We start from the raw sequence: 57,671 nt of genomic DNA, 5'->3' as shown, positions 1-57,671 counted from the left end.
TAACAAATTAAAAAACCTGTCTACAAAGTAAACAGGCTGTAAAGTACAACTTTATTCATTCCTATCGTCATGCGTACGTATTATCTTGGCTCCACAATAAGCTTGATGGCCGTCCGATCTTCTCCGTCAATCACAATATCTGTAAAGGCTGGTATGCAAATCAAATCAACCCCGCTGGGAGCCACGAATCCACGTGCAATCGCTACAGCTTTAATAGCTTGGTTTAGTGCACCGGCACCGATCGCTTGCAGCTCAGCTGCACCGCGTTCGCGTAATACCCCTGCCAGCGCTCCAGCTACGGAGTTAGGATTGGACTTTGCTGAAACTTTTAATACTTCCATGAAAAGTACCTCCTCGGGAATGATGGATTGCTTCCAGTACTAATCATATTCTAGGAAATTGCGGTTAATTCCTTCTTCCCGAAGATCATATTTTCTAACAATTCAGAATCATTCGAAAATAATCTGGTCTTCATCCTTCCGGATGAGTTGGATTTTTTGAGCCAGCCCTGTATTGGGATCTAAATCGATACATACTGCATGGAAGTGCCATTTCCCCTCATCTACCACAAAACGAACCGGGAGCTGGGTTTTAAATTTCTGCATGACAGCCACCCTCTCCATGCCGAGTATTCCATCCCGGGGGCCAACCATTCCTACATCGGTTACATAAGCTGTTCCTTGCGGCAAAACCCTCTCGTCATGGGTTTGTACATGTGTATGTGTTCCAACCACCACAGACACCTTTCCGTCCAAATGCCAGCCCATGGCAAGCTTCTCTGAGGTCGCTTCCGCATGGAAGTCAAACAAAACGAACTTCGTCCGTTTTTTGACTACATCCACAATTTCATCCGCCTTTTCAAAAGGACAATCTAATGGTGGCAAAAAGGTTCGGCCCTGCATATTAATGATAGCCAGTTCATGTCCTTTGACTTTAATGAAGGTATAACCGCGACCTGGCGTCCCTTTTGGAAAATTAGCCGGCCGGACCATTCGCTCCTCATTATCTATAAAATCAAATATTTCTTTTTGGTCCCATGTATGGTTCCCCATCGTAATGCCATGGATCCCCATTTCAAAGAGTTCCTTTGTAAGCGCCGCAGTAATCCCTCTTCCTGCCGCAGCATTTTCTCCATTTGCTATAATAAATGTCGGATTCAGCTTCTGTTTCAGCCCAGGCAGGCAAGCCTTGACCGCCTTGCGACCGACGGAACCGACAATATCTCCGATAAATAAAATTCTCATTTGGTGCTCCCTTCTATGTGCATAAACCTTTGCTTGCTATAGCGAGAATGGATGAAATGCTAAAAGAAAAGTGGCTTATTCAGCCACTTTTCGTTGTAGTGTATGCAATTGGTTACTTAGCGTATTCAACCGCACGCGTCTCGCGAATTACGGTTACTTTGATATGACCCGGATAGTCCAGTTCACTTTCAATTTTCTTCGTAATATCACGAGCCAAGCGGAATGCTTCCGTATCGTCGACCTTTTCCGGCTGTACCATGACACGAACCTCACGTCCAGCCTGGATTGCATAGGACTTCTCAACGCCGTCGAACGACTCTGAGATCTCCTCAAGCTTCTCTAGACGTTTAATGTACGTTTCGAGTGTCTCACGGCGAGCTCCTGGTCTTGCTGCCGACAATGCGTCTGCTGCACCAACCAGCATGGCGATTACCGATGTAGCTTCACAGTCACCATGGTGAGATGCGATACTATTAATAACTACAGGGTGCTCTTTGTACTTTTTGGCAATCTCGACGCCAATTTCAACATGTGAGCCCTCTACTTCATGATCCAATGCCTTACCGATGTCATGCAGGAGACCGGCACGTTTCGCCAATGTCACGTCTTCCCCAAGTTCTCCAGCCATCAATCCGGTCAGGTAGGCCACTTCCATGGAGTGCTTAAGCACATTTTGTCCATAGCTCGTTCTGAATTTAAGACGACCCAAGATTTTGATCAAATCCGGATGCAACCCGTGAACGCCTGTCTCAAATGTCGCTTGCTCCCCATATTCGCGGATACGTTCATCCACTTCTTTACGGGATTTTTCAACCATCTCTTCAATACGTGCAGGATGGATACGTCCATCTGCCACCAGTTTTTCAAGAGAAGTACGGGCAATTTCCCTACGGATCGGGTCAAAGCCGGAAAGAATGACCGCCTCAGGCGTATCGTCAATAATAAGGTCGATACCCGTCAGTGTTTCCAGTGCACGGATGTTTCTGCCTTCACGCCCGATAATACGTCCTTTCATTTCCTCATTCGGCAAGGAAACGACAGAAACGGTTGTTTCAGCCACATGATCGGCAGCACATCTTTGAATGGCCAGCGTAATAATCTCACGCGCTTTCTTGTCGCCTTCTTCTTTAGCTTGTTGTTCGATTTCTTTAATTAATTGAGCTGTTTCATGTCTTACTTCCTGCTCTACATTGGTCAAGATAATTTGCTTGGCATCTTCCATAGAAAGAGCGGAAATTCGTTCCAGCTCCGCAACTTGATTTTTATAAATCTGATCAATTTGCGATTGGGTTTCTTCGATTCTTTTCTCTTTGTTGGCGACCTGCTCTTCTTTTTTCTCCAGAGATTCTAATTTTTTATCCAGCGATTCCTCTTTTTGCAACAAACGTCTCTCTTGTCGTTGTGTTTCATTCCGACGATCACGAATGTCTTTTTCAGCTTCGGACCTAAGCTTGTGAATCTCGTCCTTAGCCTCCAGAACCGCTTCCTTCTTTAGTGCTTCCGCCTCTTTCCTAGCATTTTCCTTAATTTGCTCGGCGGCTTGCTCAGCACTTGAAATCTTCGCTTCTGCAAGATTCTTGCGGATAAAATAACCAATCCCTAAGCAAAGTAAACCAACAACGAGAATAATTAAGATCCAGATGGCCGGATTGTTCATCCAGTTCACCTCCTCGTTGTTTCTCCAAGGGGTAGCTTGGGACAGTATGGTTTTGGTTTTTAATCCGTTTGACAAGCATAAGAAAAAGTAAAAATTGGCGATTTTACTTTACGAACCCTCCTTACATGAAGAAAGGAAGATTCTGTGTATAAAATTATACATGATTATTTTATCTTTTGTCGAAGAAGCTTGTCAAGGTGTCATGCCCAGAAATGATTCCCTTATGCTAATTAGCCAGGGATAAATGCTCCCATTTACTTAACTTCATTAATATTATATGATATGAATGAAATGATCACTCGAACCCAAATTCGTTCATCTCATCCTCCAGCTCTTCCCCGAAAGCTTTCAATACCTCACGAACCACTTTCGATACAAGACTTGAGCTATAGCCTCTTCGCAATAGAAAACCCATTGCTTTTCTTTGTGCTTGTTTAGCATCGATAATAAATTCTTTACGATATTTCTTGTATACCAATTCATAGGCACTTCTATACTCTGTTTCCTCGTCAATTTGTTGAATGGCCTTTGAGATTTGTATCGGATCAATTCCTTTGAATTGAAGCTCTTGCTTGACCCAGTTCCGTCCTTTTTTCTGTGAGCGCACACGCTGCTTCGTTAGCTGCTCCGCAAATACGGCGTCATTTACATACTGTTCTTGCTTTAAACGTTCAACCGTAGTCGTTGCGAGTACAGGATCATATCCTTTTTGCTTCAGACGATTCCACAGTTCGTGCTCTGACCGCAAACGGGACCCCAACAGCCTGACTGCATATAAGTAAGCCCGTTGTTTCTCCTGAGCATGAACAATCGCTCTCAAGCCTTCCTCTTCAACCTCAGAGCCCTTTACCAGCTTATATCTAATTAATATATCTTCGTGAACGGAAAAGGCAAATTCATCATCAATATAGAGGTTATAACGGTCCTTTACTCTCTTTTGTCGTTCTACCTTAGTTATCGTACCGCTGCGTAACTTATCTTCCTCATCATGATTCATATGTGACTCCTCAGGCTAGGATAACAAAGGCACCATATACATAATGTACAGGTGCCTTTGCCGTATATTATATTATTCGAAGGCCAGCAGGTCTGCTTCGTCCTCATCTTCATCATCGTGCAATTCGGAAGCGGTAGCCGTTAAATTGCTGTTCTCGCGAATTTTTCTCTCGATCAAATCGGCGATTTGCGGATTTTCTTTTAGGAACTGCTTCGCATTCTCGCGACCTTGACCTAGGCGATCATTATTGAAAGAGTACCATGCACCGCTCTTTTGGACAATATCCATCTCGGACCCGATGTCAATAATACTGCCTTCCTTGGAAATTCCCTCACCATACATAATGTCAATGTCCGCTTGCTTAAACGGAGGCGCGACCTTGTTCTTCACGACTTTGATACGTGTACGGTTCCCGACCATGTCGTTGCCTTGTTTGATGGTTTCCACACGACGAACATCCAAACGAACGGAGGAATAAAACTTCAGTGCACGTCCCCCTGGCGTTGTCTCTGGGTTACCGAACATGACGCCAACCTTTTCACGCAATTGGTTAATGAATATCGCAATCGTCTTCGATTTATTAATAGCACCGGATAGCTTACGAAGAGCCTGAGACATCAAACGGGCCTGCAAACCAACGTGAGAGTCGCCCATTTCACCTTCGATCTCAGCCTTCGGAACTAATGCCGCAACAGAGTCAATAACGATAATATCCACTGCACCACTGCGAACCAAAGCTTCCGCAATCTCTAGAGCTTGTTCTCCCGTATCCGGTTGGGATAGCAGTAGATCATCAATATTAATGCCCAGCTTACTAGCATACAAAGGATCCAAGGCATGCTCAGCGTCGATAAAAGCAGCTTGTCCCCCTGCTCTTTGCACTTCTGCGATCGCATGCAATGCTACTGTTGTTTTACCGGATGATTCCGGGCCGTATACCTCTATAATTCTACCACGCGGAAAGCCGCCGATACCAAGAGCGATATCCAGTGCTAAAGAACCGCTGGGAATAGTTTCAACCTGCATATGGGTGGATTCACCCAACTTCATAATGGAGCCTTTGCCAAATTGTTTCTCAATTTGACGAAGAGCATTCTCCAATGCTGCGCGCCGATCTGTCAAAACACTCACTTCCTTCTTCATATTGGATAATTACATGATAACTTGTTTTGTTTACGTTGCCAAGCACTTTTTTGCGAACATACATTCGATCATTAGTCAAAAGAAAAACCGCAACAAAGAGTTTGGCTTTGCTACGGTGCTTCCGATAAATATATTATATAACAATCTATGGATGTATGACAAGCGTTAATTTCTAAGCAGCTGCCATAGTTGATATAAAGCACTTTTGGCGGCTCTAAGCTTAATAGATTCCCGATTCCCGGCAAGTTGCAGCTTTTTGGAAACCGTTGTACCGTTTTTGGTGGCAACCGCTACATAAACAAGGCCAACAGGTTTTCCCTCAGACTCGTCGGGACCCGCCACTCCCGTAATCGACAACGCGAAGTCCGCCGTTGATTGCTTCAATAGATTCTCGGCCAGTAGCCGAGCCGTTTCATCACTTACCGCGCCAGGAGCTTCAGGCCCTTCCAGCACCGACATCGGAACTCCGAGCAGCTTATGCTTCCACGCATTCGTGTAGCATACGATACTGCCTTCGAAAACAGCCGAACTACCTGGAATGGCCGTTAACATATCGCTAAGCCTTCCGCCGGTACAGCTTTCCGCTGCAGCAAGAGTCAGCCCTCTCCCCCTCATGCTGCGTACAATCTCATATTCCAATGTCACATCATCGGAAGCGTAAATATGCTGGCTGAGTCTCCGGCGAATTTCTTGCTCCATCGGCTCCAGCTTCCGATCGGCCTCCGCTTGACTGGCAGCGCGGGTCGTAATGCGAATAGCGACCTCCCCTTCTTTGGCATAAGGAGCGATTGTAGGATCCGTCTGCGCTTTGATTAAATCAAGCAGCTCATGCTCTAAAGCCGACTCTCCAATTCCCGCGAACTTCAACATTCTAGAAAAGAGAGGGGCAACGCCTTCAAGCTTGGAAGCAATCCATGGAGCCGCATAATGTTCAAACATCGGTTTCATTTCTTTAGGCGGACCTGGAAGCAGTATGTAATGGGTCTTCTCTTGGGTTAGGGCAACGCCTACAGCCATACCGTTATCGTTCTTTAAAGGATCGCTGTGCTCAAGCATTAGCGCTTGCCTCACATTGCTTTCGACCATCGGCACCCCGCGGCTGCGGAAAAACGTTTCTATGTAATCCAGTGAAGGCTGATGCACAATCAATTGTTGCCCTAACAATTCGCTTAAAGCGTCTTTCGTCAGATCATCTTGTGTCGGTCCCAGCCCCCCGGTACAGATGATTAAATCTGCACGGCTCTTAGCCAAAGTCAATGCTTCCTTCAATCGGGCCGTGTTATCTCCTACAACGGTCTGGAAATAGACGCTGACACCTAAATCAGCACAAGCTCGGGCTATAAACTGAGCATTCGTATTCACGATTTGCCCCAGAAGCAATTCGGTTCCCACCGCAATAATTTCCGCTTTCATCTTCAGTCACTCCTCCAGTTAACATAAACAATTAAGAACAAAAAACAATAGGAAAAATCCCTACTGTTTTATTCATTGAAGGTAACGATATGTTTATTTTTCACAAAATAATCTATGCCTGAGTACAAGGTAATGATTGCTGCTGCCCAGCTTGCATACAGATCAAACCGGAAATTTAAGAAGGCAAACGGGAAATTATTGATAAGCAGCGCAATAATCGCGATAATTTGGGTCGCCGTTTTCCATTTCCCCCATTTGCTCGCTGCTACGACATGTCCCTCCAGTAAAGCGATCTGCCGTAGACCGGTAATGGCAAACTCACGGCTAATAATGACAATAACAATCCAAGCATCCACCTTGCCCATTTCCACAAGGGAAACGAGCACAGCGGACACCAGTAATTTATCAGCCAACGGATCCAGCAGCTTGCCTAAATTGGTTACGAGTTTATGCTTGCGGGCAATGTAACCGTCAAGACTATCCGTGCTGGCAGCCACAATAAAGATAAGCGCAGCTACAATTTGGTTGTACGTAATTGTAAATTGTTCAATACGAATATGCGGTGTCTTCAGGTTCACCAGCAGGAAAAACATAATAATCGGCACTAAGAAAATCCTCGCCAAGGTGATTTTGTTGGCCAGGTTCATGCCACAACCTCCCCTGACAGGTCGAATTCAAAGGAATGGGTAATCCGTACTTTGGTCACCTCGCCAATCTTGAGCTCAGTTCCCTTCACAAACACTTCCCCGTCAATTTCGGGAGCGTCATATTGCGAGCGTCCAACATACACATCATTTCTACCGTCATATTTCTCAATCAGTACATCTACGGTTTCCCCTACACGATGACCGTTGCGAAGATTGGAAATTTCACGCTGAATTTCCATTAAGGTGTTTGCCCGGTATTCTTTCACATCATCCGGCACTTGATCCGGCAGGCGGGCTGCAGGGGTATCCTGCTCCTGAGAATAAGCAAACACGCCCAAGCGGTCAAATTCAACCTCACGAATAAACTGCTTGAGATTTTCGAAATCTTGCTCGGTTTCGCCAGGAAAACCTACAATTAAAGAGGTTCTCAAGGAAACGTTAGGTATTCTGGCGCGAATTTTTTCAATTAAGGCTCTGGCATCCTGCTGTCTTCCAGGTCTTCTCATTCTCTTCAGAATGCTGTCTTCACTATGCTGCAGAGGCATGTCGACATATTTGCACACTTTAGGGTTGCTAGCAATCGTATCGATCAATTCATCCGTGAAAAATCCAGGGTAGGCATAGTGCAGGCGAACCCACTCAATCCCTTCTACTTCACTCACCTTATTCAAAAGAGCCGGCAGCTTAAACCCATCATACAAATCGGTGCCGTAATTCGTAGAATCTTGAGCGATCAGACTGATTTCTCGTACACCTTGAGCCGCCAACTGCTCCACTTCAGCAATAATCGATTCCATACTTCTGCTGCGGAACTTCCCTCGCATGATCGGGATACTGCAGAACGTACAGGCATTATCGCAGCCTTCTGCAATTTTTACGTAGGCCGTATATCTTGGTGTCGTTACGCGGCGCGGCAAAGCCTGATCATAATTGAAAATCGGATTGCCTACAAGAATCGGCTTTTTACCCGCCAACGCCTCATCAACAATTTCATTAATTTTGTGAAAATCACCGGTGCCGACAATTCCGTCAATCTCAGGCATTTCTTTCATCAATTCTTCTTTATAGCGCTGTGTTAAGCATCCGGAAACAATCAAAGCTTTTAAATTAGCCGTTTGTTTTAATTCAGCCATATCTAAAATCGTATTGACCGACTCTTCTTTCGCTGCGTCGATAAATCCGCAAGTATTGACTATAATAACCGTAGCATCTTCCTTATCGCTTACCAATTCGTAGCCGCGCCCATGAATTAAACCTGACATAATCTCAGAGTCAACCAGGTTCTTCTCGCAGCCGAGCGTAACTACCTTCACTTTCTCCGTCATGTAATATCCTCCAATATTCGAGCCTGTCTACATTCAGTTACAAGTATAAACCATGCAAAGGAAACGTGTCAAAAATGAACCCTTAAGCAAGCATATCTCTGCCGCCCAAGAGTTCATCTCATAAATGCTGCTATTTAAGGTTTTGGAACTGCAGCTCAAGCGGAAGATCCGCCTTGCGAAGCAGTTGAATGATTTGTTGGAGATCATCCTTGCTTTTCCCGGTCACCCGGATTTGATCTCCTTGAATCTGACTCTTCACCTTCAATTTAGAATCCCGAATCAATATATTGATTTTTTTCGCTTGATCTTGATCGATGCCCTGCTTGAGCTTAATTTTCTGTCTAACGGTCTGGGAGGATGCCGGCTCCACTTTGCCGTGATCAAGGTTTTTTACAGAGATGCCTCGTTTCGTCATTTTGGAATATAAAATATCGAGTACGTTTTGCAGCTTGAACTCATCATCGGAAATAATAACGAGTTCATCCTTTTCGAGTGTAATTTTACTTTTGCTGTTTTTAAAATCAAAACGGGTAGCAATTTCTTTCTCCGCTTGATTCATCGCATTATTTAATTCTTGCATGTCCATTTTAGATACAATGTCAAACGAACTTTCTGAACTCATCCTTCCATTTCCCCTATCATCATTCAAATTTAACTAATTCCAATACCATTATACTAAAAAGACACCTGCCAGCCAAAGCCGATCGAGGTGCCTATTTCATAGTGCTATTCACTCTGCGGCTCCTCATCGGAAGCAAACCGGAACATATCCATCATCCCAAGAACGATATGAGCAAGTCCAAATCCGAATAGACCGTAACCCCAAGCATGAGGGGATAAATACCATCCCAAACAGCTGACTGCAGCACCGATAATTACAACTATCCAACTGGCTGTCATGGAAAGAACCCGCCTTCTAATAGATCATGAACTCGTGTTGGTGCCAGAAGTGTGACCGATCGTCACCCCTGGTTTTTTTGCAGATCGAATTGAATTCGCTTCGCATTCGGTGTATCCCCAACGGTAACAGAGGTCCCGTTAACCATCAATTCGACAGCATTGGAGCGTCCAAAAATCATGAATGCCGAGTTGTCCAGCTCCCATTTCTGAGACTTGCCGTTAGTGTAAGTTCCTTGCTCGAGCGTATCTCTGCTCTGTCCTAATGAATCGATCTGAAACCAGCAAGCATCCCCTGTTACTTTCATTTCTATTGTAAGCTTGCTTGCGTTCGAGACAGAGTAAAAATCAGTTCCCCCTTGACTCTTCACGAGCTTTACTTCTGCTTTAGGTGCCGGCGGAGGCGTAGGAACGGCAGCCGTTTGGTTATTTTCAGCTACAGGAACAGTATTGTTATACGTATTCGTGCTTGGGGTTGTGGGCTCTACTTTATCCGTAACCCGCTTGGGCTCGTCATTCGCTGTTACATCACGCTGTGCGCCGCTGTAATTCATGTTGAGGTAATAGTAGATGATTCCCAGGATGAGAACTACAAAGGAAATCATCATGATATTCGAAGCCCACTTGCCGATTTTTTCGTTATTGCGCGATGTCCTCTTGGTTCGAATAGGCTCTGTCTGCTCCTGTTCAGGGGCGGGGATGACATTCTGATACATATGCAGCACTTCATTCGGATCCAATCCGACAGCTTCCGCATAGCTTTTAATAAACGCTCTTACATAGAAGTTTCCGGGCAGCACCTTAAAGTTGCCGTCTTCAATCGCTTCCAAATAGCGTTTTCTAATTTTGGTCATTTCCTGCAAATCGTCTAAAGAAATTTTACTTTCCAAACGTGCTTTTCGAAGCATTTGGCCAAGTTCGGACATGTTCTCACCCCTTTCTTCCGTTTATTAAAATGAATATGGATTAATATTCATCGAATCCCCCGATAAAGGAATCATACGAAATTTCTTCATCCGGTGAATTCCGAAGCTCCACAATGCAGCTAAAATCATCATAAGTATACTCCGATTCGCGAATAAAAATATCCGGATGCTCGATGACTTTAGTAGATGGCATGCTCATAATTTCCTGCAGCAGCACATGATGCTTCTCATTGGAGCGAATCGTGGACACAATCCCGTCGATAATGAACACATTGTTTGGATTCATTTCATCATCTGATAACTGGCTGCGGACTGTTTGGCGCAACAATGTGGATGATACGAAAGTCCAACGCTTGTTCGAGCAAACGCTACCGGCGATGATGGATTCTGTCTTACCAACCCTTGGCATCCCGCGCAGTCCTATGACTTGATTGCCCTCCTGCTTGAAAATCTCTCCAAGGAAATCAACCAGCAGCCCGAGCTCATCACGTGTGAAACGGAACGTTTTCCGATCATCCGAATCTCTTTCAATATATCGTCCATGGCGAACTGCCAATATATCGACAAGCTTAGGCTCCCGAAGAGCCGTAATAGTTATATTATCCACTTTTCTTAACATTTTACCCATTAAATCAATTTTTTCATCATCATTGGTTTGTAAAAGCATCCCGCGAGTACGGTCATCCACCCCGTTAATGGTGACAATATTAATGTCCAGCATCCCCATAAGAGACGCTACATCCCCCAACAAACCGGGTCTGTTTTTATGAATTCTATATTCCATATACCATTGCTTTGTTTCCATTTCCGCACCTCATATCGATGTCAATAGCCCATCTCATTCATATTTTTGTAAGTTGTTACGAAAATATTCTACAAAATTCGCTAAATTCCTCCTGAAACGATTGAAAAAGTTGCTATGGCTTTTTTACCTGGATCTCCTGCGTCGTGTAATTTTGCAGTCCCGGTGTCCATTGCTGCTTTTTCATCTGATCCAGCAGTCCGGCGAAGACAACATCCCAATTCAAAGCAATGGCAGTTGTTGACATATTCATGATCGGAACCTGTAGATTCTTCATTCGCTGCAGCAAGGTAGCATCGACAGGACTATAGATTGCTATCCAATTCGGACCATGCTGTCTGACCAGTGTCTGGAAGGGCGCATACCATCCGTCCGCATCCGAATACGATATATATTCCGCTTCTTCAGAAGGTGCCCATGTCGAAGGGATCGCCCGGTTATTGGTAGTAACCCACTCGATTATTTTGCCCTGGTTTTGTTCCTGTCTTACCCAGTCATCCCACTGCTGCTGCATGAAGTTTGCTCCCGTTTGCTTCCATAACGTCTGTTTGTCCTGCAGCACCGGTGTGTTAGTGCCAGATATCGAATCATCAAGTAAAACCCATTTTTTATCGGGAATTTGTGCTGCATAAGGTTGTGCCTGCACAGTAAGCTCACTGCCCACCACGATTATGTAATCATAAGCCGTCGATTTGATTTTATTGATATGCTGCTCCTGCAGTGTTGATACATCGGGTATCCACTCATATGAAATTTTCTCATTGTCTCTCCAGGACAACAATGTTTTAGCGAAAGTAGTGCGAGTATTCTCCGGTAAATTAGGTTTGGAAATGAGAAGTACGGATAATTTACTTTGTAAAAGTGCCGGATCCATTGCGGGGATATTTTTACCGCAGCCGCTTAATAGCAGCATCAAACTAATTGTCAGCATCAGCCATCTTGTCCATCTTAATGTACTCAATCCAATACGAGCCGCCTTTCTTAACCATTAAATAGTTCTAGGTGAAAACATACTTTTTTCAGTATACCATGAAAAGCAAGGAAAAGCCTCCTAATGAAGGAGGCTAATAAGGAATTGTTCGTTATTTTCCTGGGGTTACCAGTTTGACCATGAGACCTGCAATGGTTTTACGTTCGGTTTCGTCTGCGACGTCCCATAAGCTTTTGAGAATGCGCTCTTCGCTGTTTTCCGGGTCTACCTTGTTAGCCAGAAAATCACCGATTTGCACTGCCAGATTCTTGATAGTGTCGTCATTCATTCCAGCCTTGTGAGCTTGCTCAACACGGTCGTTCAAAAACTCTTTCCATTTGTCAAACGCCTTTAATACGGTTGCCATGCTGTCATCCTCCTTAGATGAAGTATCACTACAAATACTAATGTTCGCAATATGGAGGAGGAATATACGGTTCATCAGGTAAGCCAACCGCCGTTTGGACTTATAATTTGGCCGGTAATGTAGCCGGATTCTGGAAGCGCTAAAAAATAAACTAATGAGGCAATTTCATTGGGGTGCCCAAACCGGCCGATAGGGATTTCATTCGCAATGGCCGCCTTCTCTTCCGCGTCAAAATTGGATAGCATCAAGGTTTCCACAGCTCCGGGGGCAACGGCATTCACCGTCACACCCGAAGGCGCCAGCTCTTTAGCCAGCGCCTTGGTAAAGGCGTTCATCCCGCCTTTTGCCGTAGAATAAACCACTTCACAAGAGGCACCGGAGATGCCCCAAATGGACGAAACATTGATGATTCTCCCATATTTCTGGGATATCATAGGAAGCATAAACTGTTGAGTCGTCAAAAAAGTACCCTTGAGATTGACATTCATAACATCGTCCCACAATTGCTCGGACACATCGGTCAAAAGGCCGTAATGGGCGATTCCCGCATTGTTGACGAGAATATCCGGTACCATATTATGATGCTCCAGCTTCTCCTGAAGCCGTAAAATCTGCTCTTTGCTTCGCAAGTCAGCGGTCGCTGTCAACACGTTGGCACCGTGCCTCATGCAGCTTCTGGCCACCTCATTAGCCGCTTCATGGGATTGCAAGTAATGAATGACAACATTCATACCTACAGAGGAGAAACGTTCAGCGATCGCTGCACCAATGCCGCGGCTTGCTCCGGTAATTAATACCGTTTGTTCGGTGAAAGGCTTATGTGACGGAGAAACACTCATTTTCGCTCACTTCTTACAATGGAAACCGCCAATTGATTCCAGTCAAAATGCTGACGCAGCCGCTCATTCACGTCTTCCAGCGTCATTTGCTCATATACCGGTAAAATATCGAACAAGTCGATATTTTTGAAACGATATTTGGTAAATTCGTTTGCAATCGATTCAGGTGAGTTTAATTGCCGCATGAAACCGCCGATTTTCTTTTTACGGCTCCGTTCAAAATCAGCAGCATGAACTCCCTGCGCCTTCACCTTGTCAATTTCCTCTTGCACGCGGGCGATAAGCTTCTCGGGATCCTTCGTATCTCCGCCAATAACGGAGAAAGCATAGTTTTCCGCAATATTGTACTCACTGCCGAAATTATCCGAAATAAGCTCCTCATCGTACAGCTTCTGGTAAATCGCGGAACTTGGGCTGACCAAAATATCCAACAGAACTCTCATGGTGAGCTCCCGCTTCAGCATATCTTTACCTACGTCCTTTTGCTCGGGCTCCTTGCAGCCGAACAAGCATTTAGGCAAGGAAACAGGCAGCACCGTTACCTTTTCTTTTTGCTTCACCTGCGATGGCTCCTGATCAAAATACCGAAGAATCTTGCCTTGAGACTTATAATCCTTCGATGCTTGATTGGCTCGAACCAGCTCGATAATTTCTTCGGGATTTACACCGCCAACGACAAAAAGACTCATATTGCTCGGATGGTAAAAGGTGTGATAACAATCATACAGCAATTCTTTCGTAATATGGGAGATGGACTCGACCGTACCGGCGATATCGATATGAACCGGATGAGTGTGGTACATCGTTTCAATTAGCCCGAAGTAAGACCGCCAATCCGGGTTATCCTGGTACATCTTTATTTCCTGGCCGATAATCCCTTTTTCCTTTTCTACATTTTCATCCGTAAAGTAAGGATTTTGAACAAAGTTAAGCAGCGTCGTTAAATTATCATGAATATGCTCCGTAGCGGAGAACAAATAAGCCGTGCGGTCAAAGCTTGTAAATGCATTAGCCGAAGCGCCTTGGGAAGCAAAAACGGCAAATATGTCTCCAGTAGGCTCTTCAAACATTTTATGCTCCAAAAAGTGAGCGATCCCATCCGGGACTTTTGATTTGGAGCCGCCTTCCACTTGAAAGTGGTTATCGATGGAGCCGTATTTGGTGGAAAATGTAGCGTACGTTTTTTGGAACCCTTCCTTGGGCAGCACAAACACAGATAATCCGTTCGGCAGCTGCTCCACATACAATGTTTCTTTAACGTGAGGATACGGAATTGCTTGCATCGATTACTCTCCTCCCTTCCGGTCGCGCAAAAAGTAAATCGTGTCCAACTGTACTTGTTTAGCGATGTTTTGAATATGCTCTTTATCCACGGCCAATACCGCTTCAACCAATGAAGGTACTGTTCGTTCCACACCCGATAAAATATTGTTGAAATCAAAGGAAATAAGCTCAAATGCTGAATCCTGAAGCTCACGCAAATGGCCGGAAATCATCGCCTGCGTTTGTTGAAGCTCTACATCACTGATCTCACCTTTCGCCATCGCCTCCAATTGCTCACGGATGATGGTGACGGCTTTCTCATAATTTTGGATTTCAATACCGGATTGAATCGTCAAGATCCCTTTGTGACCGTCAAGGCGTGAGGAAGCGTAATAAGCCAAGCTGGCTTTTTCCCTTACATTGATAAACAGCTTCGAGTGGGGATACCCTCCCAATATGCCATTGTACATCAGCATAGTCGGATATGCAGGATCTGCATAGGTCAGATTAGCCCTTAAGCCCAAATTCAGCTTGCCTTGATTTACATCCAATTGCTCGATCACTTCACGCACTTCACTCACTTGACGATGTTCCGTTTTACCTGAATATGCCGTCAGGCTCGCTGATGTCCGATCGATGTCGAAGCTTTTCTCAATGATGGGCAGTACTTCTTCCAAAGAGGTTTGACCGACAATATAAATATCAATCGGTGACGTTTGAATCCAATGTTGATAGTAAGTATAGAGACTCTCCGGCGTTAGCTTTTGGAGTGCCTCGATATTCCCAAGCGGATGAAGCCGGTAAGGCTCATTTTTACACATTTCTTCTACGCAGCGTTCTGCCGCATATTTGATCTTGTCATTTACGATCGACTCAATACGCTTTTGCAGCGATATCTTCTCGGATTCAATATACTTGCTGACAAAATGTCCGTCTTCCAAAGCCGGCTTCGTAATCGCTTCTCCAACAAACTGGATCCCCTTCTGAAGCAGCGACTCCGGACTATTCACATAATGGTCTTGGATTAAGTCCATACGGAACTGCACCATTTGGTAGTCACCACGCTTGTAAATGTCAAAACCGAAGCCAGCCCCGTACAAATCATCAAGGCGTTCTCTAAACTGCTTCGTCTCCGGGTAGGTTTCTGTTCCGCGGCGAAGAACAAAAGGAATAAATGCCGTCGGGGTCACCGTATCCTCCTCTAAGGGAGTACCGATGTAAACCGAGATGGCGTAAGTTTTAAACTGTTCGGTAGGCAGCACGTGCACCCTGATATTGCGGGTCGAGCCTCGCTCAAATTGGATATGTTTCAAAGGGACATTGCTCCTTTCGTATTACATTCGTTTCGTTATACCATTATATTCCTTCAGAAACAGAAGAAGCAACCTCGAGGGTTACTTCTTTCGGGTCTATTTACAAAAGATGTGCTTGCCGATTTGCTTGACCTGCGGTCGTGACCAAATCCACTTGGACGTTGCTGTTTCAGGATTAAAATAGTAGGTGCACCCTCCTGTCGGGTCCATGCCATTCAACGCATCTCTTACGGCATTGCTGGCATTTTCGTTCGGTGTAAGCCAAATCTGTCCATCGGCAACCGCTGTGAAAGCCCCGGGCTGGAAGATGACGCCGGATACCGTATTAGGGAAGCTCGCCGACTGTACGCGGTTTAAAATGACCGCTGCGACCGCTACTTGTCCTATGTAAGGTTCTCCACGGGATTCTCCATAAACCGCATTGGCCATCAGCTTCAGATCCTGCGCAGATAAGCCCAGTTGGTTGGAAGGTGCCAAATTCGGAGGTGTTGTTGTCCCTCCACCGCTGCTTGCCGTTCCACCCGCAGTACCGCTCGTTCCCTGGCTGGAAGGCGGGAGTTCATTTGCGGTAGGCTTGTAATTTTTGGTGGCCTCCCAAAGCTTCAGCTTCGTTTTATCTCCACCAATCCCATCGACATTCAGACCGAATTCCGATTGAAACCACTTTAGAGACCGGAGCGTGTTGTAACCAAAATCTCCGTCCACATTTCCATTGTAAAAACCGAGAAACTTCAGCCTGCCTTGAAGCTCATAAACATCCTTACCGGTTGCACCGTATTTGATATCATTTTTACTGAACGTTTGCTCCACTGTGTACTGATGCTTAAGCTGATAGCCCGCAAATAGAACGATAATCAAGCAAAATGTAATAACAACCAGACGTTTGTTCATCTACTTGTACTCACCTTTCCCACATTCATATTGGCAACCTTTTTAAGGTTATTATGAGAAAGCATGAGAGCTTCTATTCAGACAAAATTGGTAAGTGAAGGGAATGGTACTCTTCATATCTATGCACAAAAAAAAGCACACCTGGCATAAATATGCCAAATGTGCCTTGGTGGGCAGCCTCAGGAAGACATTCTCCCCTGGTACTGCTCCAAAGAAACTAATACTTCGCGTGGTTTACTTCCTTCATAAGGGCCTACGATGCCTTTGGCTTCCATGGAGTCAATTAACCTTGCCGCTCGGGTATAACCTACACGCATGCGGCGCTGCAGCAAAGAGACGGAAGCCTGCTTGGCCTCCAAAATAATCTGTACTGCTTGATCGTACAATTCATCCTCCACCTGATCCATTGCATCGCTTTGCTCCTCAACTTCAGGTACCATATCCTCCACATAATTAGCCTGGCCTTGCGTCCGAACATAATTAACGACGGTCTCTACCTCGTTATCCGACAAGAAAGCACCCTGAACACGAACCGGCTTGGAAGCTCCCATCGGTAAATAGAGCATGTCTCCACGACCCAGCAGCTTTTCGGCCCCGACCATATCCAGGATTGTTCTGGAATCGACCTGTGAGGACACGCCAAATGCAATCCTGGAAGGAATGTTGGCTTTGATAACCCCGGTAATGACATCAACAGATGGCCTTTGGGTTGCAATAATTAAATGGATTCCCGCTGCCCTTGCCATTTGTGCAAGTCGGCAAATGGAATCTTCTACATCATTCGCAGCAACCATCATCAAGTCGGCAAGCTCATCCACGATAACGACAATATAAGGCAATGGTGCGCCGGATTGAGTTTCCAGCAGCATGGCATTGTAGCCTTCCATATTCCGTGTGCCGCTCTTGGAAAAGAGCTCATACCGCTTCTCCATCTCTACAACGACTTTCTTCAGGGCAAGCGAAGCGCGACGCGGGTCAGTTACAACCGGAGCCAGCAGATGCGGTATACCATTGTATACATTCAATTCAACCATTTTGGGGTCAATCATAAGAAACTTCACTTCATCCGGCTTTGCCTTGTACAAAATGCTCGTTATAATCCCGTTAATGCATACCGATTTACCGGAGCCTGTTGCTCCAGCCACCAGCATGTGAGGCATTCTGGCCAAATTGCCGACAATCGGCTGACCTGCGATATCGCGGCCGAAGGTAATAGACAATTTCGCGCTCGACTCTTGAAATGCAGGACTCTCCATCACTTCACGCATGGTAACAATGGAAACCTCAGAATTAGGAACCTCGATACCGATTGCTGATTTACCTGGTATCGGCGCTTCCATCCTTATGTCTTTGGCTGCGAGAGCCAGGGCAATATCGTCCGTCAAGCTAACGATTCGGCTTACCTTCACTCCAACGTCCGGTTGAATCTCATACCGTGTTACAGATGGGCCTCTGACTACCTCCAGCACCTTGGCCCTAACCCCGAAGCTTTCCAGAGTGGCTTCCAATTTACGTGCTACGGCCTTGTAGTCCAAGGAATCAGAGCCTTTTCCCGCATTGGGCTTGGCCAATAGAGAAAACGGAGGAAGCTCATATGGAATGGCGAGCGGTTTATTTTTAATATCAAAATCGTCCGCAGCGGCACCATCTTCTCCTCCTTCTGAATCATTTGATGTACTACCTGCGGTTCCAGACACCCGAGCTGCAGCTGTAGCTACAGGTGCACTTGAAGGCTCCGACATGACCGATTGGGATGCCTCTTGTAATACTTGCTCCTGGAAGTCACGTATCACCGGTATAAGCGGATTTGGCTCCGGCCCAACATCTTCAACAGGCTGTTTCGTTGGTTTCACTTGATTCCGGGGATTCGGTTCCTCTGTTTCAGCAGAGTACACCGTTATTTCTTCATCCAATTCTTGTCCTGCTGCGGTAGAACTGGCTTCAGTAGAAGCTTGTGCCTGAGGCTTCGGCTGAATTAAATCAAAGAACAAATTGCGCTTTTTCCCCGGCTTCTTCTCTTTGCGCTCTGGACGCAGCGTTTCTTCATCGAATTCATTCTCTTCAGGGATAAAAGCCACCGCTGCTGCAGGCTTCTTCTTTACGATTGTTGCTTTATTGCGACTGCGTTCCATTATTTTTCGTTTTATGTATTGGCCCAGCAGCGTATCAGCGAAGGAATGCTTTCCTTTTAATTTGGTCATCAAATCCCCTATCGAGATACCTGTGAGCAAAATGAACCCGATGATAAACACAGTATATTGGATCAGCTTGGCTCCAATATTAGCAAACAAAAAATAGAGAAGGCTGTACATGGCTGCCCCCAGCATGCCTCCCCCGACTTCGAGCTTGAGAATGTCCTTGCCCTTATCGGTAGCCTGAAGCCCATCCACCATACTGCTCCAGGATTGAGTCAGAATCATACCTGCGGTGAACTTTCCATTCGGATAAAGCCTGTCAAACAGACTCACGTGACTCATGATAAGAATGGCTAATACCATAAGCAGTATGCCTGTCTTCCTTGATGTCTTCCATATAGGCCACTTACGTTTGACCATCACGTACAAACCGATGTAAATAAATACAAGCGGTATGATAAAATCAAAGCTTCCAATGACGAACCGGAATAAATACGTCAACGCTCGGGCTACCGGACCTCCTTGAGAGAGGGCAATAACGGACAAGGTCAAAATAATAATTCCATATAGCTCGTATTTTAAATTGGTTTTGATCGTTTTACTTTTCCTTTTTGGCCTTGCCAATGCGACTCACCCCCAAGTACAAATTATACCATACTTTGGAGTGATGCTTCATATTACTGTAAAAATCAGACCTTAGCCCTACCTCCCTTTTTCACTGAAGGACAAGCTGAAATTGGATCACCCGGCCAGGGGAGTACAGTGGATTAAGATAATCCTGAGGATTCGGGCTTAGGATTCGAACGATAGAAGCTTGCGTTGCATTCATAGGCTGTACCTGCATCGTAATGCCATTCATAGTCACCTCGATTGTTGAAGCTTCCATCGTTTCAATTCCGTCCATTACTGCATCCAATGGCAAAACAGTGTAGTGAATCATTGGACCATTCCTCCTGGTGAGGCTTGCCGCTTATCCTCAATACGTCGATTCAGTTCCTTAATGGCTTCCCCAATTCCGCCTATCGCATTGATTAGTCCATATTTCACTGCATCAGCGCCAATCACTGTTGTGCCGATATCGCGGGTTAATTCTCCGGTCTTGAACATCAATTCCTTGATCTTCTCTTCAGTAACCCGCGAATGGCTTATAATAAATCGAATGACACGCTCCTGCATTTTGTCCAAATACTCAAACGTTTGGGGAACTCCAATCACAAGTCCATTCAAACGGATCGGGTGAATCGTCATCGTTGCAGTCTCTGCAATAATGGAATAATCGGATGAAACGGCTATCGGTACACCGATAGAATGGCCTCCGCCCAGTACCAAGGTTACTGTCGGCTTGGATAATGTTGCGATCATCTCCGCAATGGCTAAACCGGCTTCAACATCACCGCCAACCGTATTAAGAATGATCAAAACTCCTTCAATTTTCGGGTTTTGTTCAGCTGCGACCAATTGAGGAATGAGATGTTCATATTTGGTCGTCTTGTTTTGCGGAGGCAAGACCAAGTGTCCCTCCACTTGTCCGATGATGGTCATACAAAAAATATTCGATTCACCTGCAGGCGTTGTCGTTTGACCCAGCTGCTGAATTGTATCCACGGTTGTGTTTCGCTTCACTTCTTCCGGATTCGGCTGCTGCTGTGGCTGCTCCTGATTATAAAAACTAGTCATCATTCATCCCCCTAATTTTCCAAATCATCATCCTTCCTAGTATGGTTAGAACGGTAAAAACTATACAAAAAAGCTTACCCGGTCTGAACCGAATAAGCTTCTTTGGTGCGTATATTCTAAGGGATCAAGTGACTAATGCTTCGAACTATACTTCCATAATAATTGGAAGAATCATAGGTCTTCTTCTGGTTTGTTCATATAAAAATCGTCCTAATGCGTCTTTCACATGGGTTTTCAACGATGCCCATTCATTTACATTCTCACTCATCAAGCGATTTAGCGTATTGGTAACAATCCGGTTTGCCTCATCCAGCAATCCTTCGGATTCACGGACATAAACAAAGCCTCTTGATATAATATCAGGTCCGGATAATATGGTTCCATCCTGCTTGCTTAATGTGACTACGACAACCAGTATCCCGTCCTGAGACAGCAACTTCCGGTCACGCAACACGATGTTACCTACATCGCCTACACCTAAACCGTCAATCAGAATGTTGCCTGCCGTAACTTTGGAGCCTTTACGAGCAACACCATCTTGAATATCTACTGTATCGCCGTTGTCTATAATGAAAATATCTTCTTTGGCAATACCAACCGACTCTGCCAGCAAACCATGCTGACGCTGCATACGATATTCACCGTGAATCGGAATGAAATATTTCGGTTTCATGATATTCAACATCAGTTTCAGCTCTTCTTGGCTGGCGTGCCCTGATACATGGACTCCGGTGATGGAGCCAGGACCGTAAATGACATGGGCCCCTATTCTCATCAATTCGTCAACGGTACGACCAACATAGCGCTCGTTACCCGGAATTGGGGTTGCCGCGATAATAACCGTATCCCCTGGTAAAATATCCACCTTGCGGTGCGTCGATCTAGCCATCCGTGTCAACGCAGACATCGGCTCGCCTTGACTGCCTGTGGACAAAATAACTACGCGATCCGCAGCCAGTTTGTTTACTTCCTCAGGCTCAATCAACATACCGTCCGGGATACGAAGGTAGCCCAACTCATGTGCAATACCAACAACATTAACCATGCTGCGTCCAATTACCGTGAGCTTCCTGCGAGTCACCTCTGCAGCATCAATGACCTGTTGGATCCGGTGAATATTCGATGCAAATGTCGCAATGATGACACGTTGCTTCGCTCTGCGGAAAATTTCTTCAATCTGTACACCGACGCTTTTCTCCGAACCTGTGTACCCTGGACGCTCCGCATTCGTACTATCAGATAGCAACGCGAGAACTCCCTTGCTTCCGATTTCAGCCATCCGGTGCAAATCAGCATACTGATCGTTCACGGGCGTTTGATCGAACTTAAAGTCTCCTGTATGAACAACGTTACCTTCGGGTGTCTGTAAGCATACGCCTACAGAGTCAGGTATACTGTGGTTCGTCTTGAAAAAAGTTGCTGTAATTACCCCGAGATTCAGTTCCGAATCGGCGTTAATTACAATCCGTTTGGTTTCTCCAAGCAGATTAGCTTCTTTCAATTTGGTTTCGATAAGTCCAAGTGTAAGCTTGGTACCGTATACAGGAACATTCAGATGCTTAAGCACATATGGCAGTCCACCAATGTGATCTTCATGTCCGTGTGTAATAATGATACCTCTTACCTTATCCCGATTTTCCGATAAATACGTGATATCTGGAATGACAATATCGATTCCAAGCATGTCCTCCTCTGGAAACTTCAACCCGCAATCGATCACAACGATATCATTAGCATACTGAACAACGTACATATTTTTACCGATTTCGCCCGCGCCGCCCAGAGCGAAAATCGAAAGTTTATCTATATTTTTTTTAGACAAGAAAAATACCTCCTATTTAAAATTGACGACGAATTTTTGTATGAGCTTCAAACCAAAATACCGCACCAGTCACTTGCCACCATTATACATGATGAAAAACTACAATTACAAGTTGCCTTAATTTAGAACGTATTGTGCCCTAAAAAAATAAAACCGATGCTGAAAAACACACCGATTTTTTAAGAGACATCTCATTCAAAAAGGGAAGCAATGAATCGTCCTTCTTCTTCGGTTGCATCTATTAACGGGAGTCGTACGCCGCCTACCTGCACTCCAAGATGGTTCAGTGCAAACTTAACCGGGGCAGGGCTTGGAACACGATGCGGGCACTCGAACAATCCCTTAAACACAGGGTGAAGCTTCGCATGCAGTTGAACTGCTTCACGAACCTGTCCCTGTAAATAATAGTTTATCATAGATTTCATATCTTTTCCAATGACATGACTCGCCACACTTACAATCCCGTATGCGCCAATGGACAAAGCCGGTAAAGTCATGCTGTCTTCACCGCTGTATACAAGAAAACCCGGAGCAGCACCTGCTGCAATCTGAGTCAATTGATCCAGGTCAGCGCAATCTTTGGTGGCTACAACATTGGAAAGCTGAGATAACCTTATTGTGGTCTCGACACTTATGTTAACGCCTGTTCTTCCAGGTACGTTGTACAAGATACACGGAGTGTTAACCGATTCCGCAACTGCTTTAAAATGCTGGTACAGCCCTTCCTGTGACGGGCGGTTGTAGTAAGGTGCAACAAGCAGCAATCCATCAACACCAAGCTTCTCCGCTTCCTTCGAAAGATGAATGGTGTGAGCCGTATCGTTACTGCCGGTACCTGCAATAATTTTGGCACGGCCTTTGGCGTACTTGACAGAGAAATCAAATAGCTGCAGCTTCTCTTCTTCCGTCAGTGTCGGGGACTCCCCTGTGGTTCCGCAGATGACCAAGCTGTCGCTTGCCTGCTCCTCAATCAAATAATCAATTAGCTTGCCTACGCGATCCCAATCAATTTTGAGTTGGTCATCAAAAGGTGTAACCATTGCTGTAATTAATCTTCCGAAATCCACGACAAACTCCTCCTACTCTCATTATCGATGCAATTGAAATCTTTTGTGTAAAGCGCGAACCGCATTGGCCATATCAGTGCCCCTAACGAGAACCCAAATGGTTGTATTGGAGTCCGCAGACTGCAAAATATTTATATCTTCTTCCGTCAATGCTTCGACAATATGTGCCATAATGCCGGGAACGCCGTTCATACCGCCTCCGATAATAGACACTTTTGCACAGTGTGAAACATACGCCGGTTTATAGCCCAATTCCGTTAAAATAGATAAGGCTCGTTCCGCTTCGTGATCGAATACCGTATACACGACACCTGACGGATTCACATTAATGAAATCAACACTGATGTGATGCTGAGCCATTGATTTAAATACTTTTAGCTGCAAATCGTACACGCCATCCCCTGCAGCCACATGAATCTGGGTAATATCAGAAAAGTTCGCTATACCTGTAACAAACCTGTCTTGAATAACATCCTCACTATGCGATATAGCGCTGGGATGAGTCACTAAAGTTCCCGGGTCCTTACTAAAGGTGGAACGTACCCGTATCGGAATGTTTGCATGCATTGCCACTTCTACAGCACGTGGGTGAATGACTTTGGCTCCATGGTGGGCCATGTTACATATTTCCATATAAGAAACGACAGGAAGCCTTCTTGCATCTTTTACAATTCGCGGGTCAGCCGTTAAAATCCCTTCGACATCTGTAAAAATATCGACCATTTCAGCCTTTAACGCCGCACCAAGGGCAGTCGCCGTCGTATCGCTGCCGCCTCTGCCTAATGTGGTCCAATCATGACGCTTGGTTTCACCTTGGAAGCCCGTTACGATGACAACGTTCTCTTGTTCCAATAGCTCAAAAATACGTTCCGGTGATATCGAAACAATCTGCGCATTTCCAAAATCCTCATTCGTGACAATTCCTGCTTGCGCTCCCGTAAGAACCGCAGCTGGGATATCGCTGGCATGAAGCAGGCTGCATAAAGTCGCTGCCGAGATCAGCTCACCGCAGCATAACAGCATGTCTTTCTCTCTGGCCGGCAGCTGATTGCCGTTACTACGTATCCAGTCAAGCAACGTGTCTGTTGCGTAGGGCTCGCCTTTCCTCCCCATTGCCGATACGACGATGACTAGCTTATAGTTTAGTGCTAAAGCATCTTGAATGTGTTCTATGACTTGTGCTCTGGCTTCGACAGTAGAAAGGGACGTGCCTCCGAATTTCTGAACGAGAATATTCATGAGGAATCCCCCTAAAAGCTTTGCTGTAACGCAAACCTACTTATAAATTCTATTGTGGTGAAACAAAAAGCTAGGCTTCCAAGCGGAAGCCTGCCTTCTTATTTCTGCTCGATGGCGATATATTCGGCGATTTGAACCGCGTTCCAAGCTGCGCCTTTAAGCAGATTGTCGGAAACGATCCACATGTTCAGTCCGCGAGGATTGCTCAAGTCACGACGAACGCGGCCAACGAACGTTTCCAGCTTGCCGGCCGCATCCGCTGCCAATGGATATTGCTGTTCAGCAGGATTATCCTGCAGTACAATCCCAGGAGCATCTGCAAGAAGCTGCTTCACTTCTTCCAGATCAAAATCTTGTTTCATCTCAACATAAACCGATTCAGAGTGTCCGTACACAACTGGAATACGAACGCAAGTCGCCGTAACCTCCAATGAGTCGTCACCCAAAATCTTTTTGGTTTCGTTAATCATTTTCATTTCTTCATAGGTGAATCCATTTTCCGTGAATTTGTCAATTTGAGGGATCGCATTAAATGCAATCTGGTGCTTTACAGGAAGCGCCCCAACCGGCAAAATTTGTGGTTCTACTGTATTGCCAGCCAAAATTTCTTTGGATTGACGCAGCATCTCATCAATAGCCCGTGATCCTGCGCCGGATACGGCTTGATAAGTAGAAACAATGATACGGGAGATGCCGTAACGATCATACAAAGGCTTTAATGCAGCAACCATCTGAATTGTAGAACAATTTGGGTTAGCAATAACACCTTTATGCTCATTGATTCTATCAATGTTTACTTCAGGAACGACAAGCGGAGTGTCAGGGTCCATACGGTAAGCACTTGTGTTGTCGATACACACCGCGCCATGACTGATTGCGTGAGGAATCAACTCCAAGCTGACTCCGCCCCCTGCACTGAAAAGAGCAATATCAACACCTTTGAAGCTGTCTGGGGTTGCTGCTTTTACCGTTATGTCGTTACCTTTAAATGTAAGCTTTGTTCCGGCGGAACGCTCGGAAGAAAGTAACGTAAGCTTCTCAATGGGGAAATCGCGTGTCTCAAGCAAACGGATAATTTGCTCACCCACGGCACCTGTTGCTCCAACTACTGCCACGTGAAATAACTTTTGGTTCGACATCTGTTGTTTCTCCCCTATGCAAATAGATATTAATAATTGAACCGTTCTATTACCATAGGCTGTAATTGCTTACCTTCCAGAGCGGATTCGCAAGTCTCCATAATTAAATCCATACGGGCCACTAAAGAATTTGGTTTCGCAGTTGGTGCATCCTGGCCGAACGGTACAAAATATATGTTTTTTGTAATAAGGAGTTTACTAATATTCATAGCATTCAAACCAAGACCATCGTTGGTCGAAATAGCTAAAACAAGCGGACGATGATTTCGCATTTGGGCTTTGGCAGCCATCAAAACAGGGCTTTCCGTCATCGCATTAGCCAGCTTGCTCGTTGTATTGCCGGTACAAGGGGCAATCACAAGCACATCCAGCAATTTGGACGGACCTAGCGGCTCCGCATCAACAATTGAAGCAATAATATCATTCCCTGTGATCTCTTTCAACTGTTTTTGCCAATTCTCCGATGTTCCAAACCGCGTATCGGTTGTTAGTATCGTATACGAAACAATAGGAACCACCCGGGCCCCTGCATCCACAAACCGTTGAATCTGTGGCATAACCTCTTCAAACGTACAATGTGATCCTGTCAGCGCAAATCCTACGGTTTTCCCCTGCCAATTCATTCCACATTCCTCCTCTGACTTGCATCCTCAAGAATAATTCGGCTTAAGGTGTCGGCAATGATGCGGCCCGCTGTTTTCGGTGCAACAATACCTGGAAGACCGGGAGCGAGCATAGCTTTAATCCCCCGCTTCTCAGCAAAACGAAAATCCGTTCCGCCCGGCTTGGAGGCCAAGTCAATGATCACTGCACGATGTGGAATATTGGCAATAATTTGCGCTGTGACTATCATAGACGGAATTGTGTTAAAAAGCAAGTCAATATTCGCCACCTCAGCATACAGATCCTTTGTATAGAAAGGAGTAAATCCCATCTCCCATGCCCTGGCAAAATACTCCGGTTTATTCACGCCCACCTTCACTTTAGCACCTAAGCCTTGAAGCGATCTCGCAACTGTAATTCCCGTTCTTCCGAAGCCAAGCACCATCGACTGGGATCCGTGAATGGTAAAATCAGTATTCTGTATGGCCATCATCAGAGCACCTTCAGCTGTCGGGATGGAGTTATAAATGGCTACATCATCCCTGTCGAATAATTCAACCAATGCTATAGACGCTTGGGCGCACAGCTTCCTTAAGTATGGTTTAGCCATTCCTGTAAATACTTTGGCATGTTTAGGCAGAGCTTTAATATGTTCTTCTTTGAGTACCAGCTCCGCTGAAGAGAAGATACTTTCCACATGACCATGATCATCCGTACCTACAGCAGGTAAAATGATTGCATCCGTCGCCTCAAGGGTTTCAGGGCTAAGTTCCGCTTTCGTGATGCCGGAATATTGATTTTGCAGATTATCAAATCCGATCAACACGATTGTAGCATCCAATTCAGAGCATTTATGAATGACTTCAAGTTGGCGAGCGTCACCACCGATCAGAGCCACTTGAATTCCTGTAAGCATTCATTCTCACCTCTTTCTAAATCGCTATTGATAAATCATCTTATGCCGCCGCCCATTAATGGGTTACTTGACTATAAAAGAAAGGCGCAGCCTTTCATGTGCATACAAAAAAACACCTTCGATCACGAAGGTGTTTCCATACTGCAATTATTTGGTTCCTGTATGCCCAAAGCCGCCAGCGCCGCGCTCTGTATCACTCAGTTGTTCGACATGCAGCAATTCAACCTGAGGTACGATTTGAAATACCATCTGAGCAATACGCTCATTACGCTCAATGGTAAACGGTTCGGTACCATGATTAATTAAAAGCACCTTCACCTCTCCCCGGTAATCGGCGTCGATCGTTCCGGGTGAATTTAGGGCAGTAATCCCATGCTTCAATGCCAACCCGCTTCGAGGACGAATCTGTGCCTCAAGCTCCGGCGGCATAGCTAACGAAAAACCGGTTGGAATCAGCGCTCTTTCTCCGGGCTGTAAAGTAACTGGTTCTTGGACGGCTGCATAAAGATCGTAGCCACTCGCCCAAGCGGACATTTTTTGCGGAAGCTGCACGTCATCGTGTCCAGCCAACCGCTTGATTTGTACGTTATACAAGCTGATCCCTCCTGAAGCCATCAATCACATTTTGCTTTTGCCCTACCATCGAGAGAGCAAACGGCGTCGAGAGCATTTGCTGAGCAAGCTTTTGAACATGCTCCATCTCCACGCTCTCTATCCGTTGAATAATTTCGTCCATACTGTAATGCTTCCCAAGCATCAGTTCATTTTTACCTAGACGGTTCATCCGGCTGCTTGTGCTTTCCAGACTGAGGATTAAGCTCCCCTTCATCTGCTCCTTGCCTTTTTTCAGCTCGGATGGGGTCAATCCTTTATCTTTTACTTCACTAAGCAGCTCCATCGTCACCTTCAACACATCCGCAGTTTGCTTCGGTGCCGTTCCGGTATAAATGGTAAACATGCCCCCATCCTGGTAGGAAGTATGATAAGAATAGACCGAATAGGCCATGCCGCGTTTTTCCCGGATTTCTTGGAATAGACGGGAACTCATTCCCCCACCGACCGCATTATTCAGCAGCACCATTGCATAAAGTTGATCATCCTTGGCCGATAGTCCGGGAAGGGAAATACAGATATGATTTTGTTCCGTTTTCTTCTCATGGAAAATTAAATTCCCTGCGAATCCCGGCGGGTTGATTTGCTGCTCGGCACCTTCATTTTGAAACTCACCGAAATGCTGCTCAATCAGACTGATTACACTATCATCCACATTTCCCGCAATGGCAATGACCGTACGATCAATAGAATATTGCTCTTTCATATACTGGCGTAAAGTATCGGAGTTCATCGCTGTCAGGTTTTGTTCAGTTCCGATAATGGTATATCCTAAAGAATGCTCCTCAAATGCGGCTTTGGCTATGAGATCGTGAACCATATCGTCAGGAGTATCTTCATACATCGAAATTTCTTCGAAAATGACATTTTTCTCCTTCTCCAGCTCCGTAGGATCAAATGCCGAGCGGAAAAACATATCTGACAGAACTTCCACCGCTATCGGCAGATGCTCATCCAACACCTTCGCATAGTAACATGTATACTCTTTGGAAGTAAATGCGTTCACATTCCCTCCAATGCCGTCGAATTGTTCAGCAATATCTTTGGCCGTATATTTCTCCGTTCCTTTAAAGAGCATGTGTTCGATAAAATGAGAAATCCCGTTATTATGTATTGTTTCGTTACGTGAGCCTGTTTTGACCCAAATCCCGAATGACACGGATCTGCACGTTGGAATAGGTTCCACAATTACCCGCAGCCCATTGCTCAATGTGTATTTATTCAATGAATGGAGCCTCCTTGTAAATCTCGGTATGTACGTCTCTGATCTTACCATTATTGAACGGTAGACTCAACTTCGGGGATCCGTTTGGTTGAAATTAGCTCACTTACTGTGCCTAATTGAAGACCCTTCCTCTTAATGACCTGAATCATCTGTTCTAATGCTATGCTCGAAGAAGATGTCGGATGCATTAGAATTAAGGAGCCCGGCTCAACCCTGGCCGAAATTTTCCGGACAATGGATGAAGGCTCCGGTTTGGTCCAATCTACCGTATCCAAAGTCCAAAGCACCGTTCGAAGCTTCAGCTCGTGGGCAATATCTACAGTGGATTGATTAAAATCACCGGACGGAGGAGCAAACAACGTATTCTGGACACCTAATTCCTTCTCCAGCAGCTGCTGCGTTTTGCTAATTTCTGCTGTTGCCTGAGACCGGGAAAGCTCACTCATATTTTTATGGGAATATGCATGGTTTGAGAGCTCGTGCCCTTTTTCTTTGATCAACTGTGCCGTCGGAATATTTTTCTTTAACCAAGACCCGTCAAAAAAGAAGGTAGCATGTACCTGCTCTTTTTCAAGCACCTCCAGCATTTTGGGCAAAAATTCATTCCCCCAGGCTACATTAATCATCAATGAAACCATAGGCTTATTCGGATTCCCCTTGTAAATAGGAACTGCCCCCAGCTGGTCCAATCCGATGGCAGGCGGAACTTCGCGCATCACCAATTTGGGCTTATTGCTAAATGGCAGCTCTTGCGTTAAAGCAAGCGACTTCTCGATATCTACCTCGAGTCCATTATATCCCGGAATGGCTTTCCAGACCCTGTCTATACGAGCGTTGATCGGCTCGATTTTTTTCTTTGCCGCTTCCTCTTTAATTTGTTCCAAAAGCCCCGTCCGATCCTGATTCCATCCCAACCTCGATGAGGTCGCCTCGTACAAAGATTTCCCTCCAGCAGCTGATACATTCACTTGCTGCCTGGCATATTGAACAAAGGCTCTTGAGTTCTCCGAATACTGTAAACCTGCCAGCAGGGTAACAAACAAACCGCTCATAACTAACACCTGAACACGTTTCATGCCGCTGCTCCTGTCGTTAGATTGTTTGTCCCATACATATGCGCCCGCGGTCAGGTTTAGACCAAAACAAAAAGAGACAGATGGATCTGGCTCTTTGTCGTTTATGTCTATTCAATTTTGTTTGGATTAGGATTGAGCTGGTACTTGAGCTGTGAGGACGGCTTTGCGGGAAAGATTTACGCGACCCTGTTGATCAATCTCCGTCACCTTAACCGTGATCGTATCGCCTACAGCTACCACATCTTCCGTTTTCGCTACACGTTCTGTGGAAAGCTGGGAAATATGGACTAATCCTTCTTTACCCGGCAAAATTTCCACGAAGGCACCGAACTTCTCAACGCGCTTCACTGTACCCAAGTACGTTTCACCGACGACAACCTCTTTCACAATGCCTTCGATTATTTGGCGCGCCTTCTCGTTCATCGCCTGGTTGGAGGAAGCGATAAATACGCGGCCATCCTGCTCGATGTCGATTTTTACGCCGGTTTCTTCAATGATTTTGTTAATGATTTTACCGCCTGCACCGATAACGTCACGGATTTTATCCGGGTTGATGTGCATTGTGATAATTTTCGGAGCATATTCTGAAAGCTGTGTTTTTGGCTCTTGGATCCGCTCCAGCATTTTACCCAGAATGTGCATGCGACCTTTCTTGGCTTGCTCCAATGCTTGGGTCAAAATATCCCGATTGATTCCATCAATCTTAATGTCCATTTGGAGTGCGGTTACGCCAGCAGCTGTTCCGGCAACTTTAAAGTCCATATCTCCCAGATGGTCTTCCATCCCTTGAATGTCCGTCAAAATGGAGAAATGCTCTCCGTCCTTGATCAAGCCCATCGCAACACCGGCAACCGGCGCTTTAATCGGCACACCCGCATCCATCATCGCTAGAGTGCTTGCGCAAATACTTGCTTGAGAGGTCGAACCGTTCGATTCCAGTACTTCTGACACAAGACGAATCGTGTATGGGAAATCGGTTTCCGAAGGAATAACCGGCTCCAATGCGCGTTCACCCAATGCACCGTGTCCAATCTCGCGGCGGCCCGGAGGACGGAGCGGTCTTGCTTCCCCAACGCTGAAAGGCGGGAAGTTGTAGTGGTGCATGAACCGTTTGGTTTCTTCCAAATCGAGCCCGTCCAAAATTTGCACATCTCCCAACGCACCTAGCGTACATATGCTCAGCGCTTGAGTTTGTCCACGTGTAAATAGGCCAGAACCATGCGTGCGCGGCAGCAGGTTGATATCGCACTCGATCGGACGGATTTCATCCAATCCACGACCATCCGGTCTAACTTTGTCATGTGTAATTAAACGACGTACTTCTTCCTTCACAATATCATACAGCGTTTCTTTCACGTCTGCCAATTTCTCAGGCTCGTCCGCATACGCTTCTTTAAAATGATCGACGCTTTCCGCATTGATAGCATCAATAGCTTCTTGTCTGGCATGCTTCTCAGCGATTTTGACTGCTTCGACCAGTCTTGCTTGAGCATAGGCTCTGACTTCGCTGTTCACACCTGCATCCACCGTATGTAATTTAACTTCCATCTTCGGCTTGCCGGCTTCTTGAACCAACTGTTCCTGAATCGCGACGATCTTGCGGATCTCGTCATGACCGAACATGATTGCTTCGAGCATAACTTCCTCCGGAACTTCATCCGCACCTGCTTCAACCATCATAATCGCATCTTTCGTTCCTGCGACTACAAGGTGAAGATCGCTTTTCTCCGCTTGCGCCAATGTCGGATTAATGACGAATTGACCGTCAACACGTCCAACAATGACACCGCCCACCGGACCGTTAAAAGGCACATCCGAGATGCTTAATGCAGCCGAAACACCGATCATCGCAGCGATTTCAGGCGAACATTCCTGATCCACACTCATCACAATAGCTACGATCTGCACATCGTTCCGAAATCCTTCCGGAAACAATGGGCGAATCGGACGATCCGTCAACCGGCTGGCCAAAATGGCTTTTTCACTTGGACGGCCTTCTCTTTTAATAAATCCTCCAGGAATTTTACCTACGGAGTACAAACGTTCTTCATAGTTCACTGTCAAAGGGAAAAAATCGAGATCCTTTGGTTCTGAAGAAGCAGTAACCGTACATAAAACAACGGTATCCCCGTATCTTGCAGTAACTGCAGCATTAGCTTGCTTGGCCAAACGGCCGGTTTCAAGAATGAACGGACGTCCGCCCAAATCCATTTGAACTTTTTTTTCCATAAAATCCTCCTAAGCAACGATCTATTGCTATTTCTGACTTGTTTCATCGACTATCATTTCTGCATACTGCCTAGTATTTCCTTCTTTTTCGAAATAAATCTCATCTTGCTTACTCAAAAGTGAAGCTTTATCCCGAAATTTCGTTTCACTTCGATCAAAAACATGGAACAGTTATGGAGCATCCTGACATAAAACATGCGAAAAAGCAACCGCGTGCCTGCCGTCCAAGCCCAAAGCGGGCTGAACAGCAGACAACGATGGTTGCTTTCGTAGTCAATCGTATTAGCGACGAAGGCCTAGCTTTTCGATCAAAGCGCTGTAGCGTTTAACGTCTTTGTTTTTCAAGTACGTCAACAGCTTACGACGTTGACCTACCATTTTCAAAAGACCACGACGGGAATGGTGATCCTTCTTGTGCGTTTTCAAATGGCCAGTCAAGTTCACGATGTTCTCAGTAAGGATTGCAATTTGCACCTCAGGAGACCCTGTGTCGGATTCGTGAGTTTTGTGAGTTTGGATCAGTTCTTGTTTACGTTCTTGTGTCAATGCCATGATTAATCTACCTCCATTAATTGTATATCCCCATTGGCCCAGAGAGCGCCGGAGTAGTCGATTCTCCATGCCAAGGTTCTTCTGTTGGATCATGCGATCAACAACGAAATTCAGTATAGCATAGTTCAGGTATAAAAGTAAAATACATCAATCAAATTATTTGGAGAGATTCGTCAATAAAGTTTTTGCCTGATCCGCATCCCGGTGAATTTGAGCGATCAGCTCGCTGACGGAGCCAAATTTTCGTTCAGGACGAAGATAAGAAACAAACTCGATAGACAATTCCTTGCCATAAATATTTTGTGAGAAGTCGAACAAATGTACTTCTAATGTCGGCTTCTCCAAATTTTCAACAAACGTCGGCTTTTTTCCGAGATTCATGACACCGTTAAACACTTGCCCCTCAAAAGAGGCTCGTACCGCATATACCCCGAGGGCTGGTGTAACAAAGGGCTCTAGCAGGTCAAGGTTGGCCGTCGGAAAACCGATCGTTTTCCCTCTTCCGTCGCCTGTTACGACCGTTCCATTAACAGAGTAGGGACGTCCAAGCAAAGCGTTGGCTTCCTCCAGCTGTCCAGTAAGCAAATGCTCCCTCACGAGTGTACTGCTCACCTTGCACCCATTCCGTTGAAACGGACGAATCACCTCGACCGCGAACCGGCCATGCGCGAGCTCACATAAGGTATCCGGTGTTCCGGCACCCAAATACCCGAAGGTAAAGTCAAAACCGACGATAACCGTATCCACCTTCATAGGAATGAGCATGTTTTCAACGAAATCTTCAGGTGTTACTTTCATCAATTCGGCATCAAACGAAACGGTATACATTCGGTCTACACCCAAGTGCTCCAACAATCGTTGTTTTTGTTCCACAGGGGTTAGAAGAGAAGTATACTTCTGTTGACCGAGCACCTCTCTGGGATGCGGATGAAACGTCATAATCGAGGCAGGTATGTTCAATCGCTGCGCATCCTGCATGGCTCGTTTAATCACTTCCTGATGACCCAGATGTACGCCGTCAAAATCCCCAATGGCCAAAACTTGAGGCTTCATTACCGCCTGCGTATCGGAAGCGGTTATAGGATATGATAACTTTAACGATTGCATGAATTCCACCGTCACCTACAATTCTATATGAAACGAAGCATTCAACCAGACTTTTCAACACATTAGGAAAATACTTTAACAGGAAGAAGCTCGCCATTCACTAGGTTCCATTCGAAAATACCAATAAAACGCGAATCCGATCCATATGCGGCATATAGCTTAGAACCAGATTCATCCGCATCATCACGTCTTTGCTCAGCGGGAGGCTGCACTATGAGCTTCTGTCCCAAGAAAGCTTTCTTCGTTTGCATTTCATTCAAATGTACGGAAGGCATGTGGGCTATTGCCTGTTCCCCAGGAATGAGCTTGTCCGCCAACATCCCCTGCTGCTGCAGCTGCTCGATCTGTTCCAAGGTCAAACATTGCTCCGGCCGAATACTTCCCGTTGAGGTACGAACGAGCTCCGACATGACCGCAGGATACCCCAGTGCTTTCCCTATATCTACACATAGCGTACGAATATAAGTACCTTTGGAGCACTGAACTCTAAAGCGAACCTCTGGATATTCCTGATCCAAATCCATTTGCAAAATTTGAATACCGTGAATGGTGACGGTCCGGGATTTACGTTCGACTTCCAGCCCTTGACGTGCCAGCTCGTATAGCCGTTTACCGTCAACTTTGACCGCGGAATACATGGGAGGCACCTGCTGAATTTCTCCGACAAAAGAAAGGACTGTAGAACGCACTTGTTCTTCAGTCAGTTCTACCTGCTTCTCAGTCCGTTCGATCACTTGTCCGCCGGCATCCTCCGTATCGGTAGCAAAGCCGATTTTGAGCGTTGCTTCGTATTCCTTCGGCAGCTCTTGAATGTACTCGACAAGGCGGGTTGCTCTTCCGATACAAAGCGGGAGTACACCTGTAACTTGCGGATCCAAAGTCCCGGTATGGCCTATCCGTTTGATTTTGAGAATACGTCTCACTTTAGCTACAACATCATGCGAAGTGAAGCCCTGAGGCTTCCAAACAGGCAAAATACCTTCAAGGGATTCCTTGGTCATACGAATGCCTTCCCTACTTCCTTCACGACCCGTTCAATCGCTTCTTGTAATGTTCCGTTAATTGCACAACCAGCCGCGCGAACATGCCCACCGCCGCCAAACGTCTTAGCCACCTGTGCCACATCCACTCGGCCCGCAGAACGAAGACTCACCTTCACAATACCTGCCCGCTCTTTAAAAAGAAGACCGACCTCGACGCCTTCCACATTACGAGGATAGTTCACCAAACCATCCAAATCCTCGCCTGAAGCCCCGCTTTCCGCCAGATCATCTAATGTTACGGCCAGCCAGCCCACCTGTTTATTGTGTGCAAAGCTTAAGGACTGTAAAGTGCGTTGAAGCAGAGTAATCTGAGGGTAAGTCAGCTTCTCCAGTAAATGCTCGGCAAGCTCATGTCCCTTGACCCCTCGCTGAAGCATGTCGGCAGCAATCTGCATGACCTTAGGTGTCGTGTTTGCATAACGAAATCCGCCGGTATCCGTTAAAAGTCCGGAATATATACATACATTCAGTTCATGCGAAAAGACAATCCCCAGTTCCAGGGATAGATCATATAAAATCTCCACTGTCGCTGCCGCACTGGCATTCACGACATTGGTAGTGCCAAACAAATCATTCGTTGCATGGTGGTCAATATTGAGCATAGTTACTTGCTCTGAGAAACCCTGATGAACCTTCCCCATGCGGGAATAATCTGCACAATCAAGTGAAATCACGTGACTGAACTGCTCTGTAACCGCATCGGATTCTAAATTTATAACCTTGTGCTGCCCAGCCGCCATATATTTGAACTTATCCGGGATGGATCCTTCGTTGATCAAAGTAAACCGCTTGCCCAGAGCCGTTAACATCCAAGCCATTGCAAAAGTGGAGCCCGCGGCATCCCCATCCGGTTGGATGTGGGATACCACAAGAAAGTCATCATTTTCTTGAATAAAACGGGCCGCCTCTTGCAGCTGAATTGAATAAGCTTCCGGTAAGGAGTACGCTCCACTCATGATTGGGCATTCTCCCCGTTTAATTGGGTAAGCAATTTTTCGATATGGCTGCCGTAATCAATGGACGCATCAAACCTGAAAATTAGATCCGGAATTTTGCGCAGACGGATTCTTTTGCCAAGCTCGGAGCGGATAAAGCCGCTTCCGCGGCCCAACGCTTTAAGCGTCTCTTCCTTTTGCTCATCCGTACCCAGTACACTGAGGAAGATTTTGGCTTGAGACAAGTCATTCGTTACGTCTACACCCGTTACCGTAATAAAACCGATCCGAGGGTCTTTTAACTCCGACTGAATGATTTGGCTTAATTCTTTCTTGATTTGTTCTCCTACCCTACCTACGCGAACACGCGCCATGCCCAATCACCTCTCAACAGTTTCCATTACGAAGGCTTCAATAATATCGCCCTCTTTAATATCGTTGAATTTATCAAGAGATATACCGCACTCGTAGCCTTGGGCAACTTCTTTAGCGTCATCCTTGAAACGTTTGAGTGAGTCGACATTGCCCTCGAACACCACGATACCGCTGCGGATCAAGCGCATTTGGGCATTACGGGCGATTTTACCGGAGATAACCATGCAACCGGCAATAACCCCGATTTTGGAAACTTTGAAAATGTTACGAACTTCAGCCTGACCGATCACATTTTCCTTGTAAATCGGATCCAGCATACCTTTCATGGCCTGTTCAATCTCTTCCATGACTTTGTAAATAATGCTGTGCAAGCGAATATCGACTTTTTCTTGTTCCGCTGTATTTTTGGCCTGCGGTTCAGGACGTACGTTGAAGCCAATAACAATCGCATTTGAAGCGGACGCCAAGATAACATCGGATTCGGTAATCGCACCTACACCATGATGCAGGATTTTGACGCGAACGCCTTCGATATCGATTTTTTCCAGAGAGCCGCGAAGTGCTTCTACGGAACCTTGTACGTCACCTTTGATAATTACGTTAAGATCTTTGATCTCTCCGTCTTTAATGTGCTTGTATAGATCGTCTAGAGTAACACGAACATTAGCTCCCATTTCGGATTGTTTCAATGTCACTGTACGTTTCTCAGCAATAGCTCTCGCTTTGCGCTCGTCCTCGAAGCAAATAAATGGATCGCCTGCTTGAGGAACATCGGTCAAGCCTGTAATTTCCACCGGTGTAGACGGACCCGCTTCTTTGAGCTTTTTGCCTTTATCGTTCACCATTGCGCGAACGCGGCCAAAGTGTACGCCTGCAACAAAGCTATCGCCGATTTTCAAGGTACCATGCTGGATCAGGACGCGAGCAACCGGACCTTTACCTTTATCCAACTCAGCCTCAATGACCGTACCTCTGGCACGTTTGTCAGGATTTGCCTTCAACTCCTGTACTTCAGCAACCAAAAGGATCATATCCAGCAAGTTTTCGAGACCGATGCGTTGTTTCGCAGAGATGTTGCAGAAAATGGTATCTCCGCCCCACTCCTCCGGAACCAATTCATACTCTGTCAATGCTTGTTTGATTTTATCCGGGTCAGCGCCCTCTTTATCCACTTTATTGACAGCAACGATAATCGGTACCTTCGCCGCTTTCGCATGGCTGATGGCTTCAACCGTTTGCGGCATAACGCCGTCATCCGCTGCAACAACAATAATGGTAATATCCGTTACCTGCGCTCCGCGGGCACGCATCGATGTAAACGCTTCGTGACCCGGTGTATCCAGGAACGTAATTTTCTTATTATGAATTTCAACTTGGTAGGCACCGATGTGCTGCGTAATACCGCCCGCTTCACCTTCGGTAACGCTTGTTTTACGGATGGCATCCAACAAAGTTGTTTTACCATGGTCAACGTGACCCATAATGGTAACAACCGGAGGACGTTCCACCAAATCCGCTTCTTCGTCTTTCTCTTCAAATTGCTCGAACTTATCTTCCTCAACTGGAATTTTCAGTTCAACCTCGACATTGTAATCGCCAGCAAGCAATTGAATGGCATCAAGATCAAGCTCTTGGTTGATGGTAGCCATAACACCCAGGAACAAAAGCTTTTTAATTACCTCTGATGCATCTTTATGCAAGGCTTTCGCCATTTCGCCAACGGTCATTGTTCCACGAACGATGATTTTCTTAGGCGTATTGTCAATTTTCTCTTTCTTCACAGGCTCCTGCTGGAATCTGCCCTTCTGATGACGGTTATTGCCACCTCTATTGTTCTGAGGACCCCTAGACGTGCTGACTTTATTGTCGTCAAAACGTTTTTGGTTCGGCTTCGTTTTCTTCGTTGTCTTGCCTCTGGATGCGTCATCCTGCTCCAAGTCTGCCGTAGCATTCGGTTTCGGAGGATTCACACCGATGGAACGGTTGAACTGGCCCTGACCTTGATTGCTTCCATTATTTCTTTGCTCAAACGGTTTGCGCTGATCACCGTATCCGCCTTGGCCTTGAGGCCGGCTGCCCGCACCCGTACCTGCAGGACGATTGCTTGCGCCGTTATTGTTAAAGCTGCGGTTTCCTTGCCCTTGCCCGCCGCCTTGGCTGTATCCGCCGCTAGGGCGATTTTGCCCGCCTTGAGCGCCGCCTTGTTGACCGCGGTTCTGGTTGTACCCGCCACTACCCTGCTGGCCGGAACGCTGCTGTCCTTGGCCTCCGCCTTGCTGGCCGCTGCGCTGCTGATATCCTCCGCCTTGCCCGCCACCTTGGCCTTGCGGTCTGCGGTTGTCCTGCTGGCCGCGATTGCCGCCGCCTTGACCTTGATAACCGGAGCGTTGCTGTCCTTGCGGAGCGCCGCTTGGTCTGGTCGTGCTACCCGCAGCTTGCCCTTGAGGCTGCTGTGGTCTTGCTTCGGACTTCACCGGTGCTTGCTGCGCAGGAGCTGCAGCCGACTGGCTTCCTTCTTTAGGGGCCGAGCTTGTACTTGTCGAACTTGCTGTGCTTACCGATGCGCTCGCGCCATCACGTTTGGCTGCTGCGTTTGCTTTCACGTCTTTAAAAAATTTTTCTACACTGTCCACAGTATCGTTCTCCATTACGCTCATATGATTGTTAACCGGGATGCCCAGTCTCTTTAAAATGGTAATAATTTCCTTGCTGCTCATATTCAAAGACTTGGCATATTCGTACACTCTTAGTTTGTCTTTATTATTGTCTTGTTTACTCAATACTGTCCACCTCCGTACGATTTTCCAGACTTTTTTTCAGCATTTTCGTAAAACCCGCATCGGTTACAGCGATCACGACCCGCGTCTCTTTCCCGATACTAGCTCCTAGTTGCTCACGACTGCCGTACTGATGTAGGGGAACCCTATAGGTAATGCATTTATCTTTGACTTTTTTGCTTGTATTATCTGAAGCATCTTCGGCCACGATAACGAGCTTGGCTTCACCCTTGCGAACAGCATCAATAACAGACTCTTCACCTGTAATAATTTTGCCGGCCCGCATGGCCATGCCCAGATTATTAAAAAAGTTATTCTTCATCATCCACCGCCGCTTCCTTGCCGGCAATAAATTCATCCTCTACCTTAATGAAATCCTGCTCCAAAGCATCATAGATTTCCGGACTTACCGGCTGTTTTAAAGCTCGATCCAATGCTCTGCTCTTCTTGGCCAGTTTAAAGCAGGAAAGCTTGCCGCATAAATAAGCTCCGCGCCCTGCTTTTTTACCGGTCAGGTCTATCAGCATTTCATCCGCAGGCGTTTTGACAACGCGGATCAATTCTTTCTTTGGCATCATTTGTTGGCATGCCACACATTTGCGAAGAGGAATTTTTCTTTGCTTCATCCGTAATCACCCTCTACCTGTCCCGATACTGAATCAGTCGATGCTGACGGAATCCTGATGCATTTCCTCGGTATATGTTTTTGGTCTTCCATATTCCTGCTCGGCTTGCGTCTCGCTTTTGATGTCGATTTTCCAGCCCGTCAGTTTTGCAGCAAGTCTTGCATTCTGACCTTTGATACCGATTGCGAGTGACAGCTGATAATCCGGTACAATGACACGTGCCATCTTCTCTGCCTCAAATACATTGACTTCGAGTACTTTCGAAGGACTAAGTGCATTGGCTACATATTCATCAACCTGCTCAACCCAACGGACGATATCAATTTTCTCGCCTTTCAGCTCATTGACAATCGTTTGTACGCGCATCCCTTTGGGACCGACACAGGAACCAACAGGGTCGACTTCCGAATTACGCGAATAAACCGCGATTTTGGAACGGAATCCGGCTTCTCTGGCGACGGAGCGAATTTCAACGACACCGTCGAAAATTTCCGGCACCTCGAGCTCGAACAATCGTTTCAACAACCCCGGGTGTGTACGAGACAAAATAATTTGCGGACCTTTGGTCGTATTCTCCACCTTCGTAATGTAAGCCTTGACCCTGTCGCTTTGCTTGAATTTATCCGTAGGCATCAGCTCGGTAAGCGGCAGCGCAGCCTCGATTTTGCCCAAATCGATATAAATGTTGCGCAAATCCTGACGCTGAACGATCCCTGTAACGATATCTTCTTCTTTATCGACGAAAGCGTTGTAGATCAATCCGCGCTCTGCTTCACGAATCCGCTGCGTCACGACTTGTTTAGCCGTTTGAGCTGCAATACGCCCGAAATCGCGCGGTGTTACTTCGATTTCTACAATGTCGCCAAGCTGGTAGTTCTGGTTCATTTCACGTGCCGCATACAAGGAAATCTCCAGCCGCGGATCCAATACTTCATCCACAACGGTTTTGCGCGCGTATACTTTGATAAGTCCGGTGTGGCGGTTAATATCGACACGGACATTTTGTGCGGTGTTAAAATTCCGTTTGTAGCTGGAAATAAGAGCAGCCTCGATCGCATCGATCAATATTTCTTTCGCGATCCCTTTCTCTCTTTCTATCTCCGACAATGCTTCAATAAAATCCATATTCATTTGATTGGAGTTCCCCCTCTCATAAAATCAGCTCAATAATCAAAATACAATGGCCAGCCTAGCGCTGGCGACCTTGTTAAACGGAATACGGTAGGTCTTCTTCCCAACCTGTACCTCAACGGTTTCCTCGTCAAACGATTGGAGTAAGCCTTCGAATTCTTTCAATCCTTCAAACGGTTCGTAAGTTGTGACGAATACATGCTCACCAACAGCTTTATGGTAGTCCTGCGTTTTTTTCAAGGGGCGCTCTGCTCCGGGAGAAGAGACTTCCAAGAAATAAGCGGTAGGAATCGGATCTTTCTCATCCAGACGATCACTCAAATATTCGCTAATCCGGCCGCAATCGTCGATGTCGATGCCACCTTCTTTATCCACATATACGCGTAAAAACCAGTTGCTGCCTTCTTTTACGTACTCTACATCTACCAGCTCAAATCCGTTCTCATCCAGGAAAGGCTGAAGAAGCGATTCAACTACGGGTTTGATTTGCGAAATCAACCTGCATCCTCCTATCAACTAAGGAAAGTCTAAATGCTTACTTGTCTGTAACAAAATGTAAAGAGTGGGTTTCCCCACTCTCTAAGATCGGAACATATTACATTGTTACCAAAGAAGATTATACCATAAGGCTTATAGGTATGCAATATGATGAGTGCCTTGGTTCATTTAAAACAGCGATAGCTGATTCGATTCAGGCAAGCCGCGGAAGCAGCCCATCGAGCCTAGAATTTCGACTATCGTCTTGGAAGCCTTACTGCGTCCCTGGAAGTCCTCAATGGACAGGAACGGCCCCGCATCTTTGGCCGCCGCGATATTTTTGGCCGCATTCTCCCCAATGCCCCCAATCGCCGCAAATGGCGGGATCAAGGAATCACCGTCAACCAAAAACTTTGTCGCATCGGAACGGTACAAATCAATAGGCTTGAAGGAGAAGCCTCTAGCTGTCATTTCCAGCGCCATTTCAAGAATCGAAATCATCGCTTTTTCCTTTGGCAGCGCCTGGAAGCCCTTCTCTTCAATCTCGATCAATCTGCGAAGAATCGCATCATAGCCCTGGCACAGAAGATCCAATTCAAAGTCCTCCGCACGAACGGTAAAGTACGTAGCATAATATGCGATAGGATAATACAGCTTAAAGAAAGCCGTTCGTACAGCCGAGATAACATAAGCAGCGGCGTGAGCTTTCGGGAACATGTATTCGATACGTTCGCACGATTCAATATACCAAGCAGGTACATTGTGCTTCTTCATATCTTCTTTCCATTCCGGAGTCAAGCCCTTACCTTTACGCACACTCTCCGTAATCTTAAACGCAAGACCGGCATCCATTCCCGCTTTGTAGATGAGATAAAGCATGATATCATCCCGACAACCAATAACGGTCTTAATATTGCAGGTACCCTTCTTGATCAGCTCTTGGGCATTTCCAAGCCACACGCCCGTTCCATGGGACAGCCCGGAAATTTGCAGAAGGTCGGCAAACGATGACGGCTGCGTTTCCTGAAGCATCTGTCTTACGAACTTCGTTCCCATCTCCGGAACACCATACGTAGCAACGGGTGTACGAATTTTTTCGGGGGGTACCCCCAACGCATCCGTCGAGTTAAAAATACTCATGACCTTCGGATCGTTCATGGGGATCGTCGTCGGGTCGACACCCGTCAAATCCTGCAGCATCCGCATCATCGTCGGGTCATCATGACCCAGAATGTCCAGCTTGAGCAGATTGGCGTCAAAAGCATGATAATCAAAATGGGTCGTTTTCCATTCCGCACTTGTATCATCAGCTGGATACTGAACTGGGGTGATGTCATCTACATCAATATAATCCGGAACAACAACAATCCCGCCTGGATGCTGGCCTGTACTCCGTTTCACACCGGTACATCCGGAGGCCAGACGCAGCACCTCAGCCCCACGCCACTTTTTGCCTTGATCTTCTTCATACTTTTTCACATAGCCATAAGCGGTTTTTTCAGCAACAGTGCCTATGGTACCTGCCCGGAACACATTTTTCTCACCAAACAAAACTTTGGTATAGTTATGCGCAACCGGCTGATATTCCCCGGAAAAGTTCAAATCGATATCGGGAACCTTATCCCCTTTAAAGCCAAGGAACGTTTCGAACGGAATGTCCTGCCCTTCCCCTTTCAGCTTGGACCCGCACTTCGGGCAATCCTTATCAGGTAAGTCGAAGCCGCTCGGGATGCTTCCATCCAGAATCCATTCGCTGTAATTGCAGGTGCAAATATAATGCGGCGGCAGTGGATTTACCTCGGATATACCAAGGAAGGTCGCAACGACGGACGAGCCTACAGATCCCCTGGATCCGACCAGATAGCCATCTTCGTTCGATTTCTTTACCAGCCGTTCAGAGATCAAATAGTTGGCGGAGAAGCCGTATTTAATAATCGGCACCAATTCCTTCTCCAAGCGGGCCGTCACAACATCCGGTACAGGCTCCCCGTAGATCCGCTTTGCGGTATCGTAGCACTTGGTTCGGATCTCTTCATCCGCTCCCTCGATAATAGGAGTGAACAGCTTGGTCGGAAACAGCTCCAGCTCCTCGAATTGGTCCGCCAATTCATTCGTATTTCTAATGACCACATCGTACGCAGCTTCCTCGCCCAAATACTCAAATTCCGCCAGCATTTCCTTGGTTGTTCGAAAGTGAACATCCGGCTTGCGCATATCTTTCAATGGACTAAAGCCTGTAATCCCATGGATGGTAATATCCCGGCTTATTTTGTCACGTGGATTCAAATAATGCACATTTCCCGTTGCAATGACCGGCTTATTCAGCTTACGCCCGATTTGCAATACCCGGCGGTTCGCATCCTCCAGCTGTTCCTTGCTGCCCACCAAACCTTTATCCACCAAATGCATATTCACGGTTAGAGGTTGAATTTCAAGAATATCGTAGAATTCCGCCACCTGCTCGGCCTCTTCCACCGTTTTGTTCAGTACGGCTTCATAGAACTCGCCTTTCTCACAGCCAGATGTGATGATCAACCCTTCTCTCATCGTCATCAACAAGCTTTTAGGAATGCAGGCCACCCGGTGAAAATATTCCGTATGAGACAGCGACACGAGACTAAACAAGTTTTTCTTGCCGACCGGATTTTTTGCATAAATACAGCAATGAAACGGTCTTGTGTTTTTCAAGCTTTTACCGACATTGTCATTCAGCTGGTCTATGATTTTGTAGCTGTTTTCTGTCGCTTCTTTAATTAAGTTAAACAAAATATGTCCCAAAGCGATAGAGTCGTCAATCGCACGGTGATGATTATCCAAACCGATCTTGAACTTATCGGCTAACGTGTTCAAACGGTGATTCTTCATGGTAGGAAACAGCAGCCGCGCCAGCTCCAATGTATCAAGTGAGGTATTCTTTACCTCCGGCAGCCCTAACTGCTTGCAATTGGCGTGAATAAAACCCATATCGAACCGGGCGTTATGAGCGACCAGAATGCTATCGCCTACAAACTCTAAAAACTTGGGAAGCATCTCTTCCAGCTCCGGAGCATCGTGAACCATTTCATCGGTAATATTCGTTAACTGTTGAATGTTATAAGGAATTTTTTCATGCGGATTAATGAACGTTGCGAAACGGTCTATCTCTTTGCCGTCCTTCATTTTCACGCCGGCCAGCTCGATAATCCTATTGTTCACAATTGAAAGACCCGTGGTCTCAATATCGAATATGACATACTCAGCTTCCTTCAAATCCTGTCCCTTCGCATTCACAACAACAGGAACGCCATCATCGACTACATTGGCTTCAAGCCCGTAGATGACTTTGATACCATGCTTCTTTGATGCCTTGTAAGCGTCCGGGTAGCATTGAATACCGCTGTGATCCGTAATAGCTATTGCTTTGTGCCCCCATTTGGCGGCCGTCTTAATATACTGATCTACCGGTGTAATCCCGTCCATCGTACTCATCGTCGTATGAAGATGAAACTCCACGCGCTTCTCGGGCGCATCGTCCTTCCGATCCGGCGGTGCCTTAACTTCATTAATATCATTAGGAATCATGACTAATTCAGGAATTTGCATGAACCGGTCATATTCCACCTTGCCGCGGAGCTTCAGCCAAGTTCCATTTTGAATCAGACTATAAATTTTGACGTCTTCCTTCGTTTTGGCAAATGCTTTGATCATTAAAGAATCGGTGAAATCCGTTATATTGAACGTAAACAGGGTGTTGCCATTCCGTAATTCCTTGGACTCGATTCCAAATACGGCGCCCTGCAGCGTAATTTTCTTTTCCTCGTCCTGAATCATTTGAATCGGAATTGGCGCATCCTTAATGTCATAGCCTACCATCAGCTTCAATTCAGCTTCCGGCAGTTCTTCGCCCTCTGCCTCATTCTCCGCTTCGATGGAGGTTATAATTTCTTGTGTAACTACTTTTTCTTCTTCTTTAATATTTTGAGCGAATTTGTCGTATTCTTCTTGACGATCCTCGTTCATCGCATACCGGACCTGCAGCTCTACACCAAAAAAATCCTGAAAATACGTTTGGACCCATTGTCCTATATTTTTCTTTTTTGCAAGCTCCAGCCCAATCGAATCCAGCAAAATAAGCGTCAACTGCGTACCCTGCACCTCAATTTTGGCTCTGGTCATCCAGCCGTTAACCGATGCGGCCTCCCGCTGAACCCATTCCACAAACATCCCCCAGTACTCATGTGCCACAGCAGATGGATCAACCTCTTCACTGTAGCGAAGCATGAAGCGTATGGCTGCTATGTGGGCGAATTTGTCCCGAATCATTTTACAAAAAGAGCGATAAATGTCTTGCGGCACGATACTGCTTTTGGCGATAAAAAAAGTCCATTCCCTATTCTTTCTGCTTGTTTCCACCCTATCGATATAGCCGTCTTGAAAAAAAGCCTGGATGATATCGGCAGGTACATGTGCCTGCTGCATCAGCATCTCAAACCGTTCCCTCTTCAATGCTGTACTGCTCATGAACGTCCTCCCCTAAAATACTCACTGAACAGTTCACCGACCACTCGGCTTCACCAACCGATTTTCTGTAGGATCAGTGCTTGTCTGCTCCGGTTCATTACCTAAAAATACAAAGGGCAAACAGGAGATGAAGACTTCCGATTTGCCCTTGTTAACCATCTGGAATTAATAAGCTCTGCCGAACACGACCGTATGCTTGGCCGATTCGCCGCATACAAGGCATGTTTTTTTATGTTCACTTGGTTCAAAAGGAATGTTACGGCTTGTTGCACCTGTCTCATCCTTCACCTGAGCTTCACAAGCATCGGAGCCGCACCAGCCTGCAAGAGCAAAGCCGCGTTGCTGCTCCAAAAACGCCTTGAACTCGTCCAAGCTGTCAACCGAAGTGAAATTGTCGTCGCGGAACTGCTTAGCTCTATCATACATTTGTTGATGAATTTCCGCCAGCATGTTTTGCACTTCTTCGACAAAGTTTTCCTGCTTCACGATTTTCTTCTCACCGGAAATACGTGAAACGAGTACAACTTGTCCATTCTCCATATCGCGAGGCCCCAGCTCTACACGAATCGGTACGCCGCGCATTTCATATTCATTGAATTTCCAGCCAGGGCTTTGATCCGGTCGGTCATCCACCTTCACCCGAACTCCCGCTTGCTTCAATTGAGCGAACAATTCGTCTACACGCCCTACGACCTGCTCTCTTGTCTTGGGAGGCCCGATTGGAATCATGATAACCTGTGTAGGGGCAACTTTCGGCGGCAAAGCCAGGCCTCTGTCGTCTCCATGAACCATGATTAACGCACCGATCAAACGGGTGCTTACTCCCCATGACGTCGTATGACAAAACTGATGCTGGTTTTCACGGTCTAAGTATTTGATGTCAAAAGCAACGGCAAAATTGGTGCCTAAATAATGGGATGTGCCTGCTTGTACTGCTTTGCCATCTTTCATCATCGCTTCGATGGAGTACGTATCCACTGCACCCGCAAATTTCTCTGAAGGTGTTTTTTGACCGACAATAACAGGGATTGCTAAGAAATTTTCTGCAAAATCACGGTAGGTTTCAAGCATCTGCATCGTTTCGCGGCGAGCATCCGCCTCATCCTCATGAGCAGTATGGCCTTCCTGCCATAAAAACTCGCTCGTCCGTAAAAAAGGTTGAGTACGCTTCTCCCAACGAACAACGTTCGCCCATTGATTGATCAGCAAAGGCAAATCACGATACGAATTGATCCATTCCGCATACATGTGTCCAATCATCGTCTCCGAAGTAGGACGAATTGCCAGTCTTTCCTCCAGCTTTTCTCCGCCCGCTTCCGTGACCCAAGGCAGCTCGGGATTGAATCCCTCTACATGCTCCTTTTCCTTATTGAAAAAGCTTTCCGGAATAAAGATCGGGAAATACGCGTTGCGGTGCCCTGTTTCTTTAAACCGGGCATCCAGCTCGCGCTGAATATTTTCCCAAATTTCATAGCTGTCCGGCTTGAATACGATACAACCCCGAACCGGGGAGTAGCTCATCAAATCCGCTTTTTTAATAACGTCAATATACCATCTGGAGAAATCCTCGCTCTGTGGCGTAATCTCCTTCACAAATTGCTTTTCTTTCGACATGATTGGTGTAATCCCCCTAAACGTACGGCTTGCACTTGAAGTGCCGAGCGCTACCCTTTAATTAATCGTAAAATATCATTATATGTTACAGCAATCATCAAAAGCATCAGCATTGCAAAACCAACGAAATGAACGATGCTCTCCCGATTCGGATCCACTGGCTTGCCGCGGAGTGCTTCAAACCCGAGGAACACAAGCCTGCTGCCATCCAAGGCCGGGAAAGGAAGCAGGTTAAACAGCCCTAGGTACAAGCTCATTAGACCCGCCCAGAATGTATATTGAGCAATCCCCGCGCTTGCTTGTTCGCTAGTGAACTCTACAATGCGGACCGGACCACCCAAGTCATCCATCTTGAACTGTAAGGTCACCAGCTTACCGAAGCTGTCAAGGATCGACATGGTGGCCGAGGTGAGGCTGCTCCAGCCGTTGCTGAATGCATCACCAACCGTTGCTTTCCTCGTCTCCGCCATTAATGTAACCCCAACAAGGCCTCCGCCTTTATCCTCGGGTGTTACCTCTTTACGAATCTGTTCTTTATTCCGTTCGATGATCCAGATCATCGGTTTATTCACAGACTGTTTAATTAACGACGTTAATTTATTGCGATCCGCACCGATCGGCTCATTGTTCACATTTAAAATGATATCGTTAGCGAGCAATCCCGCTTTTTCCGCAGGCGACCCCGCCACTGTGCTTTGAATCTTCACTTTATCCGGCACACCGGCCATAAAAACGACCGTAACAAAAAGAACAAAAGCCAGAATAAAGTTCATCATCGGCCCTGCAAAGATGGACAACGCACGTTGACCGACCGTTTTGCTGCCGAATTGGCGATCCCAAGGGGCAATTTGAGTTTCCTTATCCTTACTGACCATCATGGCTTGAGGATGAACCGCATACTGCTTCATTTCCCCGTCCAAGTCAAGCTTGATGAACAAACGGCGCTCCAGATCAATCTCTTCCACAACGCCTTCCACCGCATTCGAGCGCTGGTCAAAATCGTTCAAATAAATATGAGTTACTTCATTATTATTCAATGCCAAGGCAATTCGCTGTCCGGGATTAATCTGCACAATCTCAGGGTCCTCCCCAGCCATACGGACGAATCCACCGATCGGCAAAAGACGCAGCGTATAACGGGTCTCCCCTTTTTTGAAAGAGAGAAGCTTCGGTCCGAAGCCGATCGCGAATTCACGAACGAGAATCCCCGCACGTTTGGCAAAGTAAAAGTGACCCCATTCATGTATCGTCACCAAGACAAAAAACAAGAGTATAATTTGAAATGCATTCTGCAATGTAGCCAATTTGCAACGTCCTCCCTTGAGCAATCGATTCCTCTAGACTTGTTCTAAGCTTACGGCTCTGCTTTCTTGGTAATAAGATTAACATTATTTACGATACGAATACAAGCTGAGCCATGATATGAACATATTACCTTGTCCTTCAAATCATGCTAAGGAAAAACAAGAAAACGGTTAAATACTTTTACGAGCCGCTTCCCTGGCCCAATGGTCCGCTTCAATAATTTGTTCCAAGGTTGGAGAAGCGGCGATTTCATGTTGATCCAGCACTTTCGCAATAATGTCTTCAATCTGAAGAAAGCGAATCTCATCTTTTAGAAACATATCGACGGCAGCTTCGTTCGCCGCATTGAAAACAGTTGTTGCCGTTCCCCCGGCTCTGCCGCTGTCAAACGCCATTTTCAAGCAAGGATATCTGTCGTAATCCATTTCACGGAAATGTAGTTTACCCACTTGAGCCAAATTCAACGGTTGACTAGGAGAAGGCAGACGATCAGGATAGGTCAATGCATATTGAATCGGCACTCGCATGTCCGGGTTTCCCATCTGCGCCATGATACTGTAATCCGCAAACTCTACAAAAGAGTGTATAATACTTTCTGGATGAATCAGCACTTCAATCTTGGAATATGGCTGTCCGAATAACCAAAAGGCCTCTATGACTTCCAGCCCCTTGTTCACCATGGTTGCCGAATCAATCGTAATTTTAGCACCCATAGACCAATTCGGATGCTGCAGAGCTTCCTGAACAGTCACATTCTGCAACTCATCGCGGGTCCTGTCGCGGAACGAACCGCCCGAGGCAGTCAAAGTGATTTTGTTGATCGCCTTTACCGACTCCCCATTCAAGCATTGGAAAATAGCCGAATGTTCACTGTCAATAGGGAGCATACGAACGCCGTGACGCTCGATCCGTTCCGTAACTAAATGGCCCGCCGTTACCAAGGTTTCTTTATTCGCCAGACCAATGTCTTTCCCGGCTTCAATGGCTGCCAAGGTCGGACGTAAGCCCTGACTGCCGACGAGAGCGGTTACTACAAAATCTGCATCGGTCTGGGACGCTGTTTCCAGAAGCCCTTCCTCACCATAATATACTTTGGTCCCATTCGGAACATTGGAACTCAGCTGCTCCGCCAATGCTTTCGTTGCAACGGAAACCTTCTTGGGCCGGAAACGGTTCACCTGTTCTGCCAAGAGTGTCATATTGTAGCCGCCGGCTAGAGCCTCTATCTGATACAGCTCCGGATGGTGGGCTATCACATCCAATGTTTGAGTACCTATCGAGCCCGTAGATCCAAGTATGGCAATGCGTTTCATGCTTCACCTCAACCGATAATTATGCGTGTGGAATTAAAGATAACAGATGGACCATGGGAAATACGATCAACCAGCTATCGACACGGTCCAATACGCCTCCATGCCCCGGAAGGATCGTTCCGGTGTCCTTAATTCCCTTTACTCGTTTATATGCAGATTGCATCAGATCCCCTAACTGCCCTACAATAGCTATCAGCACACCTAAAAGGATAGCTTGGTTCCAGGAAAGCAAATCAGGCCGTGCAAAGGAGAATACGCATGCCACAATGACTGAAATCACAATCCCGCCAATAGCACCCTCGATCGACTTCTTAGGGCTAATCGTTGGCCAAAGCGGATGCTTGCCAAAGGCAGAGCCTGTAAAATAGGCTCCTGAATCCGTTGCCCAAATGCAAAAAAAGACGAGCACCGTCCAGAAAAGCCCCCCATTTTCAATCATGCGGGTTTCGATCATATAATGGAAACCTACACCTACGTATACAATTCCGATAAATACCATGGCTACTTCATCAATGGTCACTTTATTTTTAGAAATAACCGTTATACATAGAAATATGAAAAGAAATAACCATGTAATATGGTCCATTGCAAATAGTGAATATGTACTTGAAGGGGACCAGGGAAAGGCAAGACACGCTGTTCCCAGGTAGGCAATTAGCGTAGTCAGCTTAAACTTCTTTAACCCGTTCATCCGCAAAAATTCATCTATCCCAATGAGGGAAAGCAGAAGAATTAATGTTGTGAACCAATACGCACCAAAATAAAGTAATAGAAAGAAAGCGGCGCCCGCTATAACCCCAGTTATTATCCGCTGCTTCAAAATTGATTCCTCCAGTTGCTGCCGTTATAATCCGCCGTATCTCCGGGCCCGACGTTGGTATTCCTGTATCGCCTCGTAAAAATGCTGCTCGCTGAATTCAGGCCAACATAAATCCGTAAACCAAAGCTCCGAGTAAGCCAACTGCCACATCATAAAATTACTGATTCTCAACTCACCGCTGGTGCGAATCAATAAATCGGGATCTGGCAGCGGATGTGTCAGCAAATAAGAAGAAAATAAAGATTCGTCCACTTGATTCTCATCTATTTTCCCTGTCCTCATATCCTGAGCAAGCCGTTTGACGCCGGACAGCATTTCTTTGCGACTTCCGTAATTTAAAGCAAAATTTAATATAAGACCTGTATTATTGCGGGTCTGGTCAATCGCATCTTGAATTGCCTTCAAGGTATAGTCCGGCAGCCCCTCCTGCCATCCCGTCATGCGGATTTGCACATTGTTCGCGATAAGCTCCTCGATTTCTTTGGGGAAAAATTCGAGCGGAAGCTTCATCAGGTATTCGACTTCTTCTTTGGGACGTTTCCAATTTTCTGTCGAAAAAGCATATAGGGTAAGCACTTTGACACCGATAGCATCCGCTGCCATTGTAATTTTTTTTACATTTTTCATACCGGAATGGTGTCCGGCTACGCGTGGCAGCCCACGCTTTTGAGCCCATCGGCCGTTACCGTCCATGATGACCGCAACATGGTTCGGAATGTTATCCGCAGCAAGTTTTGCAATCAGTTCGTCATTTTGCTGTTTGCCGCCACCAAACCATTTTTTGAAAGGTATCATTTCTTTTGCCTCCAGTAAGGAAAGACTAAAAGCCCCCTCAAGAGGGGGTCTTCTACGGTTATACTTCCATGATTTCTTTCTCTTTAGCCGCCAATACCTTCTCTACTTCACTAATGAATTTATCAGTGAATTTCTGGATATCTTCCTGGTGACCACGGGATTCATCTTCCGAAATACCGTTTTTCTCCAGCTTTTTAATGTCATCGTTTGCGTCACGACGAACGTTACGAATCGCAACTTTTGCCTCTTCACCATATTTCTTGGTCATTTTAACCAATTCGGCTCTGCGTTCCTCTGTTAGTGCAGGGATAACAATGCGGATCATCGAACCATCATTAGAAGGCGTGAGCCCCAGGTCGGATTTCATGATCGCCTTTTCAATAGCAGAAACCGAGCTTTTATCCCATGGTTGAATCATTAATGTCCGGGAATCCGGAATATTGATATTTGCAAGCTGATTTACAGGCGTCATAGCGCCGTAATATTCCACTTGAATTCGGTCTAACAAAGCAGGTGTCGCTCTGCCTGCGCGAAGGCTTGCCAATTCTCTTTTCAAAGCACCGATAGCCTTGTCCATACGCTCTTCTGCATTTTTCTTAATTGACTGTGGCATTCATCAAACACTCCCTTTTACAATCGTACCAATTTTCTCTCCGAGCACAACACGCTTGATGTTGCCGCTCTCGGTAATGGAAAACACGATCAACGGAATATTGTTGTCCATACAAAGCGAAGACGCTGTAGAATCCATAACACCCAAGTTTTTATTAAGCACTTCCATATAAGTCAAGGTCTCGAATTTCTCGGCAGAGGCATCTTTAAACGGATCGGCGGAGTATACGCCGTCCACTTTATTTTTCGCCATCAAAATGACTTCCGCTTCGATTTCAGCCGCTCTTAATGCTGCTGTTGTATCCGTAGAGAAATATGGATTGCCCGTACCTGCCGCAAAAATAACGACGCGTCCCTTCTCCAAATGGCGAATCGCTCTGCGACGTATATATGGCTCCGCTACCTGCTGCATCGTAATCGATGTTTGTACCCGGGTAGGCACATCGATATTCTCCAGCGCATCCTGCAGCGCCAAGGAGTTCATTACCGTAGCCAGCATACCCATGTAGTCCGCTGTAGCCCGGTCGATTCCTTTGGCACTACCCGCGATTCCTCTCCAGATGTTTCCGCCGCCAACAACTACGGCAACCTCAACGTTCAAATCAACAACCTCTTTAACCTGTTGAGCGATCGAGGAGATCATATCCGAATCGATTCCGTATCCTTGCTGTCCTGCTAAAGCTTCTCCGCTCAATTTCAATATGACCCGTTTAAAGATAGGACGTTCCAAACTGAATACCCCCGTTCCAAAAGCAGCTATGTTTGATATTGCATCTATTCCTTAAAAAAGAAGGAACACAAAGTGTTCCCACGTTTTTATTTCCGTATGTTGGAGGGTAAAGAGAAAGTCAATACTCGCTTCCTCTTCACCCTTATTATTTATGAACCAAAACCGTTCTTACAGTAAGGCACTGTAGTCCGGTTACTTATTTTTTCACTTGCGCCATAACTTCTTCAGCGAAGTTTTCTTGTTTTTTCTCAAGACCTTCACCCAATTCAAAGCGAGCGAAACGACGGATTGTGATATTCTCGCCAATTGTAGCCACTTTCTCGTTAACCAATTGACTGATTGTTTTGTCTGGATCTTTAACGAAAGGCTGCTCCATCAAGCAGTATTCTTCGTAGTATTTGCCCAAACGGCCTTCAACCATTTTTTGAACGATGTTAGCCGGTTTACCTTCATTCAAAGCTTGAGCTGTCAAAATTTCACGCTCTTTGTCAAGAGCTTCTTGCGGTACTTCTTCACGACGAACGTACAGCGGGCTTGCCGCTGCGATTTGCATTGCAACGTCTCTTACAAATTCACGGAATTGGTCTGTTTTACCAACAAAGTCCGTTTCACAGTTCACTTCTACCAATACGCCAATACGGCCGCCAGCGTGAATGTAAGACTCAACCACGCCTTCCGTAGCGATACGTCCAGCTTTGTTAGCTGCCGCGGACAAACCTTTTTCGCGAAGGATGTCAGCCGCTTTGGTCAAATCACCATTTGCTTCTTCCAAAGCTTTCTTACAATCGAGCATACCTGCTCCTGTTCTTTCACGCAATTCTTTTACCGATGCTGCATTAACTGCCATCTGTTTCGGCCTCCCTTATAATTTAGAATATGTAGCCCTAAAAAAAGGGCGGTGAAAGGATTTTGCACCTTTGAACCACCCTTTCCTATTCAGCAATTAAGCTGTTGTTTGTTCACCTTGATGTGCTTCGATAACTGCGTCAGCAATTTTAGCTGTCAACAATTTCACGGCACGGATTGCATCATCGTTACCTGGAATTACATAATCGATTTCATCCGGGTCACAGTTAGTATCTACGATACCAACAATTGGGATACCCAATTTGCGAGCTTCTGCAACAGCAATACGCTCTTTACGAGGATCGATAACGAACAAAGCGCTCGGAAGACCCTTCATATTCTTAATACCGCCCAGGAATTTCTCCAAGCGATCTTTTTCTTTGCGAAGAATAATAACTTCTTTCTTAGGAAGAACTTCGAAAGTACCGTCTTCTTCCCATCTTTCCAATTGCTTCAAGCGATCGATACGCTTTTGGATTGTTTGGAAGTTAGTCAAAGTACCACCCAACCAGCGTTGGTTGATGTAGTACATACCGCAACGCTCAGCTTCTTCCGCAACGGAATCTTGAGCTTGCTTCTTAGTACCTACGAACAAAATCGTACCATTCTCGTCGGCAACCGACTTAACGAAATTGTAAGCTTCCTCAACCTTTTTGACCGTTTTTTGCAGGTCGATAATGTAAATGCCGTTTCTTTCAGTGAAGATGTAACGATCCATTTTCGGATTCCAACGACGGGTTTGATGACCGAAGTGTACCCCAGCTTCCAAAAGCTGCTTCATGGAGATTACTGCCATCTTCACACACCTCCTCTAAATTGGTTATTTTGTGGGTCTCCTCCGCTAGTCGCATCTTCGACATAAAACTTCCGTTCGGAAGCACCATTATGCGAATTGATTAGCGTGCGTTTTAACACCGTCAATTAATATACCACAACTGAAAAGTGTATGCAACATTTTCCCTGAAAAGAACAAAAGCCGGAACCCTGGCTTGGTCCGACTTTTTATTGGGAAGTAATATTGATAAGAACCTGATTCAAATCCAGTGTTCCTTTGAACACGTGAACCCCTGCCACAATCTTATCATTCAACTGCTTGGCAGCCATTGCATCCTCAAACATTTTACGGTCCGAAATCACACCGCTTTGCTGCAGTAAATCAGCTACATTGCCTGCTGTCAGCCCTTTGGATATAAAAATATACGTTTCCTTGCTGGCGGTCTGAGCAGGTGGCGAAGCCGGACTCGGCTGCTTCTCCTTTTCCTCCTTCAGCTTTTGCTGGAGCGTTGCATCTAATTGCGCCTGTGTATAAAGCTTCTGATCCTTCTCATACACCTGATAATAAGCGGAGGCGGCTTCTTTAAGCTGCTGACGGCTCATTTCCTCAGGCTTAGGGCCGTCTTGTACGGAGGAGGACCGCGGCGTTAACGAGCTGTTCATGAGCTGCAGAAGCAGCGCCCCGGCTATCAAGCCACAGCCCAGACCATACAGCAATGACTTTTTATTGAGCATGCAGCTTCTCCTCCTGCTTGGCCAGTTGTATAATGAGGTTCACTTCGCCCTTGGTCATATTTAATTTCTTGGCTATCGATTCGGTTGACTTGCCCTGCTCGTATAAGGCAAAAAGCTCGGTGTATCTCCCTTTCATACTTACGGAGGAGGGTTCCGGCTGCTGCTCCTCGAGAGAAGCTTCATTCGTGTCAATAGCGTTTTGTAAATTCGTGCCATTCACAAATTGCGGGGCACTAGTAAGATCCGTCTGACGCAAACTCTTCTGTTCGAGTTCCTCATAGGCCACGTTCAGTTTCATGTATTCCTGTTGAAGCGTTCCTTGCTCTGCCTCGAGCTTTTCCACTCTTGCGTCCAGCTTGGAGGCCTGCAATTCATAATCTTGTTTCATCCCGGCTAACTGTTGCAGAAGCACGCGATTTTGTTCTTCAAGCTCCGAAGCGAAATGATCCATCGTTTGTTCAATTTCATGTATGGAAGGACTTTGCTGCCCTTTTTCTGCACTTGATTTAGGCATAATTTTGGCATACACGATGAACACAAGTCCGAACAAAACGATGTATACCCATGGCTGATCCAATCCATTCACCTTATTTCTATTGGTTGTTTTACAAACGTGTGCTGCTACAAGGTTAAATCAATATGCTTGCCTTTAAATGGATGCTCACGACGGTCTACAGGCTGAGGGCGGTTCGGATCAGAACTGGCAGAAGCTTGCTGCTTTTTCTTTTTCTTCTCTTTGGATGATGAATCCTTGGCCCCCTCGCGTATGAGGGCATGATTCGTTTGTTCCGTTTTAGAAAGCGATTGACGCTGTCTCTCCGCCTGTTTAAGGGCAGCTTCCGCCAATTGTGTCTGATCCTCTACAGGTTTATGATTCAGTTGGTTCTGCTTTAAGCCCGCTTCATCATTTTTGTGTAATGCAAATTGCAGTTCAACCGGTTTCATGCTCATAGTAAGTCCCCCCAGCAGTAGATCGTTATACGATCGGCAGCATTGCAATGTCTCCGTCAGCGAATTGGAACTTCACATGGGAAACAGGATCCTTTATAAATTTGGTATAACGTCCGATCACAATTTTGGCTCCACTATATATAGTAGAGACAACCTCGACCTTGGCTTTCTCGGAATCCTCGAGCGATTTCTCGATCTCCAAAATTCTTTCCTTCATCGCCGTTTGTTCTTCGATCGTTTGTTTCTTCGTATGGTTCAATTTTACCCGCATACCGACTTTGTCGGGAGTCAATTTACCAGCTGCAGCCATTTGATCTAATAGGATTAATGCTTTTTCCGTCTTATCCATGCCGTCTCGAGAGGCCTTTAGCTGAATTCGAAGCTGAGTAAGTTCATTGCGAAGCTCGGGAATAACGCCGACCTCTATGACGGTGGCTGTGGACATGGAGTTTCCTATCGTTCGCGCCGCAACATACTCTCCTGATTGGATGGTTCCTCCAACAATTAATCCTTTTGTACCTTTACATATGACGCTTTTGACCGCGCGTATGTTCGAATGCATTATACTTTGGCTAACAAGCACCTCATCCGCAATGACAGTCGCATCTTGAATAAAGGAGCTTTTCACCCTGCTGCCGGCTTTAATCACACCTTTGTTGTGACCAAGAACACCGGCACTGATCTCAATTGAGCCTTCCGCATCCAGATCGGCTCCCTCCACACTCCCTGTTACGCGAATATCTCCGGAGCATTTGATCTTAAAGCCCGTCAATACGTTCCCCCTGATGACTACGGTTCCGACAAAATCAATATTCCCTACACTATAGTCAACGTCGCCATTGACTTCATAAACGGGGAACACATTAATTTTATCGCGGTCCGTCTTCGTTACCATACCGTCAATAGCGGCATAGAGACCCAGCTGCTCCGGGTCCGCCACCACATTTTTTCCTAGCTTCAGTCTGGCTTCTTTGCCTTCTTTGGCCGGGATCGCCTCTCCGGTTACCGCTCTGCCAGCTACACCTTCTGTAGCCGGCATCCGTTTTGCAATAAGCTGCCCTTTGCGGACATTACTAATCGAAGTAACTTCACGAAAATCGACCGTTCCATCCTCAAGCTCGGACGGCTTTTTAGCCTCAGCGCTTACATTTTGCATAAGCGTTATACGTCCATCTTGCCCGGGAACCGGGGGGGTTCCGAGCGCTATCAACGTTTGTGC

55 protein-coding genes (1 of these 55 only partly in view) are annotated in these 57,671 nt (G+C 46.1%); all 55 read right to left on the bottom strand.

All coding sequences use genetic code 11. The features are described 5' to 3' along the window. Positions 1-80: 80 nt before the first annotated feature. Positions 81-341 carry a stage V sporulation protein S gene (locus CF651_RS19785; RefSeq protein ID WP_006286829.1) on the bottom strand — a complete coding sequence of 87 codons (261 nt, stop codon included), beginning with the start codon at positions 339-341 and terminating at the stop codon, positions 81-83. A gap of 108 nt (positions 342-449) precedes the next feature. After that, a complete protein-coding gene (locus tag CF651_RS19780; protein WP_094016600.1) occupies positions 450-1,244 on the bottom strand; it encodes a TIGR00282 family metallophosphoesterase in 795 nt (264 codons plus the stop codon). 112 nt (positions 1,245-1,356) lie between these two features. Next, complete coding sequence (gene rny / locus CF651_RS19775; protein ID WP_094016599.1) at positions 1,357-2,901, bottom strand: ribonuclease Y; 1,545 nt, start codon at positions 2,899-2,901, stop codon at positions 1,357-1,359. Positions 2,902-3,196: 295 nt separating this feature from the next. After that, entirely contained in the window at positions 3,197-3,898 is a 702-nt protein-coding gene (locus tag CF651_RS19770; protein WP_094016598.1) for a regulatory protein RecX, read from the bottom strand. Between the two features lie 72 nt (positions 3,899-3,970). Then, the gene (gene recA, locus CF651_RS19765) at positions 3,971-5,020 is read right to left on the bottom strand and encodes a recombinase RecA (protein ID WP_094016597.1); all 1,050 of its coding nucleotides are present in this window, start codon (positions 5,018-5,020) and stop codon (positions 3,971-3,973) included. Between the two features lie 186 nt (positions 5,021-5,206). After that, positions 5,207-6,454: a competence/damage-inducible protein A gene (locus CF651_RS19760; protein WP_094016596.1), complete on the bottom strand. Its 1,248-nt coding sequence runs from the start codon at positions 6,452-6,454 to the stop codon at positions 5,207-5,209. 68 nt (positions 6,455-6,522) lie between these two features. After that, a complete protein-coding gene (gene pgsA / locus CF651_RS19755; RefSeq protein ID WP_094016595.1) occupies positions 6,523-7,101 on the bottom strand; it encodes a CDP-diacylglycerol--glycerol-3-phosphate 3-phosphatidyltransferase in 579 nt (192 codons plus the stop codon). Continuing rightward, entirely contained in the window at positions 7,098-8,426 is a 1,329-nt protein-coding gene (gene rimO, locus CF651_RS19750) for a 30S ribosomal protein S12 methylthiotransferase RimO (RefSeq protein ID WP_094016594.1), read from the bottom strand. Before rimO ends, pgsA begins: the two co-directional genes overlap by 4 nt. 130 nt (positions 8,427-8,556) lie before the next feature. Further along, entirely contained in the window at positions 8,557-9,048 is a 492-nt protein-coding gene (locus CF651_RS19745) for a YajQ family cyclic di-GMP-binding protein (protein ID WP_094016593.1), read from the bottom strand. Positions 9,049-9,152: 104 nt separating this feature from the next. After that, a complete protein-coding gene (locus CF651_RS32395) occupies positions 9,153-9,326 on the bottom strand; it encodes a hypothetical protein (protein ID WP_179232891.1) in 174 nt (57 codons plus the stop codon). A gap of 62 nt (positions 9,327-9,388) precedes the next feature. Further along, positions 9,389-10,249: a helix-turn-helix domain-containing protein gene (locus tag CF651_RS19740; RefSeq protein WP_094016592.1), complete on the bottom strand. Its 861-nt coding sequence runs from the start codon at positions 10,247-10,249 to the stop codon at positions 9,389-9,391. Between the two features lie 40 nt (positions 10,250-10,289). After that, complete coding sequence (locus CF651_RS19735; RefSeq protein ID WP_094016591.1) at positions 10,290-11,054, bottom strand: DUF3388 domain-containing protein; 765 nt, start codon at positions 11,052-11,054, stop codon at positions 10,290-10,292. A 112-nt stretch (positions 11,055-11,166) separates the two neighbouring features. Continuing rightward, positions 11,167-12,012 (bottom strand): hypothetical protein, encoded by an 846-nt coding sequence (locus tag CF651_RS19730; protein WP_144029080.1) that lies wholly within the window; start codon positions 12,010-12,012, stop codon positions 11,167-11,169. 121 nt (positions 12,013-12,133) lie between these two features. Next, positions 12,134-12,388 (bottom strand): DUF3243 domain-containing protein, encoded by a 255-nt coding sequence (locus CF651_RS19725; RefSeq protein ID WP_094016589.1) that lies wholly within the window; start codon positions 12,386-12,388, stop codon positions 12,134-12,136. 74 nt (positions 12,389-12,462) lie between these two features. Then, on the bottom strand, positions 12,463-13,227 hold the full coding sequence (ymfI, locus tag CF651_RS19720) for an elongation factor P 5-aminopentanone reductase (RefSeq protein ID WP_094016588.1): 765 nt from the start codon (positions 13,225-13,227) through the stop codon (positions 12,463-12,465). Then, positions 13,224-14,510 carry an EF-P 5-aminopentanol modification-associated protein YfmH gene (gene yfmH, locus CF651_RS19715; protein WP_094016587.1) on the bottom strand — a complete coding sequence of 429 codons (1,287 nt, stop codon included), beginning with the start codon at positions 14,508-14,510 and terminating at the stop codon, positions 13,224-13,226. The genes ymfI and yfmH overlap by 4 nt, the downstream gene beginning before the upstream one ends. A 3-nt stretch (positions 14,511-14,513) precedes the next feature. Beyond that, positions 14,514-15,803 (bottom strand): EF-P 5-aminopentanol modification-associated protein YfmF, encoded by a 1,290-nt coding sequence (gene yfmF, locus CF651_RS19710; protein ID WP_094016586.1) that lies wholly within the window; start codon positions 15,801-15,803, stop codon positions 14,514-14,516. Between the two features lie 96 nt (positions 15,804-15,899). Then, positions 15,900-16,694 carry a spore cortex-lytic enzyme gene (gene sleB / locus CF651_RS19705; RefSeq protein WP_094016585.1) on the bottom strand — a complete coding sequence of 265 codons (795 nt, stop codon included), beginning with the start codon at positions 16,692-16,694 and terminating at the stop codon, positions 15,900-15,902. Positions 16,695-16,873: 179 nt separating this feature from the next. Continuing rightward, complete coding sequence (locus tag CF651_RS19700; RefSeq protein ID WP_094016584.1) at positions 16,874-19,453, bottom strand: DNA translocase FtsK; 2,580 nt, start codon at positions 19,451-19,453, stop codon at positions 16,874-16,876. A 91-nt stretch (positions 19,454-19,544) separates the two neighbouring features. Beyond that, on the bottom strand, positions 19,545-19,769 hold the full coding sequence (locus tag CF651_RS19695) for a YlzJ-like family protein (RefSeq protein WP_094016583.1): 225 nt from the start codon (positions 19,767-19,769) through the stop codon (positions 19,545-19,547). Further along, positions 19,766-20,509 carry a ClpP family protease gene (locus CF651_RS19690; RefSeq protein WP_094016582.1) on the bottom strand — a complete coding sequence of 248 codons (744 nt, stop codon included), beginning with the start codon at positions 20,507-20,509 and terminating at the stop codon, positions 19,766-19,768. The genes CF651_RS19695 and CF651_RS19690 overlap by 4 nt, the downstream gene beginning before the upstream one ends. Positions 20,510-20,651: 142 nt before the next feature. Beyond that, a complete protein-coding gene (locus tag CF651_RS19685; RefSeq protein WP_094016581.1) occupies positions 20,652-22,328 on the bottom strand; it encodes a ribonuclease J in 1,677 nt (558 codons plus the stop codon). A 191-nt stretch (positions 22,329-22,519) separates the two neighbouring features. Then, positions 22,520-23,395, bottom strand: coding sequence for a 4-hydroxy-tetrahydrodipicolinate synthase (dapA, locus tag CF651_RS19680; protein WP_094016580.1), 876 nt, complete (start codon positions 23,393-23,395; stop codon positions 22,520-22,522). 21 nt (positions 23,396-23,416) lie between these two features. Then, the gene (gene dapG / locus CF651_RS19675) at positions 23,417-24,634 is read right to left on the bottom strand and encodes an aspartate kinase (RefSeq protein WP_094016579.1); all 1,218 of its coding nucleotides are present in this window, start codon (positions 24,632-24,634) and stop codon (positions 23,417-23,419) included. Between the two features lie 98 nt (positions 24,635-24,732). After that, entirely contained in the window at positions 24,733-25,773 is a 1,041-nt protein-coding gene (locus CF651_RS19670) for an aspartate-semialdehyde dehydrogenase (protein ID WP_094016578.1), read from the bottom strand. A 29-nt stretch (positions 25,774-25,802) separates the two neighbouring features. Next, entirely contained in the window at positions 25,803-26,396 is a 594-nt protein-coding gene (locus CF651_RS19665) for a dipicolinate synthase subunit B (protein ID WP_094016577.1), read from the bottom strand. Further along, the gene (gene dpsA, locus CF651_RS19660) at positions 26,393-27,292 is read right to left on the bottom strand and encodes a dipicolinate synthase subunit DpsA (RefSeq protein WP_094016576.1); all 900 of its coding nucleotides are present in this window, start codon (positions 27,290-27,292) and stop codon (positions 26,393-26,395) included. Before dpsA ends, CF651_RS19665 begins: the two co-directional genes overlap by 4 nt. Before the next feature lie 147 nt (positions 27,293-27,439). Further along, on the bottom strand, positions 27,440-27,907 hold the full coding sequence (gene dut, locus CF651_RS19655; RefSeq protein ID WP_094016575.1) for a dUTP diphosphatase: 468 nt from the start codon (positions 27,905-27,907) through the stop codon (positions 27,440-27,442). Then, positions 27,879-29,129 (bottom strand): M16 family metallopeptidase, encoded by a 1,251-nt coding sequence (locus CF651_RS19650; RefSeq protein ID WP_094016574.1) that lies wholly within the window; start codon positions 29,127-29,129, stop codon positions 27,879-27,881. The genes dut and CF651_RS19650 overlap by 29 nt, the downstream gene beginning before the upstream one ends. A 50-nt stretch (positions 29,130-29,179) precedes the next feature. Next, complete coding sequence (locus tag CF651_RS19645; RefSeq protein ID WP_094016573.1) at positions 29,180-30,205, bottom strand: polysaccharide deacetylase family protein; 1,026 nt, start codon at positions 30,203-30,205, stop codon at positions 29,180-29,182. Positions 30,206-30,331: 126 nt separating this feature from the next. Beyond that, positions 30,332-32,434, bottom strand: coding sequence for a polyribonucleotide nucleotidyltransferase (pnp, locus tag CF651_RS19640; RefSeq protein WP_094016572.1), 2,103 nt, complete (start codon positions 32,432-32,434; stop codon positions 30,332-30,334). Positions 32,435-32,716: 282 nt separating this feature from the next. Continuing rightward, positions 32,717-32,986: a 30S ribosomal protein S15 gene (rpsO, locus tag CF651_RS19635; RefSeq protein ID WP_028550472.1), complete on the bottom strand. Its 270-nt coding sequence runs from the start codon at positions 32,984-32,986 to the stop codon at positions 32,717-32,719. A 156-nt stretch (positions 32,987-33,142) separates the two neighbouring features. Beyond that, complete coding sequence (locus CF651_RS19630) at positions 33,143-34,093, bottom strand: bifunctional riboflavin kinase/FAD synthetase (protein WP_094016571.1); 951 nt, start codon at positions 34,091-34,093, stop codon at positions 33,143-33,145. 62 nt (positions 34,094-34,155) lie between these two features. Beyond that, a complete protein-coding gene (gene truB / locus CF651_RS19625; protein ID WP_094016570.1) occupies positions 34,156-35,094 on the bottom strand; it encodes a tRNA pseudouridine(55) synthase TruB in 939 nt (312 codons plus the stop codon). Next, positions 35,091-36,092 (bottom strand): DHH family phosphoesterase, encoded by a 1,002-nt coding sequence (locus tag CF651_RS19620; RefSeq protein ID WP_094016569.1) that lies wholly within the window; start codon positions 36,090-36,092, stop codon positions 35,091-35,093. The genes truB and CF651_RS19620 overlap by 4 nt, the downstream gene beginning before the upstream one ends. Continuing rightward, entirely contained in the window at positions 36,089-36,445 is a 357-nt protein-coding gene (gene rbfA, locus CF651_RS19615) for a 30S ribosome-binding factor RbfA (RefSeq protein WP_094016568.1), read from the bottom strand. The genes CF651_RS19620 and rbfA overlap by 4 nt, the downstream gene beginning before the upstream one ends. Positions 36,446-36,451: 6 nt before the next feature. After that, a complete protein-coding gene (gene infB / locus CF651_RS19610) occupies positions 36,452-39,226 on the bottom strand; it encodes a translation initiation factor IF-2 (protein ID WP_094016567.1) in 2,775 nt (924 codons plus the stop codon). Next, positions 39,219-39,548 (bottom strand): YlxQ family RNA-binding protein, encoded by a 330-nt coding sequence (locus CF651_RS19605; protein WP_094016566.1) that lies wholly within the window; start codon positions 39,546-39,548, stop codon positions 39,219-39,221. The genes infB and CF651_RS19605 overlap by 8 nt, the downstream gene beginning before the upstream one ends. Beyond that, positions 39,535-39,849: an RNase P modulator RnpM gene (gene rnpM / locus CF651_RS19600; protein ID WP_094016565.1), complete on the bottom strand. Its 315-nt coding sequence runs from the start codon at positions 39,847-39,849 to the stop codon at positions 39,535-39,537. Before rnpM ends, CF651_RS19605 begins: the two co-directional genes overlap by 14 nt. Before the next feature lie 33 nt (positions 39,850-39,882). Next, entirely contained in the window at positions 39,883-40,980 is a 1,098-nt protein-coding gene (nusA, locus tag CF651_RS19595) for a transcription termination factor NusA (RefSeq protein ID WP_094016564.1), read from the bottom strand. Positions 40,981-41,019: 39 nt separating this feature from the next. Continuing rightward, a complete protein-coding gene (gene rimP, locus CF651_RS19590) occupies positions 41,020-41,478 on the bottom strand; it encodes a ribosome maturation factor RimP (protein ID WP_094016563.1) in 459 nt (152 codons plus the stop codon). Positions 41,479-41,646: 168 nt separating this feature from the next. Beyond that, positions 41,647-45,957: a PolC-type DNA polymerase III gene (locus CF651_RS19585; RefSeq protein WP_094016562.1), complete on the bottom strand. Its 4,311-nt coding sequence runs from the start codon at positions 45,955-45,957 to the stop codon at positions 41,647-41,649. A 165-nt stretch (positions 45,958-46,122) separates the two neighbouring features. Then, positions 46,123-47,571 (bottom strand): proline--tRNA ligase, encoded by a 1,449-nt coding sequence (gene proS, locus CF651_RS19580; RefSeq protein WP_094016561.1) that lies wholly within the window; start codon positions 47,569-47,571, stop codon positions 46,123-46,125. 50 nt (positions 47,572-47,621) lie between these two features. Next, positions 47,622-48,875, bottom strand: a complete 1,254-nt coding sequence (rseP, locus tag CF651_RS19575) for an RIP metalloprotease RseP (protein WP_094016560.1) — start codon at positions 48,873-48,875, stop codon at positions 47,622-47,624. Positions 48,876-49,046: 171 nt separating this feature from the next. Then, a complete protein-coding gene (locus CF651_RS19570; protein ID WP_094016559.1) occupies positions 49,047-50,189 on the bottom strand; it encodes a 1-deoxy-D-xylulose-5-phosphate reductoisomerase in 1,143 nt (380 codons plus the stop codon). Between the two features lie 19 nt (positions 50,190-50,208). Beyond that, the gene (locus CF651_RS19565; protein ID WP_094016558.1) at positions 50,209-51,009 is read right to left on the bottom strand and encodes a phosphatidate cytidylyltransferase; all 801 of its coding nucleotides are present in this window, start codon (positions 51,007-51,009) and stop codon (positions 50,209-50,211) included. A 24-nt stretch (positions 51,010-51,033) separates the two neighbouring features. Further along, positions 51,034-51,804 (bottom strand): undecaprenyl pyrophosphate synthase, encoded by a 771-nt coding sequence (locus tag CF651_RS19560; protein ID WP_094016557.1) that lies wholly within the window; start codon positions 51,802-51,804, stop codon positions 51,034-51,036. A 58-nt stretch (positions 51,805-51,862) separates the two neighbouring features. Further along, positions 51,863-52,417: a ribosome recycling factor gene (gene frr / locus CF651_RS19555; RefSeq protein ID WP_094016556.1), complete on the bottom strand. Its 555-nt coding sequence runs from the start codon at positions 52,415-52,417 to the stop codon at positions 51,863-51,865. 3 nt (positions 52,418-52,420) lie between these two features. Then, complete coding sequence (gene pyrH, locus CF651_RS19550) at positions 52,421-53,146, bottom strand: UMP kinase (RefSeq protein WP_094016555.1); 726 nt, start codon at positions 53,144-53,146, stop codon at positions 52,421-52,423. A 196-nt stretch (positions 53,147-53,342) separates the two neighbouring features. Further along, on the bottom strand, positions 53,343-53,993 hold the full coding sequence (tsf, locus tag CF651_RS19545; RefSeq protein WP_094016554.1) for a translation elongation factor Ts: 651 nt from the start codon (positions 53,991-53,993) through the stop codon (positions 53,343-53,345). Positions 53,994-54,089: 96 nt separating this feature from the next. Next, positions 54,090-54,788, bottom strand: coding sequence for a 30S ribosomal protein S2 (gene rpsB, locus CF651_RS19540; RefSeq protein WP_094016553.1), 699 nt, complete (start codon positions 54,786-54,788; stop codon positions 54,090-54,092). A 206-nt stretch (positions 54,789-54,994) separates the two neighbouring features. Further along, positions 54,995-55,501 carry a hypothetical protein gene (locus CF651_RS19535; protein ID WP_094016552.1) on the bottom strand — a complete coding sequence of 169 codons (507 nt, stop codon included), beginning with the start codon at positions 55,499-55,501 and terminating at the stop codon, positions 54,995-54,997. Further along, positions 55,491-56,078 carry a DUF6115 domain-containing protein gene (locus tag CF651_RS19530; protein WP_094016551.1) on the bottom strand — a complete coding sequence of 196 codons (588 nt, stop codon included), beginning with the start codon at positions 56,076-56,078 and terminating at the stop codon, positions 55,491-55,493. Before CF651_RS19530 ends, CF651_RS19535 begins: the two co-directional genes overlap by 11 nt. 44 nt (positions 56,079-56,122) lie before the next feature. Next, on the bottom strand, positions 56,123-56,452 hold the full coding sequence (locus CF651_RS19525) for a hypothetical protein (RefSeq protein ID WP_094016550.1): 330 nt from the start codon (positions 56,450-56,452) through the stop codon (positions 56,123-56,125). Positions 56,453-56,477: 25 nt separating this feature from the next. Continuing rightward, positions 56,478-57,671, bottom strand: partial view of a flagellar assembly protein A gene (locus CF651_RS19520; protein ID WP_094016549.1) — the 3' portion only. 213 nt of this gene lie beyond the right edge of the window; only the last 1,194 of its 1,407 coding nucleotides appear in the window; its start codon lies off the right edge, out of view; its stop codon occupies positions 56,478-56,480.

Source organism: Paenibacillus rigui (genome assembly GCF_002234615.1).
In the GTDB taxonomy this organism is placed as follows: Bacteria; Bacillota; Bacilli; order Paenibacillales; family NBRC-103111; genus Paenibacillus_S; species Paenibacillus_S rigui.
This window is presented reverse-complemented; position numbering and strand designations above follow the sequence as displayed.

Excerpts from the sequence above, each read along its gene's own strand:
- tsf (WP_094016554.1), bottom strand. The coding sequence starts at position 53,993 with ATGGCAGTTAATGCAGCATCGGTAAAAGAATTGCGTGAAAGAACAGGA.
- CF651_RS19760 (WP_094016596.1), bottom strand. The coding sequence starts at position 6,454 with ATGAAAGCGGAAATTATTGCGGTGGGAACCGAATTGCTTCTGGGGCAA.
- rbfA (WP_094016568.1), bottom strand. The coding sequence starts at position 36,445 with ATGGCGCGTGTTCGCGTAGGTAGGGTAGGAGAACAAATCAAGAAAGAA.
- CF651_RS19570 (WP_094016559.1), bottom strand. The coding sequence starts at position 50,189 with ATGAAACGCATTGCCATACTTGGATCTACGGGCTCGATAGGTACTCAA.
- CF651_RS19620 (WP_094016569.1), bottom strand. The coding sequence starts at position 36,092 with ATGAGTGGAGCGTACTCCTTACCGGAAGCTTATTCAATTCAGCTGCAA.
- CF651_RS19770 (WP_094016598.1), bottom strand. The coding sequence starts at position 3,898 with ATGAATCATGATGAGGAAGATAAGTTACGCAGCGGTACGATAACTAAG.
- rpsO (WP_028550472.1), bottom strand. The coding sequence starts at position 32,986 with ATGGCATTGACACAAGAACGTAAACAAGAACTGATCCAAACTCACAAA.
- CF651_RS19785 (WP_006286829.1), bottom strand. The coding sequence starts at position 341 with ATGGAAGTATTAAAAGTTTCAGCAAAGTCCAATCCTAACTCCGTAGCT.
- CF651_RS19780 (WP_094016600.1), bottom strand. The coding sequence starts at position 1,244 with ATGAGAATTTTATTTATCGGAGATATTGTCGGTTCCGTCGGTCGCAAG.
- dapG (WP_094016579.1), bottom strand. The coding sequence starts at position 24,634 with ATGAATATTCTCGTTCAGAAATTCGGAGGCACGTCCCTTTCTACTGTC.
- CF651_RS19695 (WP_094016583.1), bottom strand. The coding sequence starts at position 19,769 with ATGATTCACTACACTGTTTTGCCATTGGATGCAGTAATGGACGGAATT.
- CF651_RS19630 (WP_094016571.1), bottom strand. The coding sequence starts at position 34,093 with ATGCAATCGTTAAAGTTATCATATCCTATAACCGCTTCCGATACGCAG.
- dpsA (WP_094016576.1), bottom strand. The coding sequence starts at position 27,292 with ATGCTTACAGGAATTCAAGTGGCTCTGATCGGTGGTGACGCTCGCCAA.
- CF651_RS19725 (WP_094016589.1), bottom strand. The coding sequence starts at position 12,388 with ATGGCAACCGTATTAAAGGCGTTTGACAAATGGAAAGAGTTTTTGAAC.
- CF651_RS19535 (WP_094016552.1), bottom strand. The coding sequence starts at position 55,501 with ATGCTCAATAAAAAGTCATTGCTGTATGGTCTGGGCTGTGGCTTGATA.
- dut (WP_094016575.1), bottom strand. The coding sequence starts at position 27,907 with ATGGCTTCAGGAGGGATCAGCTTGTATAACGTACAAATCAAGCGGTTG.
- CF651_RS19690 (WP_094016582.1), bottom strand. The coding sequence starts at position 20,509 with ATGATGACTAGTTTTTATAATCAGGAGCAGCCACAGCAGCAGCCGAAT.
- CF651_RS19740 (WP_094016592.1), bottom strand. The coding sequence starts at position 10,249 with ATGTCCGAACTTGGCCAAATGCTTCGAAAAGCACGTTTGGAAAGTAAA.
- CF651_RS19525 (WP_094016550.1), bottom strand. The coding sequence starts at position 56,452 with ATGAGCATGAAACCGGTTGAACTGCAATTTGCATTACACAAAAATGAT.
- yfmH (WP_094016587.1), bottom strand. The coding sequence starts at position 14,510 with ATGCAAGCAATTCCGTATCCTCACGTTAAAGAAACATTGTATGTGGAG.
- proS (WP_094016561.1), bottom strand. The coding sequence starts at position 47,571 with ATGTCGAAAGAAAAGCAATTTGTGAAGGAGATTACGCCACAGAGCGAG.
- CF651_RS19745 (WP_094016593.1), bottom strand. The coding sequence starts at position 9,048 with ATGAGTTCAGAAAGTTCGTTTGACATTGTATCTAAAATGGACATGCAA.
- CF651_RS19560 (WP_094016557.1), bottom strand. The coding sequence starts at position 51,804 with ATGATACCTTTCAAAAAATGGTTTGGTGGCGGCAAACAGCAAAATGAC.
- nusA (WP_094016564.1), bottom strand. The coding sequence starts at position 40,980 with ATGAATATGGATTTTATTGAAGCATTGTCGGAGATAGAAAGAGAGAAA.
- ymfI (WP_094016588.1), bottom strand. The coding sequence starts at position 13,227 with ATGAGTGTTTCTCCGTCACATAAGCCTTTCACCGAACAAACGGTATTA.
- truB (WP_094016570.1), bottom strand. The coding sequence starts at position 35,094 with ATGACCAAGGAATCCCTTGAAGGTATTTTGCCTGTTTGGAAGCCTCAG.
- rny (WP_094016599.1), bottom strand. The coding sequence starts at position 2,901 with ATGAACAATCCGGCCATCTGGATCTTAATTATTCTCGTTGTTGGTTTA.
- CF651_RS19585 (WP_094016562.1), bottom strand. The coding sequence starts at position 45,957 with ATGAGCAGTACAGCATTGAAGAGGGAACGGTTTGAGATGCTGATGCAG.
- sleB (WP_094016585.1), bottom strand. The coding sequence starts at position 16,694 with ATGAACAAACGTCTGGTTGTTATTACATTTTGCTTGATTATCGTTCTA.
- rnpM (WP_094016565.1), bottom strand. The coding sequence starts at position 39,849 with ATGAAGCAAAGAAAAATTCCTCTTCGCAAATGTGTGGCATGCCAACAA.
- rpsB (WP_094016553.1), bottom strand. The coding sequence starts at position 54,788 with ATGGCAGTAATCTCCATGAAGCAGCTTTTGGAAGCTGGGGTACACTTC.
- CF651_RS19665 (WP_094016577.1), bottom strand. The coding sequence starts at position 26,396 with ATGAATTGGCAGGGGAAAACCGTAGGATTTGCGCTGACAGGATCACAT.
- CF651_RS19670 (WP_094016578.1), bottom strand. The coding sequence starts at position 25,773 with ATGTCGAACCAAAAGTTATTTCACGTGGCAGTAGTTGGAGCAACAGGT.
- pnp (WP_094016572.1), bottom strand. The coding sequence starts at position 32,434 with ATGGAAAAAAAAGTTCAAATGGATTTGGGCGGACGTCCGTTCATTCTT.
- CF651_RS19605 (WP_094016566.1), bottom strand. The coding sequence starts at position 39,548 with ATGATGAAGAATAACTTTTTTAATAATCTGGGCATGGCCATGCGGGCC.
- CF651_RS19645 (WP_094016573.1), bottom strand. The coding sequence starts at position 30,205 with ATGAAACGTGTTCAGGTGTTAGTTATGAGCGGTTTGTTTGTTACCCTG.
- rimO (WP_094016594.1), bottom strand. The coding sequence starts at position 8,426 with ATGACGGAGAAAGTGAAGGTAGTTACGCTCGGCTGCGAGAAGAACCTG.
- frr (WP_094016556.1), bottom strand. The coding sequence starts at position 52,417 with ATGCCACAGTCAATTAAGAAAAATGCAGAAGAGCGTATGGACAAGGCT.
- pgsA (WP_094016595.1), bottom strand. The coding sequence starts at position 7,101 with ATGAACCTGGCCAACAAAATCACCTTGGCGAGGATTTTCTTAGTGCCG.
- CF651_RS32395 (WP_179232891.1), bottom strand. The coding sequence starts at position 9,326 with ATGACAGCCAGTTGGATAGTTGTAATTATCGGTGCTGCAGTCAGCTGT.
- CF651_RS19735 (WP_094016591.1), bottom strand. The coding sequence starts at position 11,054 with ATGGAAACAAAGCAATGGTATATGGAATATAGAATTCATAAAAACAGA.